This window comes from Micromonospora sp. NPDC127501 (assembly GCF_040302185.1).
GTDB lineage: Bacteria > Actinomycetota > Actinomycetes > Mycobacteriales > Micromonosporaceae > Micromonospora.
Genome location: NZ_JBEORJ010000008.1, coordinates 251,060 through 306,289 on the forward strand (window position 1 = coordinate 251,060; position 55,230 = coordinate 306,289).

Below are 55,230 nucleotides of genomic sequence, written 5' to 3' on the forward strand. Positions count from 1 at the left end.
GGTCCTGGTGTTCGTGGGGGGGCTCAACCCTTGGAAGGGGCCCGACGAGGGGGCGGGGCTCGCGCCGCGCCCGGGGGGGGGGGGCGGCCCCCCCCCCCCCCCCACGTCGTACCGCGGGACGTCACCCGCGAGCCGCCGCCAGTTGTTCGCTGGTACGGACCAGCGCGCCGCGCCGGATCTCGTTGGGCGGCCTGCGCCGTCTGGTGCGACCTCAACCCGCTCGCGGCGCGCCCAGTCGGAGCTGCCAGCGCGCGCCCCGGCTGGTGAGCCGGACGACCGCCAGGGGCTCCACGTCGACCTGCCGGTACGTCGCCATCGGAAGACCGAGGGCGTGCACCACCGCGACCCGGATCACCAGTGGGTGGGTGACTGCGATGACGCGTCCACCTGCTCGGTGCTGCTCGTCCAGCCAGCTACCGACCCGATCCCGCACGGCCGCGACAGACTCACCGCCGTGCGGCGCGGACTCCGGCGCGGACAGCCAGTCGTGCAGCGCCTGCGGCTGCGATTCAGTGATCTCCTCAAGCGACCGTCCGGACCAGTCCCCGTAGTCACAGTCGGCCAACGCGGTCTCGATCGTCGGCAGCAGGCCGAGGGCGTCGGCGGTCTGTCGGGCGGCCACCGCGGGGCTGGACAGGCAGGTGGCGTTGTCGCCGAGGGGCCCGCGCCGGTCTGCACCCGCCTGGGCCTGGGCGAGTGCGGCACGCAGGCCACCCTCGTCCAGGCCGTCGTCGGCGCCACCGAAGCGGGCCCGACGCAGAGCGGCGGTGTGACCGTGGGCGACCAGCCGAAGGCTGGTGCCGGTCACGTGCTCGGCAGTGCGGTGCCGGCCCGGCGACGCCGCTCGTGGTGCATCAGGGCCGCGAACAGCAGGCCGACGCCGGTCCAGAGCACGACCTGGGTGCCGAGCGACGCCAGTCGGAAACTCCACAGCAGGGTCGCCGGGAAGTCCGCCGGAACCTCCTGGAAGGACGGCATCACCACGTACGACACTGCCGTGACCAGCAGGAACCCGCCCACAGCCGCGGCGGCGCGCAGCCACGTCGGCGCCTGGGCACCGACCGACCGGTAGCCCAGCGAGCCGGCCCACACGGCCACCAGCCCGAGCACCACCATCAACAGGTAGGTGACGGTCCGTTGGTTGATGGTGGCCGGGTCCCCGACCGCCGGCGGGTTCGCCGGGTACTTGAGGAACGGCACGATCACCGCGCCGAGCAGCGCCGCGCCGGCCAGCAGCAGACCCGACCGTCCGTCGTCGTCGCCGCGCCGCCGACGGGACAGCAGGACGTACGCCGTGGCCAGCAGGCCACCCATCGCGGCCCCGAACAGGCCGGTGGCCAGGAACAGACCGCCGCGCTGGCCCGTCCGGCCGACCAGGGCGTCCTCGTGATCGTGTGCGCCAGCGGCGGGCTCGGCGTGCGTCGCCGCCTCCTCGATGGCGATGGCTGCCTCGACGTGCGGTTCGCCGGCGACGTACGCGAACGCCCCGGCGAGCAGGCCGGCGAGCAGGCCGGCCAGCAGCCCGCGAACGAGGACGGCGAGGAACGGGGGAGCGGTGGTGGTGTTCAGTGGCACGGGACACCCAGCAGGTGCCTGCCGTCGTGCATCAGCTCGTGCAGGTACATCCCGCTGCGCGACACCGCTCCCTGGTCGAAGGCGACGAGGTACGCCAGCAGGGTGAGCACGGCGACGGTCGCCAGAACCATCCACAGTAGACGGACACTGCCAGCGGGGTGCACCACCGGCTGGCTGGAAGCGGAGCTGGACATGAATACACGAACCTCCCCAGGGATGACGCGTCCCCATCGCAAGGCTGCGGACGACCGAGCGTCCTGGCTCGCGGCCCCCAGTTGTGGTGGGGAAACCGCTCACAGTGGCGCGACCGCGCCGGATTCACACCGGCTTCCCTCGCGTCGCCGCAGATAGTGGCTCGACGGTAGCGGTGCCGCCTCAGGCGGTCAACCCGGACCCCGCGCCCGACCGCGTCCGGCCGCCGGTGCGTCAACCAGGCGGACCAGCCGCAGGTGCCAGTGGATTCGTCAGACCAAAAGGCGACCATTGCCGGAAGTCGGTCGTGGTGCGCGTTCCGGGGCTCAACGACAGTCTGTTACCGCTAACATGGTCAACCTGCCAGATCGACGCTGTGGCTCCGGGTCGACCCGGAGGGCTCGATCAGCGGCTGGGCGGGGTGTGGGGTGGACGAGAACGCGCCAGGACGGGTCCGGTGACGACCGGTGAGGTCGCGCGACGACCGGGCACCGTCGACGCGCATCATCACCTCTGGGTCCGGGCGCGGCACCCACAGCCCTGGATCGATCCGCACACCATGGCCGCGATCGACGACGACTTCACGCCCGTCGAGCTCGCCCCGGCAACCCGGGCCGCCGGGGTGACCCAGACCGTGGTCGTCCAGTCCGTCGCCGTTCGGTCGGAGACGCCCGAGCTGCTCGGGATCGCGGCCGACGATCCGCTCATCGCCGGGGTCGTCGGCTGGGTCGACCTCACCGCCGCTGATGTCGACCGTCGCCTCGCCCGACTACGCAGGGCCCGCGGCGGCGAACGGCTGGTCGGGATCCGCCACCTGGTCCAGTCCGAACCCGACCCGACCTATCTCGACCGCCCCGACGTGCGGCGCGGCATCGCCGCGGTCAGTGCCGCCGGCCTCGCCTTCGACCTTTTGGTGCGCCATCATCAGCTGCCGGCGGCCGGCCGGCTCGTCCGCGACCTGCCCCAGGTGCGGTTCGTCCTGGACCACCTCGGCAAGCCCCCGCTCGGGCGCGCCGATCTCGGTGACTGGCAGCGCGACCTGCGGGCGCTCGCGGCCGAGCCCAACACGACGGCGAAGCTCTCCGGCCTGGTGACCGAGGTGGACGGTGAGCCCTGGACGACGGCCGACCTGCGGCCCGCAGTCGAGCACGCCCTGGACGTGTTCGGGCCGGATCGGCTGATGTTCGGCTCGGACTGGCCGGTGTGCCTGCTCGCCACCTCGTACGCCCGCTGGGTCACCGTCCTCGGTGATCTGCTGGACCCGTTGTCCGACGACGAGCGGGCCGCGATCTGGCGCCAGACCGCCGGCCGGGTCTACCGGCTGGCCCCGTCCTGAGACGGCGGCGCCTTCCCAACTGGGGACATAGCATGTTATCGATAACATGCTGGCGGCGGAGGTGATGTCGATTTGGTCGGACGTATGCCGTCGACCGGTGCAGGTAACGATGACAAAACTTGCTCGCAAGACCTTGGCAACATACGTGAATGCGTGGCAAGGTAACGCCTGATCGTGGGAAACATCCGACCTATCTCCAAGGGATGTGGGCGGCCTGGCCGCACCACCGTCCGAGCGGGGTCGGTCGCTCACAGGCGTTCGGCTCGCCGGCGGGTCCCCGTCGGACGCCGGCGCCGCGCTTGGGGAGGTCAGGTCCGACGATGAGTAGCGCCGAGGCAACGGCCGGCACGCAGCGCGGCGAACTCAGCGACTGGTTCCGGGAACGGATCTCCCACGCCGTCTCCGAGTTCACCGCCGCGACCGCGCTGGTCGTCCTGTTCATCGCCTTGACCTTCGCAAGTCCCTACTTCCTGACAGCGGACAACCTCTTCAACATCGGGGCCCAGACGGCGGTGATCGCGATCATCGCCACGGCCCAGACGATGGTCATCATCACGAAGGGCATCGACCTGTCCGTCGGGTCGGTCGCCGCGCTGGCCGGCGTGCTGGGCGCGATGGTCGTGCGCGACCTCGGCTTCTCGCTCTGGGCGGCGACGGCGGTCGCGATCGGCGTCGGCGCGCTGGCCGGGCTGTTGAACGGCCTGCTGGTGACGGTGGCCCGGATTCCGCCGTTCATCGCGACGCTGGGAACGATGTCCGTGGGTCGCGGCCTGGTCTTCATCATCACCGGAGCGGTCGGCGTCTACGGCCTGCCCCGGTCCTTCCAACTGCTCGGCAACGGGCAGATCCTCGGCATCCCGTTCGCCGTGGTGATCACCGTCCTGGTCGCCGTCGGGGTCGCCTTCCTACTCTCCCAGACCCGCTTCGGTCAGTACACCTACGCGATGGGCTCCAATCTGGAGGCGGCCCGCCGGTCCGGCATCCGGGTCGGGCGGCACCTGACCGGGGTGTACGTGCTGGCCGGCGTGCTGGTCGGGCTCGGCGGCATGATCGCCGCGTCCCGGGTCAACTCCGGCCAGCCCAACTACGGGATCTCCCTGGAACTCGACGTCATCGCCGCCGCCGTCATCGGTGGAGCCAGCCTGTTCGGCGGGCAGGGCCGGATCGTCGGGACCATCATCGGCGCGTTCCTCATCGCCCTGGTCCGCAACGGCGCCGTCCTGCTCGACATCAGCATCCACTACCAGCAGGTGATCGTCGGCGTGATCATCTGGGCCGCCGTCTACTTCGACCAGTACCGCCGCCGGCGGCTGGAATCACGGGGTTGACATGCCATTCCGAGAGTCCGAACGAGGAAGGACACACACCATGGCACACACCACCACCAGCCGGCGGACGCGAGGACGACTCCTGCGCGCGCAGGCGATCCTGGCCGCAGCCGCGGCGACCGCTCTGCTCAGCGCCTGCGGCGGGGTCGAGGTCCGTGACGGCGGCGACGGCGCGACCACTGACGCGAGCGGCCCGTTGAAGCTCGCCGTCGTGCCCAAGGCGGTCGGGGCCGACTACTGGAACACGGTCAAGGCGGGCGCCGAGTGTGCCGCTCAGCGCGCCGGAGACGTCACCGTCCAGTGGGACGGGGTGACCACCGAGACCGACGTCGAGGGCCAGGTCAACCTGATCCAGAACTTCGTCACCAAGAAGGTCGACGGCATCGTCTACGCGGCGACCGACTCCAGCGCGCTGGCACCGGCGACCGACAAGGCGCTCAGCGCCAACATCCCGGTCGCCATGATCGACTCTGGCACCAGCCCGCAGCCGTCGAACGTGCCCCTCTTCGCCACCGACAACCGTGCGTCGGCGACCGAGGCGGCGAAGCTGCTCGCCACCGAACTCGGCCCCGGCAACCACGAGGTGGCGCTCGTCGAGTTCCAGCCCGGATCGCAGACCAACACCGAGCGGGTCGACGGCTTCAAGGCCGGCCTCGCCCAGTACCCCAACCTGAAGCTGGTCGGCCAGCAGCCGAGCCGCAGTGACGTCAACGAGGCCCGACGGGTCACCGAGAACATCCTCACCGCCAACCCCAAGCTCGCCGGCGTCTTCGCGGCCAACGAGCCGAGCGTGCTCGGTGCCGCGCAGGCCATCCAGGCCGCCGGCAAGTCCGGCAAGGTGGTCATCATCGGCTGGGACGCGGCCCCGGACGAGATCGCCGGGGTGCGCAACGGCCAGATCTCGGCGCTGGTCGTGCAGAACCCGTTCAAGATGGGCTACTTCGGCGTCGACAAGATGGTCAAGCACCTTCGGGACAAGGCGCCGCTGGCGTCGGCCGACACCGGCGTCACGTTCGTCACCAAGGAGAACATCGACTCGGCGGAGATCAAGGCGGTGCTCGAGCCCAGCTGCGCCAACCCGCCGGTGCAGTGATGGGCGCGATCCCCACGGCCGCCGCGGACAGCGATCAGCAACCCACCGACGCGGAATCGCCGGTCCTCGAAGCCCGTGGCATCGTCAAGCGGTTCGGGCACGTCGAGGCGTTGCGTGGCGCCGACTTCACGGTCCGCCGCGGTGAGGTGGTCGCGCTGATCGGTGACAACGGCGCCGGCAAGAGCACCCTGATCAAGACCCTGTCCGGTGTGCACCCGCCCGACGAGGGCGAGATCCGGGTCGGCGGTCGTCCGGTCCAGTTCTCCACTCCGGTCGATGCCCGACGGGCGGGGGTGGAGACGGTCTACCAGGACCTCGCCGTCGCCGACGACCTCAGCGTGGCCGCCAACCTGTACCTCGGCCGGGAGATCCTCCGCTCCGGACCGCTCGGCCGTCTCGGGCTGTTGGACAAACGCGCCATGCGCCAGGGCGCCGCCGCCGCCCTGGACGAACTCGGCGTACGGATCCCCCGGGTCACCACCCCGATCGCGATGCTCTCCGGTGGGCAGCGGCAGTGCGTGGCGGTGGCCCGGGCCATCATCTGGGCGACCAACGTGGTCATCCTCGACGAGCCCACCGCGGCCCTCGGTGTGGTCCAGACCGGGCGGGTGCTCGACGTCGTCCGGCGTGCCCGCGACGCCGGCATGTCGGTGGTGCTGGTGAGCCACAACATGCCGCAGGTGCTCGAGATCGCCGACCGGGTCGAGGTCCTGCGCCTCGGTCGGCGCGCCGCCCAACTCCGCGCCGACGAGGTCACCACCGACGACCTGGTCGCGGCGATGACCGGCAGCACCCAAGTGGATCGGGACGAGCGGTGACGGCTGTCGTCCAGCGGGGCGCGCGCGATCCCCCAGGGCGCGCTGACCAACCTGCTGCCCGTCGCGCAGGCCCACCACGTCGGTGTGGTGGTCGCCGGTGTCGACGTCCCGGATCAGCTCTGGGCGGCGTTGTACGACGAAGGGCTGCTCGACGTGCAGTCGTGAGGGTCGGCCGTCACGACCGGGCAGTCTCGATGCTGGCGTCGGCGTCGTCGGGCAACCCCTGCAACGACTCCTCCACGCCGATCAGGTGGTTCGCCATCCGGGTGCGTGCCCGCTCCGGGTCGCGCGCCACCAGGGCCTTCAGGATCGCCACGTGTTCGTCATGGGTTCGCAGGTCCGCGCCCTCCTCGTGCAGACTCCGCCAGAGCCGGCCACGGATGGTGCGCCCGGCGAAGGCTTCGATCAGGCCGACCAGCACCGGATTCTCGGCGTGCACCGCGATGATCCGGTGGAAGGCGATGTCGATCTCCATGATCCGCTCGTGGTCCGGCGGTGACTGGCCGATCAACCGGGCCGCCTCGTCGAGCAGGTCACCCGCCTGGGCCAGGGCCTCGTCGGTGATCCTGGTCGCCGCCAGGCAGGCGGCCTCGCACTCCAGCAGACGGCGAACGGTGTGGATGTGCCGCGGGTCGCCCTGGCCCTGGAAGTCCACCACGAAACCCATCGGGGCCAGCAGTTGTGGCGCGTCGAGGTTGGTGACGTAGGTGCCGTCGCCCTGGCGGATGTTGACGATGCCGAGGATCGACAGGGCCGACATCCCCTCGCGCAGGGACCCGCGCGAGACACCGAGCTGCTCGGCGAGGTCCTTCTCGATGGGCAACCGGTCCCCGGGCCTGAACTGCCCTTCGAGGATCATCCGCTTGATGCCGTTGACCACTTCGTCAGTGCGAGACATGATCCCCCTAGCGGCCGGCGGGGGTGGCCTTCCCACCCGCGATCACGTACGCCGCCTCCGGAGATGACACGGTAGTCGGGTCTGTCGCCGCCCAGTAGTGGCCGTCGGGAAACCGGTAGAGCGCGACCGACTCCTGACGCATCCGGGTGGAGTAGCCGGGTTGGCTGGGCAGGACGTATCCGCTGCCGGAACCGGTGTCCCGGATGATGCAGGGATCGGTGAAGTGCTCGTGCAGGTGGTCGACGAACTCGGTGACACGGTTGGTGAGGTCCCCCGAGATCGCGACGTAGTCGAGCACCGACACGTGTTGGACCATCTCGCACAGCCCGACACCGCCGGCGTGCGGGCACACCGGGACGTCGAACTTCGCGGCGAGCAGCAGCACGGCGACGATCTCGTTGATGCTGGCCAACCGGCCGGTGTCCAGCTGGCAGAAGTCGATGGCCTCGGCCTGGAACAGCTGCTTGAACATCACCCGGTTGTGGCAGTGTTCGCCGGTGGCGACGCCGATCGGAGCGACGGCGCGGCGGACGGCCGCGTGACCCAGGATGTCGTCGGGGCTGGTCGGCTCCTCGATCCACAGTGGCTTGAACTGGGCGAGGGCGGTGACCCACTCGATGGCCTGGCCGACGTCCCACACCTGGTTGGCGTCGATCATCAGGTTGCGATCCGGCCCGAGGATCTCCCGCGCGATCGCGCATCGGCGGATGTCGTCGTCGAGGTTGGCGCCCACCTTGAGCTTGACGTAGCCGTAGCCGGTGTCCACCGCTTCCTGACACAGCCGGCGCAGCTTGTCGTCGCCGTAGCCGAGCCAACCCGCCGAGGTGGTGTAGGCGGGGTAGCCGGTCCGGTCGAGCTCGGCGAGACGGGCGGCCTTCGTGCCCTCCTTGGCCCGCAGGATGGCCAGTGCCTCGTCCCGGGTCAGCGCGTCGGACAGGTAGCGCAGGTCCGCGATGTCGACGAGTTGCTCGGGGGACATGTCGACGAGCAGCCGCCACAGAGGCTTGTCGGCGAGCCGGGCGACCAGGTCCCACGACGCGTTCAACACGGCCGCCAGGGACAGGTGGACGACGCCCTTCTCCGGACCGAGCCAGCGCAGTTGGGAGTCGGAGGTGAGGAGGCGGTAGACCGCGCCCATGTCCGCTGCCATCGTCGCCACGTCCAGGCCCACCAGAAGCTGTGCCTGGTGGACTGCCGCCGCCGCGACGATGTCGTTGCCTCGACCGATCGTGAAGGTCAGGCCGTGACCCGCGAGAGGCGCGCCCACGCCGTCGACGCCGTCGGTGTGCAGGACGACGTAGGCCGCCGAGTAGTCGCCGTCCTTGTTCATGGCGTCTGACCCGTCAGCGGTCAGGGAGGTGGGGAAGCGGACGTCTTCGACGGTGACGGCAGTGATCTGCGGCATGCGCTCCTCGCCCGGCTAGGCTAAAGATCAGATGATCACTGGGAGTATACGGAGGGCCGCTCCAGCGCGTCAACGATGTCGATCACCGCAGGCCCACAGACATATGATGTTTGCCCTGCCGGGTTGATCCGCCTTGCCGTCCATCGTGCCGGTTGGCGGGCGGCGATGACGCGGGTGGCGGTCCGTGGAGATCGGATGTTCCGCCCCCTTCGGAGCATTGACGGGAGCCTATTGGTGCGAGCCTGCGCCGCCATGGCCTCGATATGTCACATCTTTGTCGACTGTCGACACCGACGCGGAGAGCCCGTCTCCGGTGCCCGGCGTCGGTCTGCGTGGCGTGGTCGGCCGGGGTGGTGACGGTGGTCACCGAGACGGTGCCGACACGCCCGAGACCGACATGTGGGGTGTGACAACGACTGCGTCCCTATATATGGTGTCGAGCGCAGCTGGTTCGGCCGCTCATCCAGGGTGGTCGAGGCAACAGGGAACCCGGTGGAAATCCGGGACTGTCCCGCAGCGGTGAGTGGGAACGACCGCCGTCAACAGCACTGGGCCACCGATCGGCCTGGGAAGCGACGGCCAGTAGGAGACCGGCGACACCGGTCGTGCCCGCGAGTCCGAAGACCTGCCAGCGCGCCGCGTACCCGCACCCGGGTGGGCGGCGGTCCGAGGCCGCGTGGGACGGCTGACGCCACCTGACCCCACGCCGGGCTGGCGTGGCGTCCGTCGGTGTCTGTCTCCTCGCGTCCGGGCCACCAGGTCTCGAACTCCGAGGAGCGAGTGGTGACAGTCACCGAGGTAGTCCCGGCCAGCGGCGACGCGACAGTGCGGCGCACGCCGATGCAGGTCCGCAAGCGCGACGGCGGCACCGAACCCGTGGACGTGAACAAGATCGTCCGAGCGGTCGAGCGGTGGGCCGACGACCTGACCGACGTGGACCCGATGCGGGTGGCCACCCGCACCATCAGCGGCCTCTACGACGGCGCGACCACCGCCGAACTGGACCGGCTGTCCATCCAGACCGCCGCCGAGATGATCGGTGAGGAGCCGCAGTACTCGCGCCTCGCCGCGCGGCTGCTGGCCGGCTACGTCGACAAGGAGGTGCGTCGACAGGGCGTCACCTCGTTCAGCGCGGCGATCCGGGTCGGCCACGCCGAGGGCCTGATCGGTGACGACACCGCCGCGTTCGTCGCCGCACACGCCGCGACCCTCGACCACGTCATCGACCCGAACGGCGACCGCCGGTTCGAGTACTTCGGCCTGCGCACCGTGTACGACCGCTACCTGCTGCGCCACCCCACCAGCCGACTCGTGCTGGAGACCCCGCAGTACTGGCTGCTGCGGGTGGCCTGCGGGCTCTCCCGGACGGCCGACGAGGCGGTCGACTTCTACCGGCTGATGTCCAGCCTGGCCTACCTGCCCAGCTCACCGACCTTGTTCAACTCCGGCACCCGGCACACCCAGATGTCCTCCTGCTACCTGGTCGACTCCCCGCTCGACGAGCTGGACTCGATCTACCAGCGGTACGCCCAGGTCGCCAACCTGTCCAAGTTCGCCGGTGGCATCGGCATCGCGTACTCCCGGGTCCGCTCCCGCGGAGCGCTGATCCGGGGCACCAACGGGCAGTCCAACGGGATCGTGCCGTGGCTGCGCACGCTGGACGCGAGCGTCGCCGCGGTGAACCAGGGTGGCCGGCGCAAGGGCGCGGCCTGCGTCTATCTGGAGCCGTGGCACCCGGACATCGAGGAGTTCCTGCAACTGCGGGACAACACCGGCGAGGACGCCCGACGTACCCACAACCTCAACCTGGCCAACTGGATCCCGGACGAGTTCATGCGCCGGGTCGAGGCCGACGAGCTGTGGTCGCTGTTCGACCCGCACGAGGTGCCCGAGCTGCCCGACCTGTGGGGGGAGCGGTTCGACGCCGCGTACCGGGAGGCCGAGGCACAGGAACGCTACGTGCGGCAGGTCCCGGCACGGGAGCTGTACGGGAAGATGATGCGGACCCTCGCCCAGACCGGCAACGGCTGGATGACCTTCAAGGACGCCGCCAACCGGCTCTGCAACCAGACCGCCGAGCCGGGCAACGTGGTGCACCTGTCGAACCTCTGCACCGAGATCGTCGAGGTGTCCAGTGACACCGAGACCGCCGTGTGCAACCTCGGATCGGTGAACCTCGCCGCCCACCTCACCGACGGCGGCGTCGACTGGGAGCGGCTGCGCGCCACGGTGCGGACCGCGGTGACCTTCCTCGACCGGGTCATCGACATCAACTACTACCCGACAGCGCAGGCGGCGGCGAGCAACCCCCGCTGGCGACCGGTCGGACTCGGGCTGATGGGCCTACAGGACGTCTTCTTCGCGCTGCGGCTGCCGTTCGACTCGCCGGCCGCGCGGGAGCTGTCCACCCGGATCAGCGAGGAGCTGTACCTGACCGCGCTGGAGACCTCCGCCGACCTGGCGCGCGACTTCGGCGCGCATCCGGCGTACCCGCAGACCCGGGCCGCGCGGGGCCAGCTCCAGCCCGACCTGTGGGGTGTCGAGGGTACGCAGACCGCGCGGTGGGAGGCGCTGCGCCAGCGGGTCGAGGCGTACGGGCTGCGCAACTCGCTGCTCGTCGCGGTCGCGCCGACCGCGACCATCGCCTCGATCGCCGGGTGCTACGAGTGCATCGAGCCGCAGGTGTCCAACCTGTTCAAGCGCGAGACCCTGTCGGGGGAGTTCCTCCAGGTCAACACCGCTCTGGTACGCGAGCTGAAGGCCCGCGGTCTGTGGACCGAGCGGATCCGTTCGGCGATCAAGCGGGCGGAGGGGTCGGTGCAGGACATCGCCGAGCTGCCGGCCGGCGTACGGGAGTTGTTCCGCACCGCGTGGGAGCTGCCGCAGCGGGCGCTGATCGACCTGGCCGCCGCCCGCGCCCCGTTCATCGACCAGTCCCAGTCGCTGAACCTGTTCCTGGCCGCGCCGACCATCGGCAAGCTCTCCTCGATGTACCTGTACGCCTGGAAGGCCGGGCTGAAGACCACCTACTACCTGCGCTCGCGCCCCGCGACGCGGATCCAGCAGGCCACCGTCAGCGCTGTCGCACCCGCCGTCGTCGTCGACGCGGAGGCGCTGGCCTGCTCGCTGGAGAACCCCGAGTCGTGCGAGGCCTGCCAGTGATCTCCGCCGACACCACCGACGCCAGCACCACCGACGCCAGCACCACCGACACGAGGACCACGCACATGCTGCTCGACCCCGGGATGGACCTGACTCTCCGCCCGATGCGCTACCCGCACTTCTTCGACCGGTTCCGCGACGCGATCCGCAACACCTGGACGGTCGAGGAGGTCGACCTGCACGCCGACCTCGCCGACCTGGACAAGCTGTCGCCGGCCGAACGGCACCTGGTCAGCCGCCTGGTGGCGTTCTTCGCCACCGGTGACACGATCGTCGCCAACAACCTGGTGCTCAACCTCTACCAGCACGTCAACAGCCCGGAGGGTCGCCTCTACCTGTCCCGCCAGCTGTTCGAGGAGGCCGTGCACGTCCAGTTCTATCTCAACCTGCTCGACACGTACGTGCCCGACGAGACGGAGCGCTTCGAGGCCTTCGCGGCCATCGAGAACATCCCCTCGATCCGTCGTAAGGCCGAATTCTGCTTCCGGTGGATCGACTCCCTGAACGACCTGCGGGAGCTGCGGTCCCGCGAGGACCGGCGCACGTTCCTGCTCAACCTGATCTGCTTCGCCGCCTGCATCGAGGGGTTGTTCTTCTACGGCGCGTTCGCGTACGTCTACTTCCTGCGCTCCCGCGGCCTGCTGCACGGCCTCGCCTCGGGCACCAACTGGGTGTTCCGCGACGAGTCCATGCACATGGCGTTCGCGTTCGACGTCGTCGACACCGTCCGCGCCGAGGAGCCGGACCTGTTCGACGACGACCTCGCCGACCAGGTTCGCCGGATGCTCACCGAGGCGGTCGAGTGTGAGGTGCAGTTCGCCGAGGACCTGTTGGGCCATGGTGTGCCCGGTCTGACGTTGGCCGACATGCGGGAGTACCTCCAGCACGTCGCCGACCGCCGCCTCGCCCAGCTCGGCATCGCGCCGCACTACGGGTCGAGCAACCCGTTCGGCTTCATGGAGTTGCAGGACGTGCAGGAGCTGTCCAACTTCTTCGAGCGGCGGGTGTCGGCGTACCAGGTCGGGGTGACCGGCACTGTCGCCTTCGACGACGACTTCTAGGCGGCAACCGATCCGGGGGCCTGGCGTCGCTTGGTGAGCCACCGCATCACGTGCAGTGGGTGCGACGCCGGGTCCGGGATCGGGTGGAAGACGTGTTCGACCGCGCCGTCGGCGACGATCAGGGTCAGCCGCTCGTAGAGCGTCATGTCGCCCGCGGTGCGGGTCGGCAGCCGCAGCGCGTCGGCCAGGGTCAGCCTCGGGTCGGGGATCAGCGGGTAGGGCAGCCGCAGTCGGTGCGCGAGTTCTCGCTGGTACCCGGTCGACTGCGCGGACAGGCCGTACACCCGGGCGGCGCCGGCCGCGCGGAGCTCGGCGTGATGGTCGCGGAACCAGGCGGCCTGCTCGGTGCTGCCGCGCGCGCCGTGGATCTCCAGCAGCCCGTTGGGCAGGTCGACGCCCGGTCGTCCGGTCAGCGGGTAGACGAAGATGACGCTGCGCCCGGGACCGAGCGCGCCGAGGTCGACCGGGCGGCCGTCGGTGCCGTAGAAGGACAGCGGCGGCAATCTGACGCCGACCAGCGCGGTGGGGTCGGCGCCTTCGGCGGGACTGCCGGGTACGACCTGGGTCGCGGCGGCGTCCAGGCGCGCGTCCAGCGCGTCCCGCTGGGCGGTCAGCTTGCCGATCCGCTCCTGGAGGTTCGTGATGGTGCTGCGGTACGTGGCCACCGCCGCCGCGCACACGTCGGTGTCGTCGGAACCATCGGCGATCGACTCGACGAACGGGCGGGTCTCCTCGACGGTGAGGCCGAGCGCCATCAGCTCGCGGATCTGCGCCACCAGCCGCACCGCGATCGGGTCGTACTCGCGGTAGCCGTTGCTCAGCCGCCGGGGTACGACCAATCCAGCCGACTCGTAGTACCGCAGTGCCCGGACCGTGGTTCCGGTCCGGCGTGCCAACTCACCCACCCGCATCCCGCGACCCTAAACCCGCACCCCGGGGTACGGGTCAACGTGTCCATCGTCGCGGTGTCAGGGCCGCCGTTTCCTGCCAGTCTGGCTGCGAAAAGGCAGCTTGAACAGGGAGTGTGTGATGACGGCAATCAGTCGGGTGTGGGCTCGGCAGATCCTCGACAGCAGGGGCAACCCGACCGTGGAGGCCGACGTGGTCCTCGCCGACGGGTCGACCGGCCGGGCGGCCGTGCCGTCCGGCGCGTCGACGGGGGCGAACGAGGCGGTCGAGCTGCGCGACGGGGATCGGACGCGTTTTCACGGCAAGGGCGTCAGCACGGCCGTCGCCGCGGTCAACGGCGAGATCGCCGACGCGGTGCTCGGGCTCGACGCGGAGGACCAGGCCCTGATCGACGAGACGATGATCGCTCTCGACGGTTCCAAGGACAAGGGTCGACTGGGTGCCAACGCGATCCTGGCGGTGTCCCTGGCGACCGCGAAGGCGGCGGCGTCGGCCCACCGGCAGCCGCTGTACCGCTATGTCGGTGGCGTCGGCGCCCGCCTGCTGCCGGTGCCGATGATGAACATCATCAACGGTGGCGCGCACGCCGACAATCCGCTCGACTTCCAGGAGTTCATGATCGCCCCGGTGGGAGCGCGGACCTTCGCCGAGGCGGTCCGGATGGGTGCGGAGGTCTTCCACACCCTCAAGGCGTCCCTGGCCGCGGCCGGGCACAACACCAACGTCGGTGACGAGGGCGGCTTCGCGCCGAACGTCACGGACGCCGACGAGGCGCTGCGGTTCGTGCTGCGTGCCATCGAGGACACCGGTTACCAGCCCGGCGTCGACGTGCGGATCTGCCTCGACCCGGCCAGCTCGGAGTTCTTCCGCGCGGGTGTCTACGACTACGTGGGCGAGGGGCGCCAGCGCACCGTCGAGGAGCACATCGACTACCTGCTCGACCTGGTCTCCCGGTACCCGATCAGTTCCATCGAGGACCCGATGGCCGAGGACGACATCGCCGGCTGGAAGCGGCTGACCGCGGTGGCGGGGGAGCGCGTGCAGTTGGTCGGCGACGACGTCTTCTGCACCGACGTCGACCGGCTGCGCGACGGGATCGACGGCGGCTACGCCAACGCGATCCTGGTCAAGGTCAACCAGATCGGCACCCTCACCGAGACCCTGGCGACGGTGGACGCCGCGCACAAGGCGGGGTACCGGGTGGTGATGTCGCACCGATCCGGGGAGACCGAGGACACCACCATCGCCGACCTGGCTGTGGGCGTCGGCTGCGGTCAGATCAAGACCGGTTCGCTGTCGCGCTCCGACCGCACGGCCAAGTACAACCAGCTCATCCGCATCGAGGAGGAGTTGGGCGAGCGCGCCAGCTACGCCGGAGGCCGCTGAGGGGTGTGCCTCGGTCGGGTGGCGAGGTTCAGGTCGGTGAGGAGCTTCTCCACCCGGCCCCGGATCTCGTCGCGGATCGGGCGGACGGCGTCGACCCCCTTGCCGGCCGGGTCGTCGAGCTTCCAGTCCTCGTAGCGCTTGCCGGGGAAGACCGGGCAGGTGTCGCCGCAGCCCATGGTCACGATGACGTCGGAGGACTCCGCTGTCGCGTACTCCAGAAGCTTGGGGGTCTGGTCGGTGATGTCGATGCCGACCTCGCGCATGGCCTGCACGGCGGCGGGGTTGATCGTCTCGGCCGGCGCGGAGCCGGCCGAGCGGACCTCGACGGTGTCGCCGGCGAGGTGGTGCAGCCAGCCGGCGGCCATCTGGGAACGGCCGGCGTTGTGGACGCAGACGAACAGGACGCTGGGTCTGTCGCTCATGTCGGGGTTGCCTTCCGGTTACGCGGTCGCGGATTGCGGGGGAGTGAAGAAGCGGCGGCGCGCCCACAGCGAGACGTAGACGAGCCCGACCAGGACGGGCACCTCGATCAGCGGGCCGACGACCCCGGCGAGGGCCTGGCCGGAGGTGACGCCGAAGGTGCCGATCGCGACGGCGATGGCGAGTTCGAAGTTGTTGCCGGCGGCGGTGAACGCCAGCGTGGTGGTGCGCTGGTAGCCGAGACCGATGGCCCGGCCGAGGGCGTAGGAGCCGGCCCACATGAGCGCGAAGTACACCAGCAGGGGCAGGGCGATGCGGACGACGTCCAGGGGCCGGCTGGTGATGGCGTCGCCTTGCAGGGCGAACAGGATCACGATCGTGAACAGCAGCCCGTAGAGGGCGGCCGGGCCGATGCGGGGCAGGAAGCGGGCCTCGTACCAGGCGCGGCCCTTGGCGCGCTCGCCGAGACGGCGGGTGAGGTAGCCGGCGAGCAGCGGGATGCCGAGGAAGACGAGCACGTTACCGGCGATGTCCCAGGCCGAGATCGTCAGCTCGGCGCCGGAGAGCCCGAGCCACTGGGGGAGCACGGAGAGGTAGAACCAGCCGAGCAGGCCGAAGGCGACGACCTGGAAGACCGAGTTGAGGGCGACCAGGACGGCGGCGGCCTCCCGGTCACCGCAGGCGAGGTCGTTCCAGATGATGACCATGGCGATGCACCGGGCCAGGCCGACGATGATCAGCCCGGTGCGGTAGGCGGGTTGGTCGGCCAGGAAGATCCAGGCCAGGGCGAACATCACGGCGGGGCCGGCGAGCCAGTTGAGGACCAGCGAGGAGATCAGCAGCCGGCGGTCGCCGGTGACGGTGTCGAGCCGGTCGTAGCGGACCTTCGCCAGCACCGGGTACATCATGATCAGCAGGCCGACCGCGATCGGTAGCGAGATCCCGCCGATCTGCACCGCGTCCAGGACGCTGTTCAGCCCGGGGATCAGCCGACCCAGGAGCAGGCCGGCGACCATCGCCAGCCCGATCCACACGGGTAGGAACTGGTCGAGTCGGGAGAGGCGGCCGACGACGGTGCTCTCGGCCGGGTCGCTCCGCAGGGTCGTCGTCATGCCGCCGGAGCCACGGTGAGCAGTGCGGCGAGTTGGCGCAGGATGGCCGGCCGGGCGCGGTAGTAGACCCAGGTGCCCCGGCGTTCGGCGTCGACCAGCCCCGCCTCGCGCAGCGTCCTGAGGTGGTGCGAGATGGTCGGACCGGTCAGGTCGAACGCGGGGGTCAGGTCGCAGACGCAGATCTCCCCGCTCTCGGCGGAGGCGATCATCGACAGCAGTTGCAGCCGCACCGGGTCGCCGAGGGCCTTGAACGCGGGCGCGAGCACCGCAGCGGCCTCGGCCGGTACGCGTCGCTCGGCCAGCGGGACGCAGCACGACACGTCCGTGGCCGGACCTGCTTGATTCGACATTCCTCTAGGTTGACACTTCTCTAATCAGTGTGCAACCGTCTGATTCGACAGACGTCGAGACAGTCCTCTGATCTCTTCCGGAAGGCAACCCGCTGATGGCCGACATCACCGTGCGCCCCATGACCGACGCCGACGCCGACCGGGTCCTGGCGATCTATCAGGCCGGTCTGGACGCCGGCAATGCCAGCTTCGAGATCACCGCCCCGACCTGGGCGGCGTTCGACGCCGCGCGCCTGAGCGCGCACCGTTTCGTGGCCGTCGACCGCGGCGGGCTGGTGCTCGGCTGGATCGCCGTATCGCCGACCTCGACCCGCGCGGTCTACGCCGGTGTGGTCGAACACTCCGTCTACGTCGACCCGACCGCCCAGGGCCGGGGCATCGCCCGGCTGCTGCTGGCCGCGCTGATCGCCTCCACCGAGGCCGCCGGCATCTGGACCATCCAGTCCGGAGTCTTCCCGGAGAACACCGCCAGCCTCACCCTCCACCAGCGGGCCGGCTTCCGGGTCATCGGCGTACGCGAGCGGGTCGGTCGCCATCACGACCGCTGGCGTGACGTCGTCCTGCTGGAACGTCGCAGCCCCACCATCACCTGACCAGCCTTGGCCGTCACGACGGGCCACCACACCGAGGAGCCACTGATGAACGCTCTGGACGACCTTCCCACCATCGTCATCGGCGCCGGCCCGACCGGTCTCGCGGCTGCCGCGCACCTGCACGAACGCGGGCTGCCCTTCACCGTCGTCGAAGCCGGCGACACCCCGGGTGCCGCGGTACGCCAGTGGGGGCACGTGCGGGTCTTCTCGCCGTGGCGTTACAACATCGACCCGGCCGCCCGTCGGCTCCTCGACGAGGCCGGCTGGGTCGCCCCCGACCCGGGGGCACTGCCCACCGGCGCGGAGCTGGTCGACGACTACCTCCGGCCCCTCGCGCAGCTGCCACAACTGAAGCCACACGTGCGGTACGGGGCACGCGTCGAGGCGATCAGCCGGCTCGGCCTCGACCGGCTGCGTACCGCCGGGCGCGACACCGCACCGTTCCTGCTCCGCCTCGCCGACGGCGACGAGCTGGTCGCCCGCGCCGTCATCGACGCCTCCGGCACCTGGAGCACGCCGAACGTCCTCGGCGCGTCCGGTCTGCGCGCGCGAGGGGAGGTCGACGCGGCGGCGTACCTGGAGCACGCGCTGCCGGACGTCCTCGGCGCCGACCGCGGCCGGTTCGTCGGACGGCACACCCTGGTGGTCGGCGCCGGTCACTCGGCCGCGAACACCCTGCTGTCCCTGGCGGAGCTGGCCGCCATCGAGCCCGGCACCGAGGTGACCTGGGCCATCCGGGCCGCCGCGCCGACGCGTACCTACGGCGGCGGGGACGCTGACGCCCTCCCGGCGCGGGGCGCGCTCGGCGTACGGCTGCGTGCGCACGTCGACGCCGGACGGATCCGGCTGCGAACCGGCTTCTCCGTGCAGACGCTCACCCCGACGGACGGCCGGGTGAGTGTGGCAGTGCGGCACGGCGACGGTAGCGCCGAGTCGATCACCGTCGACCGTGTGGTCGCGGCCACGGGCTTCCGCCCCGACCACAGCATCGCCGCCGAGCTGCGGCTGGACCTCGACCCGGTGCTGGGTGCCACCCGTGCCCTGGCCCCGCTGATCGACCCCAACGAGCACTCCTGCGGCACCGTGCCGCCGCACGGCGTGGACGTACTCGCCCACCCGGAGCAGGGCTACTACGCCGTCGGCATGAAGTCCTACGGCCGGGCACCCACGTTCCTCATGGCCACCGGCTACGAGCAGGTCCGCTCCGTGGTCGCCGCGCTGGCCGGTGACTGGGCCGCCGCCCGCGACGTCCAGCTCGACCTGCCCGAAACCGGTGTGTGCAGCAGTGACTCCGCCGTCTCGGCGGGCGGCGACGACTGCTGTGGGCCGCAACCGACGGGGCGTGGACTGTCCACCGGCATCTCCGGAGGGCTGCGGTCCGCACCGATCAGCCTCATCGCCCTCGACGCCGCGCCCGCAGGAGGTTGTTGCGCCAGCTGATCACCGGTTACGACGGTGCCCGCCGCCGCACGCTCGCCCGGCGGCTACCCGGCCGCCCGGTGCCGCCGACCCCTCGCCGCTACCCGCTCCCGGCGCGGGGGGCGGGCGCGGGACGCGATGGCGCTCCCGGAGGCTTCACTGTGATGAGCGGTATACCTGTGAGGCATATTTATGACCCAGAGGTATACCGCTCGTCAGAGCGAGACGCCGGCAGCCCGTGCAGTCGGACGGTCCCCCGGAGTGGGGCTTCCTCCCGCCGGGGGCGCTGTCGGGCGGACCAACGCCAAGGCCGGCAGGCACCGTCACCGTCGGCTGGCACAGGCGACACACGTACGCGCGGACGGGCGGGCGACGAGTCGCTCGGCGGGAATCGGCCGGGCGCAGCGTTCGCACACGCCGTAGCTGCCGTCGTCGACCCGTCGCAGCGCGACGTCCAGCTCGGCCAGGCGTCGGCGGGTGGCGTCCAGAACGGCGCTGAGTTGCGCGCGTTCGAAGGCGATGGTGCTGCCCTCGGGGTCGTGCTCGTCATCGGCGTTCGACGACCGGGACGCCTCGAAAAGGCTCCGGAGGTCACCGTCCAGGGCGGTGGCCTGGATCTCGGTCTGCTCGCGCAGCCGGAGCAACTCCTCGCGGACCGCGCTGGAATCCCTGTTCATGACCGTTCCACGGTACCTGGGGGATGACCGTGGTCACATCACTGGCATTCCGAGACGACCGGTCATATCGTCGTGTCTGTCAGGCAGCCGGAACCCGGACGAGAGGAGTGCCACGAGATGCCACGAACGAAGTCGCCGGCCTCCGCCGGGACCCGGCAACGGTTGTCCGACGCCGCGTTGGACCTGTTCCACCTGCGGGGCTACAACGGGACGAGCGTCCAGGACATCGTCGCCGCGGCCGGGGCGCCCAAGGGCACCTTCTACAACCACTTCGCCAGCAAGGAGGACCTCGCCCTCGACTCGGTGGCGAGATACTCCGCGGCGATGGGGCTGGAGATGCTCGACGAGAAGCAGGGCGGCACCCCGCTTGAGCGGATCACCGCCCATCTGAGGTACATCACGGGCCTCGGCGACACCATGGGTGACCGCGGATGCCTGCTCGGCAACTTCGCCACCGAGATCCCGGCGCACAGCGATGTCCTGCGCAACGCCGTCGACGCCGGTTTCGGCCGCTGGGTCGCCGCGCTCGCCGCGGCGATCGAGCAAGCGCGGGCTGCTGGTGAACTGCACGGCGGCGAACCCGCCACTGATCTCGCCGGCTTCGTCGTCTCCAGCTACGAGGGCGCGGCAGCGCGGGCGAAGGCATCCGGTGACCCGGCCGCCCTCCGCGAGTTCTTCACGATCACCACGGCCCGGATCCTCACCTGATCCGCGTCCGATCCCAGCGGTAACCGTCCGCGTCGTTCCACCCGACGTGGCGTGTACCCAATCCAAGACGACCGGTCGTACGCCTTCGACCGGGAAGCAGCACCTGCACTGAGGAGTGAGACATGAGCACGTACCTGATCAATCACCTGCGTATCCCGGGCGGAGTGCCGACCGAGGATTCCCTGCGTTACCTGGAGCAGGTGCAGGCCACCACCGAGGCGTACGGCGCCAGGTGGCTCGTCCTGGATGCCCAGGTGCAGGTCCTCGAGGGCAGCTGGCCCGGCTCGGTCGTGCTGATCGAGTTCCCGGACGCGGAGACCGCCATGACCTGGTACAACTCGCCCGAGTACCAGGCGATCCTGGCGCTACGCGTCGATCACACCATCAACGACCTGGTCCTGGTGGACTCCGTCGGCCCGGACTTCACGGTGGCCGGCTACGCGCGTCAGATCCGGACCCTGCTCGGTCAGTGACCAGCCCTCGCTGACCTGCCGTACCGCGATCCCCGCGTACGCCGTGCCGTGCGCGGGGATCGGCTACATGAAGTTGCGGGTGTGCAGGGCGGAGAGCGCCGCCGCCTCGTCGGCCCGGAAGCCCAGGCGGACGAGTCGTCGTCGAGGCCGGCCGATGGGACCGCCGCCGACACCATCCGAACCCGTGGACGCAGCGCGAGGGTCGGATCACCGTCTGGCACGGGCGTTGTCCCGGTGGGGCCGGCCGTGCCCGTCGTCCCGGTCGATGCGTAGCTCGCGCTCCAACTCGGTGATGACCGCCCGCAGGTCGTCCAGCCGTTGGGTGAGCGCGATCCGGTCCACCTCGTCCGGTACGCCGTCGCCGTCCTCGTCGTACCCGGGAGCCAGGCGCTCGGTCATCTCCAACCGGCGGGCCTCCTCCATGGAGTTCACGATGACCGCGATGAGGATGTTGAGCAGCAGGTTGACGGTGATGACCACGTAGCTGACGTAGTAGAGCAGCGTCCATGGTGAGATCGCCATGCCCTGCTCAATGAGGTCGGGCAGCGTCTCCAGCGACAACAGCACGAACAACGTCAGCAGCGATCGGCCGATGTCGCCGTACTCCTCCGGATACCTGTTGCCGAAGATCAGCCAGCCGGCCATGCCGTACACGTAGAGCGTCACCACGGCCAGGGCGAGGAACCCGGTGACGCCCGGCAGGCTGCGCCACAGTGCGGAGACGATGGTCCGCAGACCCGGTGAGAACCGCACCAGCCGGACCATGCGGGCGACCCGGACGACCCGCAGCAGCGCCGGGTCGCCGTGCAGGCCCGGGATGAAGATCGCCGCGATCACCACGAAGTCGAAGACGTTCCAGCCGTGCCGGAAGAAGTCCTGCGGGCGTCTGCCGTAGGCGGCCAGCCGGACGACGATCTCGACGACGAACACGGCCCGGAAGAACAGCTCCAGGCCGTGCAGCGCGGTGCCTGCCGGGCTCAGGTCGTCGTACGTCTCCAGACCGAGAACGATGCCGTTGGCGAGGATGACCACGACGATGGCGATCTCGAAGGGCCGTGACCGGGCGAGCCGGTCGCAACGGTCGGTCCAACCCGAGCGGTGCAGCGGCGGTGTGGACGGACCACCCCGCTGGGCGGGCGCGGGTGCGTCACTCACCAGTCGGCCGGCTCGATGAGGCGCGCCGGGGCCGGGGCCCACCTCCGGCCGTCGTCGTGGCGGTGCGGCTGGTGTGCGGGCATGCCCACCAGCCTAGCCAAGATCAACGACGCTGCGCGACCATGCCGGTGCAGCGTGACTCGTTCGCCGCGCGTCGCCGCGATCAGTACGGCGACGAGACAAATCGCGAACGGCGTTTGCGGTTTACAGTAGGTCAGTGAGTGACACAGCCGCGAGCGGCCCCGACCGGCAGCCGATCTGGAGCAGGCCCGAACGTGGCAGCCGTGGCCCCGCTCCGGCGCACAGCCGGGACGCCATCGTCCTGGCCGCCATCACCCTGGCCGACACCGAAGGGCTGGCGGCGGTGTCGATGCGCGCCGTGGCCGCCGCGCTCGGCACCGGCGCCGGATCCCTCTACCGCTACCTGTCGTCCCGCGACGACCTGCTGGACCTGATGACCGACCGGGCCGTGGGGGAGCTGCGCCCGTACCCGCAGGTGGAGGGCGACTGGTTGGAGACGATGGTGCTGCTGGGGCGCCGGCAGTTGGCGCTGTTCGGCGCCCATCCGTGGCTGCTCGACGTGATCCACCGGCCCTCCGGCATCGGCCCGCAGAGCCTGGCCTGGTTCGACAACTGCATCCGGATCCTGGAACCCGTGCGCTGCCCCGTCGCCGCCAAGTTCGAGACCATCGCGATGATGACCGGCGTGGTGAGTCTCTTCGCACGCCGCGAGTCCGCCGCCGGGGCGTTCAGCTTCGCCGGAGTGGACCTCGCGGCGTACCCGCACCTGGTCGCGGCGTTCCGTCAACCCTCCGGACCGGCACCCCGGGCGGACCTCGTCGAACGGACCCTGCGCAGTCTGCTGACCGGCCTGCTGCTCGGGGAGTCGACCGAGGCGGGCTGACCGCCTCCGGCGTACCCGTGGGGTCTGCCGTTCTTCGAACGTCACCGGCTCGTCGGCGGCGGAAGCGGGACGGGGGAGCGCCCGTACTCGGCGTCACGTCGCGGTGGTGAGGTATCGGCGGTAACCGAGAGCGGACTGCGCGAACCCGATGGACGCGTAGAACCGGTGGGCGTCGACACGCGCGGCGTTCGACACCAGTTGGACCTTGTAGCAACCGGCCGCCGTCGCCTCGTCGAGCGCCGCCAGCATGAGGGCCCGGGCGACTCCACGACGGCGCCAGTCGGGCGCGACCACCACGTTCTCCACCACCATGTACGGTCGCGCGCCATGGGTGAGGTTGGGGGCGACGAGGGTGTCCAGGGTGCCCACGAAGGTGTCCCCGGCGACGGCCAGCAGGAGACGGCGGCCGGCTTGGGCGTGCAGGTCGCGCCAGGCGCTGGCGAGCCGGGCGGTGTCCGGCCGCGCGTCGTCGGGGGCGAGTTGCCACAGCACGTCGAAGACCAGCTCGGGGTCGTCCTGCGCCACGGCGGCGCGGACGACGAAGTCGCCGCCGCTCATCGCGCCGCCGTCGGAGTGTCCAGGTCGGACCGCACGGCGTGTCGACATCGCGGCCCGACGGGCGGGAGGAGTTGCTCATCGACGCGCCTCACCATGCCGTCGAGGATACGTGTGCGGCTTCAGCGCGTGGCGGGCGACGGCGACCGGGGCTCCGCCGCCCGCTCCGGCGATGAAACCGGTCAGGCCCGCGCGGCCCGGATGGCGTCGCGCAGTCCGGTGCTCGGCCGGCCGAGCAACCGGCTGAGGTCGTCGCTGTCGGTCGCCAGCTCTCCATTGGCGATCGAGTGGTCGAGCGCGGCGACGAAGCCGGCGGTGCCCGCGTCCAGGCCGACGTTCTCCAGGGCCGAGGCCAGGTCGGCGGCGGACATGTCCTGGTGGACGACGGTGGTGCCGGTCACCTCGGTGACGGCCTCGGCCAGCTCGTCGAAGGTGAACGCGGTGCCGCCCAGTTCGTAGACGGCGTTGCCGTCCTCCTCGCGGGTCAGCGCGGCCACGGCCGCCCCCGCGTAGTCGGCCCGGGTCGCGGCGGAGATCTTGCTGCCGCCGGTGGCGCCGAGGATCGTGCCGGACCCCAGGTACTGCGGGAGCTGGTCGGTGTAGTTCTCGGTGTACCAGCTGTTGCGCAGCACGGTGTAGGTCAGGCCGGACGCGGCGAGGACCTCCTCGGTGGCCTTGTGCTCCGGGGCGAGCGGGTTCGCGGTGGTGTCGGCCTTCAGGATGCTGGTGTAGACGAGACGCTCCACCCCGGCGAGCTTGGCGGCGTCGATGACCGCGGTGTGCTGCGCGACGCGTTGACCGGGAGTGTCGCCGGAGATGAGCAGCAGGCGGCGTACGCCGGCCACGGCGCCGGGCAGCGTCGACGGGTCGTCGTAGCTGGCCTTACGGATCTCGACCCCGCGCGTGGCCAGGTCGGCGGCCTTCTCCGGGCTGCGGACGATGGCGGCGATCTCTGCGGCGGGTACGCCGCTGTCGAGCAACTGCTCGATCACCAGGCGGCCCAGCCGGCCGGTGGCGCCGGTGACGGCATAGGTGGGCATGGGAACCTCCGGAGGGGTGGGAACGGTTCAGTAAGTACTTACTAATCTACAGCACTAACCGATAGGCGGTGTGAGATAGGCTGGTGAGGTGAGCGACATGCCGGCCCAGGACCCGGCGGGGCCTACCCAGGAATTCGTCAGCGATGTCTTCGCGCGGGGTTGCACCTCCCGTGCGGCCTTCGAGGACGTCACCTCGAAGTGGGCCTCGCTGGCCCTGTTGGCGCTCGGCGAGGGCCGCTACCGGTTCAACGCCCTGCGGCGCCGCATCGACGGGGTCAGCGAGCGGATGCTCTCCCAGACCCTGCAGACCCTCGAACGCGACGGGATGCTCACCCGTGAGGTGCTCACCGCGATCCCACCACGCGTCGAATACTCGCTGACCCCGCTCGGCGCCCGGGTCGCCGAGCAACTGCGTGGCCTCGCCGATCTGCTGGAGGCCTCGGTGCCCGAGTTGCAGACCGCCCGCGACAGCCGCGAGCGCGACCGGGGCTAGGACGATCCCGCGCCGGCCTCGCGTGGCGCCAGGACCGTCCGTGGGCTCTGGCGGATGCGCTGGGTCGCCACGACGCATCCCAGCACCACCAGGGCTGCCGCGATCGAGGCGGGGGAGACCACCTCGCCGAGCAGCAGCGCCGACCACCCCAGGGTCAGCACCGGCTGGGCGAGTTGAACCTGGCCCACCTGCGCTATGCCACCCCGGGCCAGACCCGCGTACCAGGCGAAGAAGCCCAGGAACATCGAGACCCCGGTGAGATAGCCGAACGCCGACCAGCCGAGAGCGTCGGCCTGCGGCGGACTGGCGGCGGCGGCAACGGCCGTGACGGGAACGGTGATGGGTAGCGAGAGCAGCAACGCCCAGCAGATCGTCCGAGCGCCGCCCAACTCGCGGGCGAGCGCGCCGCCCTCGGCGTAGCCAAGGCCGCAGAGCACGACCGCCGCGAGCAGGAACAGGTCGGGCAGGGTGAGAGCCCCGCCTACCGCGCCGCTGGCGCCGAGAAAGGCGAGCACCGCCAGCAGCCCGCCGGCGCTCACGATCCAGAACAGCGGCGGCGGGCGTTCGCCAGCCCGCAGCACGGCGAACACGGCCGTCATCGCGGGCAGCGCGGCGATGACGACAGCGCTGTGCGCGGAGGTCTGGGTGAGAAGCGCCAACGAGGTGAACAAGGGAAAGCCGACGATGACGCCGAGGGCGACGATCGGCAGCCGTTGCCACTGACCGCGGGTGGGCCGCGGTGCGCCGGTGAGACGCAGGTACGCCCATGCCAGCAGCCCCGCCCCGACAGCCCGGCCAAAGGCGACGAACCATGGGTCGAGCTGCTGCACGACAATGCGGGTGGCCGGAAGCGACAGGCTGAAGCCGAGCACGCCCAGGGCGCCGAGGCCGAGCCCGACGATCCGATCCGCTGTTACCGTGTTTCTGGCAGTAGCGCTACTCTTGTCCCTCATGGAGAACGGTAACGCAGCCCAACGCGTTATCCAAGATCTGCGGAGCCTCGCGGTCGCCGCCGGTCCCGGTGCCCGGCTGCCCTCGGTACGCGAGCTGACCGCCCGGCACCAGGCCTCGCCGGTCACCGTCGCCGAGGCGATCCGTCAGTTGGCGGCTGAGGGGCTGATCGAGGCGCGACCCGGCCGAGGCACCTTTGTGGCCACTCCACCGGACCAGCCGGGCGTACCTGACCTGTCCTGGCAGACCGTCGCGCTCGGGCCCCGCCGGTTCGGTCAGGATGAGATGCAGGCGCTGTTGGCGCTGACGCCCGCCGGAACGATCCCGCTGTCCGGTGGCTACCTCCACGCGGACCTACAGCCTGCCGCGGCGCTCGGCGCCGCCCTCACCCGAGCCGCCCGCCAGCCCGCGAGCTGGCAGCGTGGGCCGGTCGAGGGTCGCGCGGACCTGCGCGCCTGGTTCGCCCGCGAGGCCGGGGCGGGGCTGCACGCCGAGGACATGATGATCTGCCCCGGTGGGCAGGCCGCCCTGTCGTCCGCGTTGCGGGCGCTCACCGCGCCCGGCGACGCCCTGCTCGTCGAGTCGCCGACCTACCTGGGTGCGTTGGCCGCAGCCCGCGCGGCCGGGCTGCGGGTGGTGCCCGTGCCGGCTGACGCCGACGGGGTACGGCCCGACCAACTCGCCGCCGCGTTCGCCCGCACCGACGCCCGGCTCTTCTACTGCCAGCCCCTGTACGCCAACCCGCACGGCGCGACGCTGGCGGAGCACCGCCGGGCGCAGGTCGCCGAGGCCGTACGCGACGCCGGGGCGTTTCTGATCGAGGACGACTACGCCCGTGACCTCACCATCGACGATCCGGTCCCGCCACCACTGGCCAGCGATGATCCCGACGGTCACGTCATCTACCTGCGCTCGCTGACCAAGTCGACCGCCCCCGGACTGCGCGTCGCCGCCATCGGAGCCCGTGGCCCGGCCGGGGCTCGACTGCGCGCTGCGCGGCTGCTCGACGACTTCTTCGTCGCCGGACCACTGCAACAGGCGGCGATCGACTTCCTCACCTCTCCGGCGTGGTCGCGGCATCGCCGGGCACTGCGCACGGCCCTCCGGACACGCCGTGACGCGTTGCTGACCGCGCTACGCCGGCATTTGCCGAGCCTCGCTCCACAGTCGATCCCACGTGGCGGCATGCACCTCTGGGTACGCCTCGCCGCCGGCACCGACGACGCGGCACTGGCCGCTGCCGCGGCAGCCGAAGGCGTCGCCGTCTTCCCGGGCCGACCCTGGTACGCGGCCGAACCCCCGGCCCCGCACCTACGCCTCACCTACGCGGCAGCCGCACCCGAACTCATGGACGAGGCCGTTCGACGCCTCGCCCGCGTCCTCAGTTGAACACCGGGCACGCCTGGCTGGGTGGCGTCCTGCGCGTGGGTCTCAGGTGTTCAGCGTCTCGCGCGGCGGCACACCGAAGCTGGCGTGGTATCGCGCGGTGAACCTGCTGTGGCTGGCGAATCCCCACCGACTGGCGATCGCCGAGACCGTCTCCTGGCGCGGGTCGGCGCGTACCAGGTCGTGGTGTGCCCGGACGAGCCGGACCCGGCGCAGGTAGGCCATCGGGGTGGTGCCGAGGTGACGGCGGAAGGCGAGTTGCACCGCCCGGAGGGAGACGCCGGCGGCGCCGGCGATGTCAGCCGCGCTGATGTCCCGGTCGGCGTGCTCCTCCAGAAACGTGATCGCCCGTCGCAGCGTGGCGGTGGTGGCGTCGTTCCGGTCCGCGGCGGTGGGTTCGGTGAACGCGGTATTGGGGAAGACCGCCAGGGCCGCCGCGGCCAGCATCCGGGCGGCATTGCCGATCACCAGCGACTGTGCCCCGGCGGCCGGGCTGTTCAACACGACGTCGCGGACGAAGCTGGTGGTGTTGCGCCACTGCCGGGCGAGGGCAGTGCTGGCCGCACCCAGCTCGGTGAACTCGATCCGACCGGGCCGACGGGCCGGCGCGGTGGTGGCCACCTGCGCCAGCACCGACAGATCCAGTACGCACAGCTCCACCTCACCGGGATGCCACTGGACGGTGCACGGCTCCTCGGGCCTGGTGACGAGGAAGACCTCGCCGGGGCCGAACCGGTGGGTCGATCCCGCGCAGGAGCGACTGCCGTGCGCGGTGCGGGCGCGACCGATGACCAGCCCGCCAAGGGTGCTGGCATCGATTTCGAGGTGCCCGGTCTGTCGGGTGGTCGCGAGGGCGAAGGGAGCGGTGTCGACGCGGCGGTGGGTGAGCCGGTATCCGTTCCTGCTCTGAATGCGCAGCTTCGGGTCGTAGGTGGCGGACAGGAATTCCTGGATGGCCGACGGGTCACGGCTGTCGAACTGGTGGGTCTGCACTGACGATGACGTCATCCGCTGTCTCCGTCCGGTGAAGGTGCCGCCGGGTGGTGGAACGCGTGCCGACGGCAGGATCGGGACGTGCCGGGGTGCTCGGCGGTGACCCGGCACGTCGTTGGCCGGCGGTGGGGTGGAACGTCGCGAGCGGGACGGCAGCGACCGGTTGAGGGCGTCAGAGCTGGTCTGACCATTCACTGAGCCTGAGACGCAATATCTGTAGATGGGAATGTCACCATACGACAATCACTCGCCTGCCGCCCTGCCAATCACCTCGGTGTGTCGGCAGCTCGACTTCGTTTTCCGGCTAGCGCGCCGCATGGTTCTACGTCTGCTGTCCTAGCCACCCTCGCGGCCGACAGCGAAATCTTGTTCATGATTCGTCGGAGGACGATCGGGTCGCTGCCGGGCGGTCGACCCACGGAGGGGGAAGCGTTGGACAGTACCGATCCTGACCGCGTCGTTCGGCTGGCCGTCGCCGAGGCGCTGGCCCGGGTGGCGGACGAGGACAGCCTGGGTCTGGGCGAGGGAGACGCGCTGGAGAGGCTCGGGCGTGGGCTCCGTGAGGTGCTGCGCCGCGCACTCGACGACCGAGTGCCACTGACCACGCCGGAGTTCGTCGACCTCTGCCGCGACCTGGGCCTGCACCGTGACGCCTTCGACCTGCTGGGGCACTATCTGATGACCGCGTTGCTGACCCAGCACGTCGGACCGGACGCCCTGATCCGCGTCGGGGTGCTCTTCGGCACCGTCGGGCGCTACCTGCCCGGTGCCCGTCCGGTGGCCCACCGCAACGAAAGTCCCGCAGGACGGCGACGCGACGTGCGGTCGGACAACAGCGTCGTCGGTCGGTACCGCCGTGCCAGGCTGCCGGAGCACCTCCCCAACCCGCCGAGCTGGACCTGCACCGGATGTGGCCGCGAGTGGCCCTGCGCCACCAAGCAGAGCCAACTGCTCGCCGAGTTCGGTGGAGCGCGCGCCTCCCTCGCGGTCTATCTCGGCTCCTGCCTCGTCGCCGCCGCTGAGGACCTGCCCACGTTGCCGCTGCCCCGGGTCCGGCTCCGATTCCTGGGCTGGCTGCCGCGCGCCCGGATCTGACCGGGCCGTCGACGGGCAGGCGCCGGTCGTCGTGTGCCCTGATCCGGACAGCTCGGTGCCGGTGCCGACCGGACACTGCGCGAGCACGGGGTGACCCGCTGCTGCCCAACCCGGCGCCGCGCGCAGGTCGGGGCAGGGTGTTCATCGTGCGCACCCGCTGCGTACGGCGGTTGTTCACCGCCTTCTCCGAGGCTCCTTGATCGAAAGAGCATTCGCTTGATCGAGGAGAGGCTCTCAGGTGAGAGACAAGCATCCCGAAGAGGCCGAGCACGCGCAGCTGTCCCGGCGCAAGCTGGTCAAGTACGCGGGCGTCGGTGCCACGCTGGCCGCGGCCAGCCCACTGGTCGGGGCCGGCGCGGCATGGGCCGACGAGGACCGCCGGCCGGGTGACGACGTCAAGACCGACCGGGGTAACTCCAAGAACCGGGCGTGGCGTGCGGGCGACCACCACATCCACTCCGAGTACAGCGGCGAGTTCGACACCACGAAGTCCCCGATCGTCTTCCACAAGGGCGCGGATGCGGTCTACCCGATCGTCACCAACGCCATCATGGCGAAGAACTTCGGTCTGACCTGGGCGATGTGCACCGACCACGGTGGACCGACCCACTCGAAGGTGAACATCGAGCAGGCGTACCCCGACCTGTTGCGGTCGCGCAAGCTGGTCCCCGAGGTGCTCCAGTTCTGGGGCATGGAGTTCGACGCGCCCTCGCTGGACCACCACACGCTGATGATCCCGCGCCACGAGGACGAGGCGAAGCAGCTCTTCGAGCTGGAGAGCCGGTTCGCCAAGTACGACGCGTTCCCCACCGACCCGGCCCGCGACACCGAGGCCAGGATGGTGGAGTTCCTCAAGGTCGCCCGGGGCATGCCGCACAAGCCGCTGGTGATCGCCCACCACGCGTCCCGTTCGGCGCCCGGTCTCGGCGTCTACGGCCAGGACACCCCGCGCGAGTTCCGCAACGGCAACAACGCCGCGCCGGACGTCTACATCGGCTTCGAGGGCGCGCCCGGTCACCAGGCCGGCCCGCTCAACGGTGGCAAGCGGGGCGGCTACGGCAACCACCCCACCTACGGCGGCTTCGACCAGATGACCGCCCGGGTCGGCGGCCTGTGGGACTCACTGCTCGGCGAGGGCCGGCGCTGGTGGATCACCGCGACCTCGGACTCGCACGTGCACTGGACCCGCGGTGGCTCCGACTTCTGGCCGGGCGAGTACAGCAAGACGTACGTGCACGCCCGCCAGGACTACGGCGACATCATGGACGGCCTGCGCAACGGCCGGATCTGGGTCACCACCGGTGACCTGATCCGCAGTCTCGACGTCACCGCCACGTCCCAGGGCAGGACCGCCGAGGTGGGCGAGACGATCACCGTGAGCCGTCGTAGCCGTACCGATGTCGAGATCGAGATCACCTTCCGCCCGCTGGGTGGGGCGAACGCGAACGGAGACCGTCCCGAGGTCCGCCGGGTCGACCTGATCGTCGGCCAGATCACCGGCCCGAGCGCCAGCCTGGACGCCGACACCAACCCCACCACCACTGTGGCGGCCCGGTTCGGCCCGCGGGACTGGCGTCGGCAGGGCGACAGCTACGTCATCCGGCACACCTTGCGCAATGTCGAGGCGGACACCTACGCGCGGGTGCGTGGCACCAGCACCGACGAGGCCGAGCCGCTCGCCGACGGGCTGGAGAGCCCGTGGGACGACCTGTGGTTCTACTCGAACCCGATCTTCGTGCACGTGCGCTGACCGAGTGCGGTAGCGACATCGCGGGCCTGTCCGGCATCGCTCGACGGACGACGTCGGGCGGTGCGGGGCGGGCCCGTTCCGCTGCATCCAGGTCAGTCGGGCCTGCTGCGGCGGGCTCGGGGGGTGGCGGTCCGCCCGCTCCGCGCCGTCGCGGCGCCGGTCCGGCGCGCAGCGGGTGCCGCCGTCGCCGGATCGGCCTGCACCTGTGTCACCACCTCGCAGAGGTCGCGTAACGGGTCCACCGCCTGGGCCGAGCAGGCGACCTTCTGGAGCAGTGACCGCAGCGTCGCCGACTCGGCCGAAGTGAGCGCCCCCAGCAGATGCGACTCGACCCGCCGCAGGGCCGACCGCCGCTGCTCCCAGGCGGCACGGCCGGCGTCGGTGACCTCGACCAGCCGGTTGCGTCGGTCGGCCGGGTCCGCGCGCCGGGCGACGAACCCGGGCCGCTCCAGGTCGTCGATCAGGTACGTGAGGACGGTGCGGTCGATGCCGATCTCCTCGGCGATCGCGCCCTGGTTCCGGGCCGGCCCGTTGCTGGCCGCGGTGAGCAGTTGGTAGCCGCGCGGGCCACCGGGGAAGTCGGTGAGCGCGTGCTCGGCCGCCCGGACGTAGCCGCGGAAGACGATCCCGAGCATCCAGCCCAGGTCGTCGTCGAGCGGATCGGGCCGGTCCGGCCGGTGAGTGGCACCCGTCATGCCCCGACAATAGCGCAGTGAGTCAGACCTTGTTGGCAGAAGATGTTCTGTGTGGCATAAGGTTAAGGTCGCGACGCATCGTCCGAGGCGTCGAGTTATCGGGAGGCTCGCAGATGAGCGACTACGGCCACGATCTGGTCTTCGGCTCCTTCGTCACGCCCAGCGCTGACAATCCGGGCCGTGCGGTCGGTGTCGCCGTCCTGGCCGAGCAGGTCGGGTTGGACCTGGTCACCTTTCAGGATCACCCGTACCAGCCGGCCTTCCTCGACACCTGGACGTTGCTGAGCTTCGTGGCGGCCCGCACCAACCGGGTGCACCTGGCGGCGAACGTGACCAACCTGCCACTGCGTCCGCCGGCGGTGCTCGCCCGCAGTGTGGCCAGTCTGGACCTGCTCAGCGGTGGCCGGGTCAACCTCGGCCTCGGGGCGGGGGCGTTCTGGGATGCCATCGAGGCGATGGGTGGCCGGCGGCTGACCCCCGGCCAGGGCGTACGAGCGCTGGAGGAGGCCATCGAGGTCGTCCGTCAGCTCTGGGACGTCGAGACGCGCGGCGGGGTGCGGGTCGACGGCGAGTTCTACCGGGTGATGGGTGCCAAGCGCGGCCCCGCTCCGGCCCACGCGGTGCCGATCTGGCTGGGTGCGTACAAGCCCCGGATGCTCCAGCTCACCGGTCGTCGGGCCGACGGTTGGCTGCCCACGCTGGGCTACCTCCAGCCCGGTGACCTGGCCAAGGGAAACGCGATCATCGACGACGCCGCGCAGCAGGCCGGCCGGTCCCCGCAGGACGTGCGTCGGCTGCTCAACATCGCCGGAGAGTTCTCGGCCGTCGGGCGCGGCCCGCTCAACGGGCCCGCCGACCAGTGGGCCGAGGAGCTGGCCGAACTGGCACTGGAGGAGGGCGTCGGCACCTTCATCCTGAGCAGCGACGACCCCGACGACCTGCGCCGCTTCGCCGGCGAGGTGGCCCCTGCCGTCCGCGAGCTGGTCGCGGCCGACCGTGACCGGGGCGCGGCTCCGGAGCGTACGCCGGAACCCGAGCCGGAGCCGGTCGCTGCGCCGTCGGTCCGGGCGAGCCGCGCCACCGCGACCGGTGGTGCGTTCGCCGTGGTGCCGACCCCGGACGACGGCGTACGGCGAAGCGAGCAGCAGGTGTGGGACGAGTCGACCCGGCCGACCGGGCCCGCGCCCGACCCGGAGCGCACCTACACCCCGCAGGAGCAGGCCACCGGCGCGCACCTCGTGCAGATCCACGACGGCCTGCGCGCCGAGCTGGCCCAGATTCACGACCTGATCGAGCAGGTGGCGGCCGGTGAGATCGACGCCGGCGCGGCCAGGTCCCACATCAACACGATGACCATGAGGCAGAACCGGTGGACCCTCGGTGTCTACTGCGAGTCGTACTGCCGCATCGTCACCACCCACCACACGATCGAGGACCAGTCGTTCTTCCCCAGGTTGCGGGCACGCGACCCCCGACTCGGCCCGGTGGTCGACCGGCTGGAGCAGGAGCATCACGTCATCCACGACGTGCTGGAGGGTGTCGACCGGGCCCTGGTCGCGTACGTCGGTTCTCCGGACGGCCTCGCGGAGCTGCGGGCCGCGGTGGACCTGCTGACCGACGCCCTCCTGTCGCACCTCAGCTACGAGGAGCGGGAGCTGGTCGAGCCGTTGGCGCGGTTGGGCATCGCCTGATCGACGCGTCGCGGCGGCGGCTCGGGGTTGCCCCGCTCTAATCTGAGAGACTACTCTCGAAACATGTCTCTCAAGAATCCGTACGGGGATTTCGAGATCAGCGAGCCGCAGGCGCTACGGGCGTTGGCCCACCCGGTCCGGTTGGCGATCCTGGAGCACCTTCAGCGGCACGGCCCGGCCACGGCCACCGGGCTCTCGCCGCACGTCGGCGCCACACCGTCGGTGGTCAGCTGGCATCTGCGGCACCTCGCGACGTTCGGTCTGGTCCTCGACTGGGACGGTGCCACGAGCAAGCGGGAACGCTGGTGGCAGGCGGCAGCCCGAGGCTTCCGCTTCACGGTGCCGGAGGGCACCGAGGGGCAGTCCGCCGGCCAGCAGCTACGTGGCGAGATGTTCGCCCGCAACGCCGATGCGCCCCAGCAGTGGCTGCTGCACGAGGAGCCCCGGCTGGACCCCGAGTGGCGCGCGCTGGCCGGCATGGCCGACACGCGGTTCGTGGCCACCGCCGACGAGCTGCGGCAACTGGAGGAGTCCATTGAAGAGCTGATCGCCCCGTACGTGCGGCGCAAGGAGGGGTCGGCCCCGCCCGACGCGCGGATCGTCCGGATGCTGCGCTACCTGCTGCCCGAGCCGGTGGACGAGGCCCCGGCCGAGGCCGGCGACGACGACGCGGCCACGTCGTGACCGCCGCCACCGACGTCCCCGCCGACACCGGGCCCCCGCCGCCCCTGCACCGCGACCGGCGGTTCCGCACCTTCTGGATCAGCGAGACGATCTCCCACTTCGGCGATCGGATCAGTGAGCTGGCGCTGCCGCTGATCGCCGTCACCCTGCTCACCGCGACACCCGTGCAGGTCAGCATCCTCACCGCGCTGATCTGGCTGCCCAACCTGCTGGGCCTGTTCCTGGGCGCCTGGGTGGACCAGCGCACCCACAAGCGGCGACTGCTGATCATCGCGGATCTGATCCGCGCCGCCGTGCTGCTCAGCCTGCCGGTGGCCTACCTGTTCGACGCGATCACCCTCACCCAGCTCTACCTGGTGGCACTGCTCACCGGCTTCGGCGCGGTGCTCTTCGCCATGGCGCGTCAGGCGTTCTTCGTCGGCCTGGTGCCGCGATCGGCGTACGTGGACGCGAACAGCAAGATGAGCATGAGCCGGTCGCTGTCCTTCATCGCCGGCCCGGCCGTCGGCGGTGGGCTGGTCCAGGCGCTCAGCGCGCCGATTGCGATCGTCGTGGACGCGGTCTCCTTCCTCGGCTCCGCGCTGCTGCTCAGCCGCATCCCGGTGACCGAGCCCCCGCCCCCGCCGCGTCGGACGTCCACTCTCGGCCTGGTCCGCGAAGGGCTCGCGCTGGTGCTGCGGCACCCGGTGCTACGGGCCGCCCTCGGCTGCACCAGCACGGTCAACTTCTTCACCTTCATCGCCGGCGCGCTGCTGGTGCTCTACGCCAGCCGCGAACTCGACCTGTCGGCCGGCGCGATCGGCATCGCCCTCGGTTTCGGAGCGCTCGGCGGATTCGCGGGCGCGGCGCTCGCACCTCGGGTCTCCCGCGCCATCGGTCTGGGCCGTACCGCCATGATCGGTGCGGTGCTCTTCCCCGCGCCACTGGCGCTGACCGCGCTGGTGTCCGGACCCACCTGGACGAAGGTGGCCATGCTGGCGGCCATCGAGCTGGTCTCCAGCGTCGGGGTGATGCTGATGGACGTGAACCTCAACGCCCTCCTCATCGCCGTGACACCCGACGACGCGCTGGGACGCCGGGCCGGTGCCTACAGTGCCGTCAACTACGGCATCCGACCCCTCGGCGCGCTGGTCGGCGGTGCGTTGGGCACCACCATCGGGCTGCGACCCACCCTGGCCATCGCCGGCCTCGGTGGCGTGCTCGCCGTGCTGTGGTTGCTCGCGTCACCGGTGCGCCACATCCAGACCATCGACGCCGCCTGACGGCTGCGGCGGCGCTTGCCGGTGCCGTCGTCAGCCGCTCGGTTCGCCTTGGCCTGGGTCCGTGGCCCAGGCCAGCGAAGGTCAGGCGGCCTCGGCCAACAGGATCCGGGCCAGCTCGGTGGGCTGGGAGAACATCGGCCAGTGGCCGGTGTCCATGGTGACCAGTCGCCAGCGGTCACTGGTCAGCAGTTTCGCCACCGTGTCGTTGGGCTCCGGCCCGTCGAGAAGGCACTTGACGTACGTCGCCGGCAGCTCACCCAACGGCCGGGTCAGCACGGCCGGCTCGGTCAGTGTGGCCCCCGGATGGGGTGTGGAGCCCTCGATCAGCCGGGCGACCTGCTCGTCGGTGAGGCCCTGACCGTCGAAGTCGGCTGCGCCGAGCGGAGCCCAGTAGCCGTTGTTGTCGGCGATCTGCGCCTCGAAGGCCGCCTGGCCCTGCCACCAGCCGGAGGCGAACGACCCACCGTCGACCGGAACCTCGGAGTCCACGAAGACCACCCGGCTCAACCGCTCGCCGATCCGCTCGGCGGCCTGACCCACCGGAATGCCCGAGTAGCTGTGCCCCACCAGCACCACATCGTGCAGGTCGCCGCGTTCAACCTCGTCAACGATGTCCTGCACGTGGGTCTGCTGCCCGGCGGGCACCCCCTGCTTCTCGCCGAGACCGGAGAGGGTCAACGCGTGCGTGCCGTGGCCGGCCGCCCGAAGTGGTGCCACCACCTCGTCCCATGCCGACGATCCCAGCCACGCCCCCGCCACCAACACGAAATCAGCCATGGCCGGGAGCCTAACGCCGAGCTGCGACAGGTCGGCTGGTCACGACCAGGTGCGGGCCTCGGCCTCGAACACCTCCGGTGGACTCGCCACCGGAAGCACGCAGAGCAGGTGGCCACCGGGCGCCCGCAGGATCCGGCACTCCAGCCACTGCGACACCTCGGTGGCACCCAGGGCCGTCAACCGTCCGGTCTCAGCTGGCACGTCGTCGGTTTCGATGTCGAGGTGGAAGCGCGGCGTATCGTCGACCGCCTGGATCGCGGTGACCAGCCCCGGCAGTGCCTCGTGCAGGCCGACGAACTGCGGCTCGGCCGGATCGGACCGGGTGCTGACGCCGAGCGCCGCCGACCAGAACTCCGCCGCCCGGGCGGCCTCCGCCTCGGGAGCGTCGATCAGCAGCGCGTACACGCGGCTTCGGTGCATGCCGGCCAGGATATCGAAGATGTACATGTGTTGCTCGACGCGGCGCGTGCCACGCGGTGACCGCGAAGGGTCAGCCGGTGGCGTCGAGGTGGGCCGCGATCCGCCTCGGCAGCGGATAGCTCCGTTCGGCCGGCAGGTGGTCCGTGGCCGCCCGCACGTCACGGGCCCGCACCAGTTCCCGTACGCGGTGGACAGTGGGGGTGATGTCCGTGACGCTGACCGTCCAGTCGTCGACGTACCGGGCGACGGCTTCGCCGGACAGTCCGACCTGCACGGACCGGTAGGGCAACGCGCTCAGGTGCAGTGTCCGTTCCGGATCCCACTGCACCCGTACCGGGCTGGCCTTGAGTTGCCGCGACCAGGTCGCCCGGTCACCGTGCAGGCCCTGGTCGTAGTGACTCAGACAGGCTCGCGCCAGCGCCCACTCGAAGCCCTCCCGCGTGATGTCGATGGACAGCACGCGCTCCTGCCCAGGCTTGGTGGCCCACCCGCAGCGGTACATCATCCACAGGAACGACGGCTTGATCCAGGTCATCCGGTCACGTTTGAAGGGGGCCACGAAGCGACCGGCGGCCACCGCCGGCAGCGCGATCTCCGGTGGGTACGCCTGGTACACGGTGATCGTGTCGGCCGAGAAACGAGCACGGATCTGGCGGGCAGGAACGGACACCCCGCGATCTTCGCCCATCGGACCGCATCCTCTCCACCGGGATTTCGTACCCCGGGGCCGGGGGAGACCCGGTGCGGACCGGCGGCTGGATTGAGCACTCAGGCGTGGTCCCGGGCGGGCGGCCCGGTCTCAACGGGCATCCGGTAGATCTGGACCGGGTATTCGACGGCCGAGACCCCGCCGTTGAGCCCGGCGGTCAGGTGCAGCTGGGCCGCCGGCATCCAGAGCCGGGCATCGGCGTCGAGCCACATCGCGTCCACCCAGGCCAGTCGGGGGTCGGCGACGAGTGTCCGTACGCTGCGGTCGGGTGCGAGGACGAGGACCCGCCGTCGTTCCAGGTCGCTGAGGTAGATGGTGCCGGTGGCGTCGATGGCCGTGCCGCCGGTGCTGGGTGTGTCACACCAGCCTTCGACGCTCCGGGCCAGTTCGTCGGCGGACACCGACGGGTCGTCCAACCAGCGGGTGGCGATCCGGGACATCCCGCCGGAGGCCGGCTGGTAGTAGAGCCAGCGACCGTCCGGCGACACCTCCAGCTGGTCCACGTGCAGGCGTACCTCGGCGCCGTCCGGGTCACGCAGCGCGCGACCGTCGGCGACCACCGGGCCGCCCGCCGTGCTCGGATGCCCGTCCAGCACCCGTCTCGACCGACCCGAGTCGAGGTCGAGCACGATGAGGCCGGCCGCCCCGGCGTCGCTGAGATACGCCAGCCGGCCGTTGAATCGGACGTCGTCGACGTAGCTGCCCGGGTGTACCGCCTCGTCGAGGTGGTAGACCCGCTCCACGTGGTCGTCGTCCGGGTCGACCGCGATCAGCCGAGCGCCGCCCGGCACCTGCGCGCCGCCGATCCGCGGCGACCCCGAGTCGACGATCCACAACCGGCCATCCGGGCCGGCGCGCAACCCGTTGACGTGCACGAACGCCCCGCTCGGCGGCTGGTCGGCACGGTTCCACGCGGCGTCGGGGTAGGGGACACGGCGGCCGTCCGGCAGCGCCTCCACCACCTGCGCGCCGGGCCGATCCGCCGACGGGTAACTCAGGAACACCCGATCGCGCACTGTGGTCACCCCCGTGCACACCCGGTCTTCCTGGAGCACCGGCGTCAACCGGCGACTTTCCTCGGTGTGCAGCGACGACATCGACCTGCTCCTCACCCGCCCGGCGGCGCCTCGGCTTCAGCCGGTAACCGACGGCTACGGCCGTCCGGCGCGGTATCCCCGGAGCGTGCCGGCCGAAACCGCCGGTCGCAGGACACCGCCGGCGCTCATCCGGCGGCACTCTGCCCTCGGCGCTCAGCCGATCGGCGGTGCCGGGGGGCCGACCCGGGCGGCGAGCCGCTTCGGGGCCATGACGCAGTAGCTCTCGGTGAGCAACTCACCCACCTCCTCCCAGTCGGTGTTCCCGTCCAGGACCATGCCCATCACGTTCGGACTCCAGTCCGGTTTGTAGAAGGGGTGCCCCGTGGCGAGGAGCCCGGCGATCTCGTCGAGTGGCGACCGGAAGGTCAGCAGGCAGGCCGGCTGGTCGAGGGCGGCAGCCCGTGCGTGCACCGGCTGGCGATCGGGGTCGACGGTGAGCACGTGGGCGATGGTCCGCTTGCGGACCCGCCAGCGGGTGCCCACCCAGGCGGGCTCCTCGTAGGTCTCCGGCAGCCCGAGACAGATCGGCCGCAGCCGGTCGAGGACCTCGGGCGGAACGTCTCCGGGTGCGGTCACGGACAACGACGCTAACCGGTCGGTGTGACAAGTTCCGCTCGTCCAAGCCCGCCCGGGCCGGTGGTGCGCGCCCTGCCGATCCGCGAGGATGGGCGGGGCGACAGTGGGCCGTCGCCCCGGCCCGACCCGCCCCCGTGCCCGCTGAGGAGTGCCGTGCCGTCCACCCTGCTCTCCCGCCGTGACCTCGACTTCCTGCTGCACGAGTGGCTGCGGGTGTCCGAGCTCGTCGAGCGCCCCCGCTACGCCGAGCACTCCCGGGAGACCTTCGACGACGCCCTGGATCTCGCCGAGCGGGTGGCCACCGAGCAGTTCGCCCCGCACAACCGCGCCGCCGACCTGGCCGAGCCCACCTTCGACGGGCAGCGGGTGCGGCTGATCCCGCAGGTCCGTGCGGCGTTGGACAGCTTCGCCGAGACGGGTCTGCTCACCGCCGGGTTGGACGCCACGGTCGGTGGCCTGCAACTGCCGCACGCCGTCGCGGCCGCCTGCTTCACCTGGTTCCAGGCCGCCAACGTGGCCACCTCGGCCTACCCGTTCCTCACCCTGGGCAACGCCAACCTGCTGCTGGCTCACGGCAGCCCCGAGCAGGTGGACACCTACGTCCGACCCATGCTGGACGGCCGGTTCTTCGGCACCATGTGCCTGTCCGAGCCGCACGCCGGCAGCTCGCTGGCCGACATCACCACCCGTGCCGAGCCGCAGCCGGACGGCACGTACCGGCTCTTCGGCACCAAGATGTGGATCTCCGGTGGCGACCACGAGTTGGCCGAGAACATCGTCCACCTGGTGCTGGCGCGCATTCCGGGCGCGCCGCCCGGCGTCAAGGGCATCTCGCTGTTCATCGTGCCGAAGGTGCTGGTCGGCGCGGACGGGTCGCTCGGCGAGCGCAACGACGTGGCGTTGGCCGGGCTCAACCACAAGATGGGGTTCCGGGGCACCACCAACACCCTGCTCAGCTTCGGCGACGGGGCGCACACCCCGGCCGGCCGCCCCGGAGCGGTCGGTCACCTGGTCGGCGCGCCGCATCAGGGCCTGGCGCAGATGTTCCACATGATGAACGAGGCCCGGATCGGGGTCGGGGCGGGCGCCACCGCGCTGGGCTACACCGGCTATCTCAAGAGCCTGGCGTACGCGAAGGAGAGGCCGCAGGGCCGGCCGGTCGGCGCGAAGGACCCGGCCGCCGCGCAGGTGCCGATCATCGACCACCCCGACGTACGACGGATGCTGCTGGCCCAGAAGAGCTACGTGGAGGGGGCACTGGCGCTGGTGCTCTACTGCGCGCGGTTGCTCGACGAGCAGAAGACCGCCCCGGCCGAGGCCGACCGGGAGCGCGCGCACCTGCTGCTGGACGTGCTCACGCCGATCACGAAGAGTTGGCCGTCGCAGTGGTGCCTCGCCGCCAACGACCTGGCGATCCAGGTGCTCGGAGGTGCCGGCTACACCCGCGACCACGACGTGGAGCAGCACTACCGGGACAACCGGCTCAACCCGATCCACGAGGGCACCCACGGCATCCAGGCACTGGATCTGCTGGGGCGCAAGATGATCATGCAGGGCGGCGCTGGTCTCACCCTGCTGACCACGACGATCGGCGACACGGTCGAGCGGGCCCGCAAGGTCGGGGGAGAGGCATCCGAGCTGGCCGACCGGCTGGCCGCCGCGGTGGACCGGATAACCGCGGTCACCCGTCGACTGTGGGCCGACGGTGACCCGGTGCTCGCGCTGGCCAACGCCAGCGCCTACCTGGAGGCCGTCGGGCACGTGGTGATCGCGTGGATGTGGTTGGAGCAGGTGCTGGCGCTGCCGGCGGAGGGTGCCGGCGACGCGTTCCACGCCGGCAAGCGGCAGGCCGCCCGCTACTTCTTCACCGTCGAGTTGCCCCGGACCGGCCCGCAGTTCGATCTGCTGGAGAGCCGGGACCGCACCACGCTCGACATGCGCCCGGACTGGTTCTGACCGCTCCCGCCGCCGGTCACCGTCGGCGGGACTGGTGGCTCATGGCCTGCCGCCCCTTGACGAAGCCCCAGACGATCACGATCACCAGCGCGATCACACCGATGATGACCAGCCAGCGGACCGCCTCGAGAAACAACCCGAGCAGGATCAGCACGCCGGCGACCACGCCGACAACCCAGAGCAGTGCACGCATGTCGACCTCCCGTAACCGGCCGCGCCTGGTGCGGCCGGCCCCGGCTCCTCGTTCCCCATCCGGCCGACACCATGCGCGAGCGGCATACCGGAGTCGATCAGGGGCCGGTACGCGCCACGTAGACGGTGTTGGCCGACTCCCCACCGGTCAGCGGATTGGCGAACGGCACGACATGCGCGCGTACGCTCGCGAACACCTCGGTCAGCGCGGCGGTGAACTCGGCGTCCGGCGGGTCGTCCGACCAGAGCGCGAAGACGCCCTCGGGGCGCAGCAGGGCGGCCAGGCGACGCAACCCGGCCGGCGGGTAGAACGCCGCGTGGCTCGGGTGCAGGACGTTACGCGGGGAGTGGTCGACGTCGAGCAGCACCGCGTCGAACCGCCGGCCGGGCACCTCGGCGTCGAAGCCGATCTCCCCGGCCACCGCCGCGAAGAAGTCGGCCTGCACGAAGCGGGTCCGGGGGTCCTCGGCGAGCCCCGCCGCGAACGGCAGCAGCCCTCGTTGGTGCCAGTCGATCACGTCCTCGATCGCCTCCACCACGAACAGTGAGCGCACCCGGGGGTCGCCCAGCGCCGCGCAGGCGGTGTAGCCCAGCCCGAGCCCGCCCACCACCACGTCGAGCGAGTCACCGGCCACCTCGGCGAGACCGAGCCGGGCCAGCTCGATCTCCGCGACCGGGAAGAGGCTGGACATCAGGTACTCGTCGTCGAGCTTGACCTCGTACACCTCGACCTGGAGTGCGGGGTCCCGGCGTCGGCGCAGGCTGATCGCGCCGATCGGGGTTTCCCGCCAGGCCAGCTCTTCGAAACGCGCGCCCACGGGTGCCCTCTCGCCGCCGGATTCGTCCACGGATGGTACCGGTTGCCCCGCGACGGGCGGCCACGCAGGGTCCACGGGACATCGACGCAGCGCATATCCTGTGCCCGGCCGATCCACCGGAGGGGACTCATGCCGTCGCGGCAGGACCAGCTGCACTCCTACCAGTTCAGCGTCCAACGGGCGGTCGCCGCCCTGGTCATGCGGGAGACCGACCCCGCGCAGTCGCCGTTTCGGCGGCTGGCCGGCGCCGGCCTGGCCAGCGTCCTGGTCGCGGCGATCGGGCTCGGTGGATTCGCCCTCTACGGCCTGTTCGCCGGCGGCGGCAAGGGGTGGCGCGACCCGGGCGCGGTGATCGTGGAGAAGGAGTCCGGGGCCCGGTTCGTCTACCGCGAGCAGAAGCTGCACCCGGTGCTCAACTACGCCTCGGCGCTGCTCATCGTCGGTGCGGACCGATCGAAGACCGTCCTGGTGTCCCGACGCACGATCGACGGGGTGCCGCGCGGGCTGCCATTGGGCATCGCCGACGCACCCGACTCGCTGCCCGCTCCGGGCCGGCTGGCCGCGACGGCGTGGACTGTCTGCTCGACGGTCCCGGCCGGTACGGGCGTCGAGGCGCCCCGCTCCGCGTTGCTGATCGGCACCGAGCCCGGCGTTGGTCGGCCGTTGGGCGATGACGCGCTGCTGCTGCGCCACCCCGACGGTGGGCTGCACCTGGTCTGGCACCAGCGCCGTTACCTCGTCCGTGATCCGAGCCGGGTGCTGGCGGCGCTCGCCACCACCCGGGCCCAGGCGGTTCGGGTGGCGCCGGCACTGCTCAACTCGCTGCCCGCCGGCACCGACCTCGCCCCACTCGACCTGCCCGCGCTGGGTCGGCCCGCCACCCGGGTGCCGGGCGCGGCGATCGGCACGGTCTACCTGGTGAGCAACTCCGGTGGCGGTCGGCAGTACGCGGTGGCGCTGGACGCCGGCCTGGCCGGCATCACCGAGTTGCAGGCGGGGTTGTTGCTGGCCCGCACCGGGCAGGTCGAGCCGGTGCCGATGACGTTGGGTCGGTTCGCCGCGCTGCCCACGGTGCCTGACCTGGCCCCGACCGGCCCGAACGCCCCGCCACCGACCCCGCCCCGGCTTGCGGCCGGCGACGGTGGGGCGCTCTGCACCCGCATCGGCGACGACGGCGGGGTCGGTGAGGTGCGCTGGGGCGTACCGCTGCGGGACCTGACGGCCGTGCCCCGCACCGCGCCGACCGGCGGAGCGGTGCTGGCCGACCACGTGGTGGTGGAGCCGGGCCGCGGCGCGGTGGTCGAGGCCGCCGCGGCGCCCGGCGCGACCGGCGGCGCGGTCTCCGTGGTCACCGACCTGGGCCGACGGTACGTGCTGGCCGACCGGGAGGTGCTCCCGATGCTCGGCTACCGCGACGTGCGGCCGGTGCGGCTACCGGCCGGGCTGGTCAGCCTGGTGCCTGCCGGTGCCACCCTCGACCCGGCCGCCGCCCGCGCCGTCGCCGCCCGGGACTGAGGGCGGCCAGGCCCGCGGCGTGCCAGCGCGCCGGCGGTGAGGTGTGCCGGCGGTGATCAAGAGGTTTGCGTCAGGACTTGGCGCGATGCTGACGCAAACCTCTTGATCATCGGAGAGCAACGCGCGGCGGGCGGTGCTCAGTCGGCAGGGCGGCGCAGGACGGTGACCGCGAACGGGGCGTCGTCGCGCCACGGGCGCAGGTCCCAGGTGGCGAAGCGCTGCTCCACGCGCAGCCCGGCGGCCACCGCGTCGGCATCGAACGCGGTCAGCGGGTAGCCGCGCTCAGTGCCGAAACCCACGGTCAGCACGCCATCGGGTCGCAGGTGCGCGGCCACCCGGCGCAGCACCTCCGGTTCGGTGCCGACGGCGACGAAGGCGAGCACGTTGCCGGCCAGCACCGCCGCGTCGAACGGTTCCGCCTCACCCAGCGCCGGTAGATCCAGCTCGGCGAGGTCGGCGACCAGCCACGTCGGGCCGGGGTAGTCGGCGCGTGCGGCATCGACCAGCGCGGGGTCGGCGTCCACCCCGACCACCGTGTGCCCCCGCTCAGCCAGCGCGGCACCGACGCGGCCGGTGCCGCTGCCGGCGTCGAGAATGCGGGAGCCGGGCGCGACGAGGGCGTCCACCAGTCGGGCCTCGCCGGCCAGGTCCGCGCCCTCGGCCGCGAGCTTGCGGAACCGGTCGATATACCACTGTGAGTGCTCAGGACCGGTGTCGGTCGCCCAGCGGGTCGGGTTGGCCATGAGGCCACCGTATCCGGGCCGGTGGGGGCCTGGCGGGCGACCCGGACGAGACCGTCATCCCTTCTCCGCGCCGCTGGTCAGCCCCTCGGTGAGCAGCCGTTCGCTGGCGAAGAAGAGGATCACGATGGGCAGGGTGAGCACGACCGACCCGGCCATCAGCACCGTCTTGGGCACCTCCACCCCGTCGGCGAGCAGGGACAACCCGAGTGACACCGTCCACCGGTCGGGTTTGTCGACCAGGAACAGCAGGGCGAAGAGGAACTCGTTCCAGGCGATCATGAAGTCGTAGAGCGCGACCGCCATGATCGACGGCATTGCCAGGGGCAGGCTGACCCGGCGGATGATGCCGAGCCGGCCGGCGCCGTCGATGGCGGCGGACTCCTCCAGACTGACCGGGATGGTCTCGAAGTAGTTCTTCAGCATGTAGACCGACACCGGCAACGTCTGCGAGATGTAGACCAGCACCAGACCGAACAGCGAGCCGCGCAGCCCGGCCCGGGTGAAGACCACGAACAGCGGGATAGCGATGACGATCGACGGGAACAGGTAGACCGCCAGGAACAGGAAGTCCACCTGCCTCCGGCCGAAGAACCGCAGGCGGGCCACCGCGTACGCGCCGGGGATCGCGACCAGGAGCGTGAGCACGGTCGCCGCGACGGCGACCAGCCCGCTGTTGCGGATGAAGGTGAGGAAACCCTGGCCGCCGTCGTCGGTGGCCTTGAGCACCTCCGTGTACGTGGCCACTGTCAGCTCACCGAAACCGACCACCAGCGCCCCGGGGTCGAGCAGCAGACGCTCGATGGGGCGCACCGAGAGCACCAGCATGTAGTAGAAGGGGAAGACCGTGATCACCAGGAACACGGCGATCACCAGGCGGCGCAGCCAACGCAGGCTCACCGTCTCGACCACGTCCCGGTCCATCAGCTCACCCTCCGTCCGAAGAAGCGCAGGTAGATCAGCACGAACACGATGAGCACCACGGCCAGCACGACCGCCTGCGCGGCCGCGGCCCCGATGTCGGTACGGGCGGTGAGGAACTCGTACACCCGGACGCTGACCACCTCGGTGCCGGCCGCACCGCCGGTGAGCAGGTAGACGTCGTCGAACTTGTTGAACGTCATGATGAAGCGCAGCACGCCCAGCAGGGCGATCACCGGCAGCAGTTGCGGCAGCAGGATGTGCCGGAACCGCTGGGTGGGGGTGGCGCCGTCGACCCGGGCGGCCTCCTCCAACTCGCCGGGCACCGCCTGGAGCCGGGCCAGCAGGAACAGGAACGCGAACGGGAAGTACCGCCACGCCTCGAAGACGATCACCGTGGCCAGCGCGGTCGACTCCTGGGTGAGGAACGGCACCGGGGCGTCCCAGCCGAGCAGGCGTTGACCCCACGCGTTGACGATGCCGAGCTGTGGGTCGAGCATCACCTGCCAGACGAACGTCACGGCGACCACCGGCGCCACGTACGGCAGCAGCATGGACGCCCGGACCAGGGTGCGACCCCGGAACGGGCGGCGGACGACCAGGGCGGCCACCAGGCCGAGCAGTATCGACCCGACGGTGCCGCCGATGCTGTAGATCAGCGTGACCCACAGCGTCTCGGCGAAGCCCGGGGTGTGCAGCACCCGGTCGATGTTGTCCATGGTGAACTCGCCGAACAGGCCGGTCTTGCGCAGTGTGGCCAGCCGGACCCGCTGGAAGGCGAGCACCAGGGTCCACACGATCGGGATGCCGATGACCGCGATGGTGACGAACAGGGTCGGTGCTACCAGCGCGAGCCCGGCCCGGGATTCGCGGCGGCGCAGGGTCAACGGTCGGCGCCGGGGTGGCGCCGACCGCTCCCTGGTGGGGGAGCGGCCGGGGCCGGGCGCGGTGGTGGTCAATTGACGCCCGCCTTGATGGCGTCCACGTCCTTGGTGGCGCGGTCGGCGGTGGCCGCCGCGTCGGACTTGCCGGAGACGAGGTCGCCCAGCACCTTCGCCACCGGCAACTCGCCGAGCATGGCGCCGACGAGTTTGCCCTGCCCCTGACTGAGACCCCAGCGCCCGAAGGTGTCCGGGCTGCGGCGCAGCGTGGCCAGCACCTCGTCGCCATACACGTCGGCGAGGGGCTTCTTCGCGTCCACGCCCGCCTGGCTGGTGTTCCAGGCGGTCAGGTACGCCTCCGGCTCGGCGGGGGTGCCCTTGCGCACCGGGAAGCGGCCCTCGGGGGACATGCCGAACCAACGCGGGTAGCCGTCACCGAGCATGTACTCCACGAAGGACTTCGCCGGGTCGGTCGCCGCACCGTCGAGAACCGCCCATGAGCTGATCTCGCCGTACTGGGCCGGTTCGGTGCCGTTCGGGCCCTTGATCGCGGTGACGAACCCGCTGTTCTTCGCGAGGAACGCCGGGTCCGCCTGGCACTGGGGGCAGGTCGGTTTGGCGTCGTTGCGCAGCCCCGCCAGCTCGTCGAGGATGAACGGCGACCAGATCACCATGGCCGCCTTGCCCGCGAAGTAGGTGGCCCGGGTGGTGTCCACGTCCTGCGCGCCCTTGACCGAGCTGGTGCGGATCAGGTCACCGTAGAAGCGGAACGCCTCGACGCACTGGGGCGAATCCAGTGTCACCTTCCCCGACTCGTCGGTGAGCTGGCAGCCGTTGGCCAACGCCACGTGCTCGAAGGTCTGCTGGGTGAACACGTCGCTGGGGGCGGTCGCCGCGGTGATGCCGGCGACGCCGCCGGTGTTCAGTCGGGCCGCGGCGGCGGTGATCCGCTCGTACGTGTCGGGGGCGGGCAGGCCGGCCGCGGCGAACAGGTCCTTGCGGTAGACGAGCAGCTGCCCCCAGCCGTCGCTGGGCACGGAGAGCTGCTTGCCGTCGTCGGAGGTGAGCTCCAGCGCTCGGGGGGAGAACGTCTGCCTGCCCAGCTTGTCGACGACCTCCGTGTTCGCCGAGGTGTGCAGCAGCTCGTTGCCGGCGAGCGTACGGATGCCGGCGAGGGAGACCGACCCGACGACGTCGGGCAGGTCGCCCGCGGCGGCGTTGGCGGCGATCAGGGAGGGGAACTGGTCCTCGTTGACGGTCACGAGATCGACCTGGATCCCGGTCTTGGCGGTGAAGTCGGCGATGATCGCCTTGGTGGCGGTGACCCGGTCGGCCACGTCTTCCAGGCTCCAGACGGTGATCTTTTTGCTGTTGCTGTCTGGTTCGTCGTCGCCGCAGGCCAGCAGGGTGGACGCTGCTAGTGCCATGATCAGGGTGGTGGCGAGTATCCGCCTCGGAGGTGCTGACATCGGTGGCACTCCTCTCGAAGGGTACATGCCGGATTCAACACCTTCGATTGATCAATAACAAGACATATTGCGATTTTGTGTCTATCCTGGAGCCCAGTGCTACCGGGATGTGACACATGGGCAACTGGGTGGTCTCTCTCGCCGGGCCTCGACGGATCAGCCTCGAGCCCTGCCCGCCGGATCCGCTCGGCCCCGGCCAGGTCCGGGTCCGCACCTGTTACTCGGGCATCTCCGCCGGCACCGAGCTGACCCTCTACCGGGGCAGCAACCCCCGACTCAGCAAGGACTGGGACGACGCCGCCCGGATGTTCGTCCCCCGACAGACGCCGGTGCCCTACCCGTTGATCGGCTTCGGCTACGAAGAGGTCGGGGAGGTCATCGAGGTCGCACCGGACGTCACCGACCGGCATCCGGGGCAGCTCGTCTGGGGCATCTGGGGGCACCGGGCCGAGGCCGTGCTCGCCGCCGACGCGATCCGCGTGCTCCCCACCGGGCTGGACCCGCTCGCCGCGGTCTTCGCCCGCCCCGGCGCCATCGCGCTGACCGCGGTGCTCGCCGGCGACCTGCACCTCGGCGACTGGGTCGGCGTCTTCGGCCAGGGCGTCATCGGGCTGCTCGCCACCCGACTCGCGGTGCTCTCCGGGGCCCGGGTGGTGGCCGTCGACCCGGTTCCCGACCGGCTGGAGCACGCCGCCCGATACGGCGCGTGCTCCATCGTGGACGCCACTCTCACCTCCGCCGCCGCCGTGCTGCGCCAGGCCACCGACGGCCGGGGGGCCGACGTCTGTCTGGAGTTGTCCGGCGCGTACCCGGCGCTGCACGAGGCGATCCGCTCCACCGCCCATGCCGGCCGGGTCGTGGCCGCCGGCTTCTACCAGGGCCAGGCCGACGCGCTCGGCCTCGGCGAGGAGTTCCACCACAACCGCATCCAGTTGGTGGCGGCCCAGGTCTCCGGGCCCACCCCCGCGCCGAGCATGGCCGGCCGGTGGACCGGAGACCGGGTCGCGCAGACCTTCATGGACCTGGTGGCCGACCGCAGCGTCGACCCGCTGCCACTGGTCAGCCACATCGTCGACGCCAGCGCGGTCGCCGACGCCCTCGCGCTGCTCGACCGCGGCGCCGGTGACGTCCTCCAAGTCGTGCTGAGGTTCTCATGACCACCATCGCGCTGGCCTGTCAGGAGCAACTCCTGCCGGGCACCAACCTGATCCAGAAGTACGCCCTCGCGGCCGCCCTCGGCTACCAGGGCATCGAGCTACGCGGCCGGGGCGACCTGGCGTTCGCCCGCCGGCTGCCCGAGCTGCGCCGGGCCCGCGCCGCCGGGGTGGTGATGCCCACCGTCTGCGTCGAGATGGGCCACTTCATCGGCGACTTCGACCCCGCCCGGTCCGCCGACGCCGTCCGTAACCTGCGCTCCCAACTCTCGGTGATCGCCGAGCTGGGCGGCGTCGGCGTGATGACCCCGGCCGCCTGGGGGATGTTCTCCCGACGACTGCCGCCGTTCGAGCCGCCCCGGGCCCCGGACGGCGACCGGCAGGTGCTCCTCGACGCCCTCGGCGAGCTGGGCGAACACGCCCGGGCCGAGGGGGTCACCCTCTTCCTGGAACCCCTCAACCGGTACGAGGACCACATGGTCAACCGTCTCGACGAGGCGGTGGCGCTCTGCGCCGCGCTCGGGCTGCCGTCGGTCCGGGTCGTCGCCGACACCTTCCACATGAACATCGAGGAGGACGACGTGCACCGCGCGCTGCGCGCCGCCGCGCCGTACCTCGGGCACGTACAGGTCAGCGACTCCAACCGGTACCAGCCCGGCGCCGGCCACCTGGACTGGCCGGCGCTGGTGCGTACCCTGCTCGAACTGGACTACCGGGGCTGGCTGGCCCTGGAGTGCCGGCTTCGCGGTGACCCGGTCCGGGCCCTGCAACAGGCCGCCACCGTGCTGCGACACGCGCTGCCCCGGCGGGCCGCCGCGTGACCGCCGACGCCGGGCCGACAAGCGTCGATGCGACCGCCGACGGGATCGGTGACGCCGGAGTGACCCGCGCCGACGGCGCCGGCACGGGTGGCCCGGCCGACGTGGCCGGGCTGCGTCGACTCGCGGTCGACACCCTCGAGGCCAACTGGGAGCACGACCACACGGTGCCCTCACGCACGCTCTACCCGCACCAGTGGAGCTGGGACTCCGCGTTCATCGCGATCGGGTTGGCCCAGGTTCGCCCCGATCGCGCCTGGCGGGAGCTGGCCAGCCTGTTCCGGGCGCAGTGGGCCGACGGACGGGTGCCGCACATCGTGTTCAACCCGGCACTGCGGGTCGGCGCGTACTTCCCGGGGCCGGAGATGTGGCGTTCGGCCGACGTGCCGGGCGCGCCGACTTTGGCCACCTCCGGCCTGGTCCAGCCGCCGGTGCACGCGCTCGCCGCGTTGCTGGCGTACCGGCGGGTGCCCGACCCCACCGCCCTGGCCGCGCTGCGCCGGCTCTATCCCGCGCTGGTCGCTCAACAGCGCTACCTGGCCGACCGGCGGGACGTGGCCGGTGACGGGCTGGTCTGCATCGTGCACCCGTGGGAGTCCGGGTTGGACAACAGCCCGGCGTGGGACGAGCCGATGGCAGCGGTGCCGGCCGAGGCGGCCGTCATGCGGGCGTACCGTCGGCACGACACCACGCACGCCGACGCCGCGCACCGCCCCACGGACCTGGACTACGCGCGCTACCTGGCGATCGTCGCCGCCTACCGCGACCACGGCTACTCCGACCGGGACCTGGCCGCCGGGCACCCGTTCCTGGTGGAGTGCCCGTTGTTCAACGCGGCGTTCGGGGCCGCCGAACACGCCCTCGCCGAGATCGCCGTGCTCGTCGGCGGCGACCCCGGGCCGCACCGGGCCCGCGCGGCCCGCATCACCGAAGCTCTCCTACGCCGGTTGTACGACCCGGACACCGGCACGTTCCAGCCCCGTGACCTGCGCACCGACCGCCTGGTGAGCGCCCGTACCGTACTCGGGCTGACCCCCCTGATCCTGCCCGACCTGCCGACCCGGCAGGCCGACGCGCTGGTCGTCGAGGCCCGGTCGACGCGCTTCGGGGTGGCCCGTCTCATGGACCGGCCGCTGCCCACCTACGACCGCACCGCACCCGACTTCGAGCCGCTGCGGTACTGGCGCGGGCCGAGCTGGCTCAACATCGGCTGGCTGGTCCGGCGTGGGCTGCTCGGGCACGGGCACCCGGAACTGGCCGCCGGGCTGCGCCGCTCGATGATCGGTCTGGTCGCCGGGGCCGGCTGCCACGAGTACTTCCACCCGGACACCGGCGCCGGGCTGGGCTCACCGGCGTTCAGCTGGACCGCCGCGCTGCTGCTCGACCTGCTCGCCGACTGAGCGCGCTGCCGGGTGGTAGCGTCCCCGATCCCGGCGGCCGTGAGGAGCATCGTGCGCGAGATCGACAAGGTGGCCTGGATCCTCGTCGAGGACGGTCGGGTGCTGAGCACCCGGTCGGTGGGCAAGGACGTCTGGTACCTGCCGGGCGGAAAGCGCGAGCCGGGCGAGACGGACCTGGAGACCCTGCGTCGGGAGATCGACGAGGAGTTGAGCGTCGAGGTCGACGTGCCCGGCGCCGTGCACCTGGGCACCTTCACCGCTCAGGCGCACGGCCACACGACCGGCATCACCGTGCGGATGACCTGCTACCGGGCCGGCTATCGAGGACAACTGCGGCCGGCCAGCGAGATTGCCGAGATGGCCTGGCTCGGGTACGCGGACCGACACCGCACCTCGCCGGTCGACCAGATCATCTTCGACCACCTGCTGGCCGAGGGTCTGCTGGCCTAGTGGCAGTTTGTCGCGGCCGGCCAGGGGTAACCGGCCGAGCGTGACCGACGGCGACGGGTTCCCGTACTTCATCGACGCGGTGTCCCAACGGTCCGGCCTGCCGGCCGAGGAGGCCGCCGTGCTCGCCCGCGCCGTGCTCCAGACGTTGGCCGAGCGGGTGACCGGCGACGCGCCCGGCGATCTCGTCGGGCACCTTCCGAACGAGGTCGACGGCTACCTGAGCGGTCCGGCCCCGGATGCGGCCGGGCCCTCCGCTCCGGCCCCGGATATGGCCGGGACGGCCCTTCCGGCCCCGGATCCGGCCGGGGCGCTCGGCCCGGATGCCGGCGTCGACGGCTTGACCAGCGGGGTGGGCCTGGAGGTCGGCGGTGCCGGCGCGACCCCGATGGAGGCCGGTCCGACGGAGTTCCTTCGTCGGGTGGAACGGCGTGCCGGGGTCGACCCGGCCACCGCCCGGGCCGGAACCGGCGCCGTCTTCGCGACGTTGCGGACGGCCATGACGGTACGGGAATTCCGGGAGATGGTGGCGCGACTGCCGCGCGACGGCGGAGGTGGGGCCACGCCCACACCGCCGGTTGACAGAGCGGGTTGAGGGATTAACGCTCTGTCAGGTACTTTCGCCTCCTCATGCGAGCGATACCGGGCTGGGCGACGTTGCGGATGGTCCGATCGCAGGTGCGGAACACACCAGGCCGCAGCCTCGCGGTGTTCTCCGCTGTACTGGTCGCGACCACCGGGTTCACCGTGCTCACGGGTGCCGCGAGCACCTCCCGCCTGGTCGCGAGCGGTTCCGTCGACGGGCAGTTCCGTCCGTCGTACGACATCCTGGTCCACCCCGCGGCACCGGCCACCGGCCTGCTCCACCAGGACCGGCCCACCGCTGCCTACGGCGGCATCGGGCTGGACCAGTGGCGGCTGATCGAGGGGATCTCCGGCGTCGAGGTGGCCGCCCCGCTGGCGGTCCTCGGCATCGCCGATCTCCGAGTCGAGCCGCGGGTGGACCTGACCGACCAGGTCGACAGGTCGGCCGAGCGGCAGGTCATCGAGGTCGCTCCCCGGATCAGCGGAGAACGCGGGTTGAGCACGTTGACGGCGGCGCCAACCTACGTCTATGTGTCGCGACGACCGCTGGTGCCGCTGGCGGACATCAGCGACCAACGGTTCGTATACGCCGATGGCACCCGGGTCCGCCAGGCCACCTCCGCCGCCGAGTGCCCCGGCACCGGTGGTGGCGGCACATTGGAGGTGCAGCCCGACGGCCAGCGTCGTCAGGTGTGCGACATCGCCGCCGCCAGCTTCGATCCCGACGCCCGGCGGACCCAGGTCAGTAACATCGAGACGTACCAGTTGCTCGCGGACGGCACCTTTCGGCGTGCCTCCGTCTACACGTCCGGGCGTCCGGCGTCGGTGGTGCCCGCCACCGCCCGGCTGGAGATCCGGCTGCCAAAGGTGCTACCCATGCTCGTCGCCGCGATCGATCCGGCGGCTGAGGCGCGCCTGGTCGGCCTGGACCGGGCGGTACGCCAGGGCCGCTACCTGACCAGCACCGATGCCGTCGCTTCGGCGGCCCCGGATGCCCTGTCCTCCGCGCTGCCCACGAGCAGCCCGGCCGGCCGGACACTGCCGGTGCTCGCCGCCGACGACATCGCGATCGACGAGCGGGTGGACATTGCCGTGTCCCGGCTGACCGGCCGGGCGGCCGACCAGGTGCCCGGCACCGCGACTCAGGCGCTCTGGCCGCTGTTGCACAACTCGGCGACGGGCCCGCCGCAGGCGCTCCAGCATGACCTGGCGCAGATCTACCGCGACCGGCTCGACTCCGCACTGGCCGAGCGGGCCCCACTGGCCGGCATCATGGCCCTGCTCCGGCCCGGGCCGCCGACCTACTCGCCGCAACCCGACGGGCGCGATCGGATGTTGCCCCGATCCGACGGAGTCGAATCGGCCGACCCCACGATCGACGACGTGTGGCGAGACTCGTGGTTCAGTACGGGCGGTGTCGGGACGGCGGATCCAGTGAGTCTGATCGAGCAGTCGTCGTGGTCGGTCACCGCGGTGGGCAGCTTCGCACCGGATGCGCTCGAATCCACCGCCGGCGCCGCGCAACAGGCCCTCAACCTCTACCGTCGGAGCCCCCCGGTGGGCGCCGACGCGCGCTCCCGGGGTCTGCTCGGCGACCGCCCACTGCTTCCCGGAGACGACCCGCTCGGTTATCCGCGTCGCGCGCCCAGTCTGGTGACCAACCTGACCGTGGCCGGTGAGCTGTACGCCAGCGTCGCGCCCGCGACCGCGGCCGCTCCGGTGAGTTCGGTGCGGGTCCGGGTCGCCGGGATCGACCGGTTCGACGAGGTGACCCGGGAGCGGGTCCGGATGGTGGCTGACGAGATCGTCCGACAGACCGGCCTGACCGTCGAAATCGTGCTGGGCGGTTCGACGGTCCGTAGCCCGGTGCTGCTGCCTGCCGGCGAGTTCGGCCGCCCCGAGTTGGACCTGTTGGAGGCGCGTACCCGCAAGGGCGTCGCGACCGAGATTGTCACCGCCGTGGACCGCAAGAACATCATGCTGCTCGGGCTGCTGCTGGTGGTCTGCGCCCTGCTGGTCGGCAACGCGGTGTCCACGGCGGTCCGGGTTCGTCGACGTGAACTCGCCGTACTGGCCTGCATCGGCTGGCCCGGCTGGCGGCTGAGCCTGCTGATCCTGGCCGAGACCGCGGCACTCGGGCTGACCGCGGGGCTGCTCGGCGCGGGGTTGTCGGTGCCGCTCGGTCGGCTGGCCGGCGTCCAGATCTCCGGCACGGTGACCCTGCTGTGCGTGCCGATCGCGGTGCTGCTGACGGCAGTGGCCAGCGCCCTGCCGGCGGTGCGGGCTGCGCGTACCCGGTCGGCGGAGGCGCTGCAGGCCAGCGCGGCACCTGCCCGGCGAGCCACGGCGCGGAGCCTGGCCGGGCTTGCGGTGGCCAATCTCGTACGAACGCCCGCGCGTACCTTCGCCGGAGCGACGAGCCTGGCGGCCGGCGTCGGCGCGGTGACACTGATGGCCGCCGCGCTCTGGGCGTTCGACGACGGCATGGTCGGTTCGCTGCTCGGCGAGGCGGTCTCGGTGCGGGTGCGCGGGGTGGACCTGGTAGCCGTCGGCGGAGTGCTGCTGTTCGGGGTGCTCGGTGTGGCCGACGTGCTGTACCTCAACGTGCGGGAGCGAGCGGCCGAGTTCGCCACGCTGAGGGCCGTCGGCTGGCCTGATTCCGCGCTCAACCGGCTCCTGATCTACGAGGCGCTCGGCGTCGGAGTGCTCGGCTGTGTCCTCGGGATCGCCGCCGGCCTCGGCTCCGTCGCCCTGCTGGTCGGCAGGGTGGATGGCCGGCTGGCGATGCTGGCGCTGGCCGTGACCGGGGCGGCGCTGCTGCTCACCGTGCTCGCCGCGTTGGTCCCGGCGATCCTGATCCGGCGGTTGCCGACCGCCGCTCTGCTCGCCGACCACTGAGGCCACAGGGCTGATCGGGCTACGACTCCTCGGCCTGGCTCACCCGTCGGAGGCGTCGGCCACCGACACCTCCTCGGGCTCGGCGACCCAGACGGAGAAGACCGGCACCCCGTGCCACGGGCCGGTGACGCCGTCGGCCCCGGTCTCGGTGGCGACGGCCACCACCGCGTACGGGTGGCCGAAGCGCAACTCGGCGGTGCGGGCCACGCCCTCCGGCGGCAGGCTGGTCAGCCCGAACATGGCGGTCACGGCTGCCGCCTCGAAGCCGTACCGGTCGAACCGCGCCAC

At 71.3% G+C, this 55,230-nt stretch carries 55 protein-coding genes and 2 riboswitches (1 of these 57 running past the window's edge); of the genes, 27 read left to right on the forward strand and 28 right to left on the reverse strand.

Annotated elements, in window-relative coordinates:
• Positions 1-211: 211 nt before the first annotated feature.
• The 3 genes from ABTW72_RS20260 to ABTW72_RS20270 are packed head-to-tail and all read right to left on the reverse strand — an operon-like array spanning position 212 to position 1,769.
• Complete coding sequence (locus ABTW72_RS20260) at positions 212-808, reverse strand: histidine phosphatase family protein (protein WP_350860865.1); 597 nt, start codon at positions 806-808, stop codon at positions 212-214.
• A complete protein-coding gene (locus ABTW72_RS20265; RefSeq protein WP_350860867.1) occupies positions 805-1,575 on the reverse strand; it encodes a CbtA family protein in 771 nt (256 codons plus the stop codon). Before ABTW72_RS20265 ends, ABTW72_RS20260 begins: the two co-directional genes overlap by 4 nt.
• Positions 1,566-1,769: a CbtB domain-containing protein gene (locus tag ABTW72_RS20270; protein ID WP_350860869.1), complete on the reverse strand. Its 204-nt coding sequence runs from the start codon at positions 1,767-1,769 to the stop codon at positions 1,566-1,568. Before ABTW72_RS20270 ends, ABTW72_RS20265 begins: the two co-directional genes overlap by 10 nt.
• A 58-nt stretch (positions 1,770-1,827) precedes the next feature.
• Positions 1,828-1,907: riboswitch (cobalamin riboswitch) on the reverse strand.
• 317 nt (positions 1,908-2,224) lie between these two features.
• Between ABTW72_RS20270 and ABTW72_RS20275 the strand changes: the two genes are divergently transcribed.
• The 4 genes from ABTW72_RS20275 (at position 2,225) to ABTW72_RS20290 (ending at position 6,342) form a co-directional block, all read left to right on the forward strand.
• Positions 2,225-3,103: an amidohydrolase family protein gene (locus ABTW72_RS20275; RefSeq protein WP_350860871.1), complete on the forward strand. Its 879-nt coding sequence runs from the start codon at positions 2,225-2,227 to the stop codon at positions 3,101-3,103.
• 320 nt (positions 3,104-3,423) lie between these two features.
• Positions 3,424-4,431 carry an ABC transporter permease gene (locus ABTW72_RS20280; protein WP_091406814.1) on the forward strand — a complete coding sequence of 336 codons (1,008 nt, stop codon included), beginning with the start codon at positions 3,424-3,426 and terminating at the stop codon, positions 4,429-4,431.
• 40 nt (positions 4,432-4,471) lie between these two features.
• A complete protein-coding gene (locus ABTW72_RS20285) occupies positions 4,472-5,524 on the forward strand; it encodes an ABC transporter substrate-binding protein (RefSeq protein ID WP_350860873.1) in 1,053 nt (350 codons plus the stop codon).
• The gene (locus tag ABTW72_RS20290; protein WP_350860875.1) at positions 5,524-6,342 is read left to right on the forward strand and encodes an ATP-binding cassette domain-containing protein; all 819 of its coding nucleotides are present in this window, start codon (positions 5,524-5,526) and stop codon (positions 6,340-6,342) included. Before ABTW72_RS20285 ends, ABTW72_RS20290 begins: the two co-directional genes overlap by 1 nt.
• Positions 6,343-6,517: 175 nt before the next feature.
• On the opposite strand, the gene ABTW72_RS20295 is transcribed toward ABTW72_RS20290, so the two are convergent.
• Both ABTW72_RS20295 and ABTW72_RS20300 read right to left on the reverse strand, forming a co-directional pair.
• Positions 6,518-7,240, reverse strand: coding sequence for a FadR/GntR family transcriptional regulator (locus tag ABTW72_RS20295; RefSeq protein ID WP_091406806.1), 723 nt, complete (start codon positions 7,238-7,240; stop codon positions 6,518-6,520).
• A 7-nt stretch (positions 7,241-7,247) separates the two neighbouring features.
• Entirely contained in the window at positions 7,248-8,645 is a 1,398-nt protein-coding gene (locus tag ABTW72_RS20300; protein ID WP_091406804.1) for an enolase C-terminal domain-like protein, read from the reverse strand.
• Positions 8,646-9,075: 430 nt separating this feature from the next.
• Positions 9,076-9,292, forward strand: a riboswitch (cobalamin riboswitch).
• A gap of 193 nt (positions 9,293-9,485) precedes the next feature.
• On the opposite strand from ABTW72_RS20300, the gene ABTW72_RS20305 reads away from it, so the two are divergent.
• Together ABTW72_RS20305 and ABTW72_RS20310 are read left to right on the forward strand one after the other, a co-directional pair.
• Entirely contained in the window at positions 9,486-11,807 is a 2,322-nt protein-coding gene (locus ABTW72_RS20305; RefSeq protein ID WP_350861001.1) for a ribonucleoside-diphosphate reductase subunit alpha, read from the forward strand.
• A gap of 65 nt (positions 11,808-11,872) precedes the next feature.
• Positions 11,873-12,868: a ribonucleotide-diphosphate reductase subunit beta gene (locus ABTW72_RS20310; protein WP_112602787.1), complete on the forward strand. Its 996-nt coding sequence runs from the start codon at positions 11,873-11,875 to the stop codon at positions 12,866-12,868.
• Here ABTW72_RS20310 and ABTW72_RS20315 read toward each other — a convergent pair.
• On the reverse strand, positions 12,865-13,779 hold the full coding sequence (locus ABTW72_RS20315; protein ID WP_112624579.1) for a MerR family transcriptional regulator: 915 nt from the start codon (positions 13,777-13,779) through the stop codon (positions 12,865-12,867). The genes ABTW72_RS20310 and ABTW72_RS20315 overlap by 4 nt on opposite strands.
• A 118-nt stretch (positions 13,780-13,897) precedes the next feature.
• On the opposite strand from ABTW72_RS20315, the gene eno reads away from it, so the two are divergent.
• On the forward strand, positions 13,898-15,163 hold the full coding sequence (gene eno, locus ABTW72_RS20320; RefSeq protein WP_350860878.1) for a phosphopyruvate hydratase: 1,266 nt from the start codon (positions 13,898-13,900) through the stop codon (positions 15,161-15,163).
• On the opposite strand, the gene ABTW72_RS20325 is transcribed toward eno, so the two are convergent.
• From ABTW72_RS20325 to ABTW72_RS20335, 3 genes are read right to left on the reverse strand one after another with little or no spacing between them, the layout of a single operon-like run.
• Positions 15,145-15,585: an arsenate reductase ArsC gene (locus ABTW72_RS20325; protein ID WP_350860880.1), complete on the reverse strand. Its 441-nt coding sequence runs from the start codon at positions 15,583-15,585 to the stop codon at positions 15,145-15,147. The genes eno and ABTW72_RS20325 overlap by 19 nt on opposite strands.
• A gap of 18 nt (positions 15,586-15,603) precedes the next feature.
• Entirely contained in the window at positions 15,604-16,695 is a 1,092-nt protein-coding gene (arsB, locus tag ABTW72_RS20330; RefSeq protein WP_350860882.1) for an ACR3 family arsenite efflux transporter, read from the reverse strand.
• Positions 16,692-17,045, reverse strand: coding sequence for an ArsR/SmtB family transcription factor (locus ABTW72_RS20335; RefSeq protein WP_350860884.1), 354 nt, complete (start codon positions 17,043-17,045; stop codon positions 16,692-16,694). Before ABTW72_RS20335 ends, arsB begins: the two co-directional genes overlap by 4 nt.
• Positions 17,046-17,140: 95 nt before the next feature.
• On the opposite strand from ABTW72_RS20335, the gene ABTW72_RS20340 reads away from it, so the two are divergent.
• Positions 17,141-17,638, forward strand: a complete 498-nt coding sequence (locus ABTW72_RS20340) for a GNAT family N-acetyltransferase (protein WP_350860886.1) — start codon at positions 17,141-17,143, stop codon at positions 17,636-17,638.
• A 45-nt stretch (positions 17,639-17,683) separates the two neighbouring features.
• On the forward strand, positions 17,684-19,078 hold the full coding sequence (locus ABTW72_RS20345; protein WP_350860887.1) for an FAD-dependent oxidoreductase: 1,395 nt from the start codon (positions 17,684-17,686) through the stop codon (positions 19,076-19,078).
• Positions 19,079-19,380: 302 nt separating this feature from the next.
• Here ABTW72_RS20345 and ABTW72_RS20350 read toward each other — a convergent pair whose 3' ends face one another.
• Complete coding sequence (locus ABTW72_RS20350) at positions 19,381-19,734, reverse strand: TraR/DksA family transcriptional regulator (RefSeq protein ID WP_350860889.1); 354 nt, start codon at positions 19,732-19,734, stop codon at positions 19,381-19,383.
• 117 nt (positions 19,735-19,851) lie between these two features.
• On the opposite strand from ABTW72_RS20350, the gene ABTW72_RS20355 reads away from it, so the two are divergent.
• Entirely contained in the window at positions 19,852-20,442 is a 591-nt protein-coding gene (locus tag ABTW72_RS20355) for a TetR/AcrR family transcriptional regulator (protein ID WP_350860891.1), read from the forward strand.
• A gap of 122 nt (positions 20,443-20,564) precedes the next feature.
• Positions 20,565-20,915 carry a DUF1330 domain-containing protein gene (locus tag ABTW72_RS20360; protein WP_350860893.1) on the forward strand — a complete coding sequence of 117 codons (351 nt, stop codon included), beginning with the start codon at positions 20,565-20,567 and terminating at the stop codon, positions 20,913-20,915.
• 207 nt (positions 20,916-21,122) lie between these two features.
• Here the strand turns inward: ABTW72_RS20360 and ABTW72_RS20365 are convergent, their stop codons facing one another.
• Positions 21,123-22,070 carry an ion transporter gene (locus ABTW72_RS20365; protein WP_350860895.1) on the reverse strand — a complete coding sequence of 316 codons (948 nt, stop codon included), beginning with the start codon at positions 22,068-22,070 and terminating at the stop codon, positions 21,123-21,125.
• 217 nt (positions 22,071-22,287) lie between these two features.
• Between ABTW72_RS20365 and ABTW72_RS20370 the strand changes: the two genes are divergently transcribed.
• Positions 22,288-22,974, forward strand: coding sequence for a TetR/AcrR family transcriptional regulator (locus tag ABTW72_RS20370; RefSeq protein WP_350860897.1), 687 nt, complete (start codon positions 22,288-22,290; stop codon positions 22,972-22,974).
• Between the two features lie 93 nt (positions 22,975-23,067).
• Here ABTW72_RS20370 and ABTW72_RS20375 read toward each other — a convergent pair whose 3' ends face one another.
• On the reverse strand, positions 23,068-23,532 hold the full coding sequence (locus ABTW72_RS20375; RefSeq protein WP_350860899.1) for a GNAT family N-acetyltransferase: 465 nt from the start codon (positions 23,530-23,532) through the stop codon (positions 23,068-23,070).
• 179 nt (positions 23,533-23,711) lie between these two features.
• The gene (locus tag ABTW72_RS20380) at positions 23,712-24,569 is read right to left on the reverse strand and encodes an SDR family oxidoreductase (RefSeq protein WP_350860901.1); all 858 of its coding nucleotides are present in this window, start codon (positions 24,567-24,569) and stop codon (positions 23,712-23,714) included.
• Between the two features lie 97 nt (positions 24,570-24,666).
• Between ABTW72_RS20380 and ABTW72_RS20385 the strand changes: the two genes are divergently transcribed.
• Positions 24,667-25,062 carry a winged helix-turn-helix transcriptional regulator gene (locus tag ABTW72_RS20385; protein WP_196924914.1) on the forward strand — a complete coding sequence of 132 codons (396 nt, stop codon included), beginning with the start codon at positions 24,667-24,669 and terminating at the stop codon, positions 25,060-25,062.
• On the opposite strand, the gene ABTW72_RS20390 is transcribed toward ABTW72_RS20385, so the two are convergent.
• Positions 25,059-26,015 carry a DMT family transporter gene (locus tag ABTW72_RS20390; protein WP_350860903.1) on the reverse strand — a complete coding sequence of 319 codons (957 nt, stop codon included), beginning with the start codon at positions 26,013-26,015 and terminating at the stop codon, positions 25,059-25,061. The two genes, ABTW72_RS20385 and ABTW72_RS20390, sit on opposite strands and share 4 nt — an antisense overlap.
• On the opposite strand from ABTW72_RS20390, the gene ABTW72_RS20395 reads away from it, so the two are divergent.
• Positions 26,014-27,402, forward strand: a complete 1,389-nt coding sequence (locus ABTW72_RS20395) for an aminotransferase-like domain-containing protein (RefSeq protein ID WP_350860905.1) — start codon at positions 26,014-26,016, stop codon at positions 27,400-27,402. The two genes, ABTW72_RS20390 and ABTW72_RS20395, sit on opposite strands and share 2 nt — an antisense overlap.
• A 42-nt stretch (positions 27,403-27,444) precedes the next feature.
• Here the strand turns inward: ABTW72_RS20395 and ABTW72_RS20400 are convergent, their stop codons facing one another.
• Positions 27,445-28,407: a helix-turn-helix transcriptional regulator gene (locus ABTW72_RS20400; protein WP_350860907.1), complete on the reverse strand. Its 963-nt coding sequence runs from the start codon at positions 28,405-28,407 to the stop codon at positions 27,445-27,447.
• Between the two features lie 417 nt (positions 28,408-28,824).
• On the opposite strand from ABTW72_RS20400, the gene ABTW72_RS20405 reads away from it, so the two are divergent.
• Together ABTW72_RS20405 and ABTW72_RS20410 are read left to right on the forward strand one after the other, a co-directional pair.
• Positions 28,825-29,487, forward strand: a complete 663-nt coding sequence (locus ABTW72_RS20405; RefSeq protein ID WP_350860909.1) for a hypothetical protein — start codon at positions 28,825-28,827, stop codon at positions 29,485-29,487.
• A gap of 238 nt (positions 29,488-29,725) precedes the next feature.
• Complete coding sequence (locus ABTW72_RS20410) at positions 29,726-31,237, forward strand: CehA/McbA family metallohydrolase domain-containing protein (protein WP_350860911.1); 1,512 nt, start codon at positions 29,726-29,728, stop codon at positions 31,235-31,237.
• A 92-nt stretch (positions 31,238-31,329) separates the two neighbouring features.
• On the opposite strand, the gene ABTW72_RS20415 is transcribed toward ABTW72_RS20410, so the two are convergent.
• Positions 31,330-31,932 (reverse strand): MarR family winged helix-turn-helix transcriptional regulator, encoded by a 603-nt coding sequence (locus ABTW72_RS20415; protein WP_350860913.1) that lies wholly within the window; start codon positions 31,930-31,932, stop codon positions 31,330-31,332.
• Between the two features lie 113 nt (positions 31,933-32,045).
• Between ABTW72_RS20415 and ABTW72_RS20420 the strand changes: the two genes are divergently transcribed.
• The 3 genes from ABTW72_RS20420 to ABTW72_RS20430 all read left to right on the forward strand — a co-directional run bounded on the left by ABTW72_RS20420 (position 32,046) and on the right by ABTW72_RS20430 (position 35,569).
• Positions 32,046-33,623: an LLM class flavin-dependent oxidoreductase gene (locus tag ABTW72_RS20420; RefSeq protein WP_350860915.1), complete on the forward strand. Its 1,578-nt coding sequence runs from the start codon at positions 32,046-32,048 to the stop codon at positions 33,621-33,623.
• A 63-nt stretch (positions 33,624-33,686) separates the two neighbouring features.
• Positions 33,687-34,307, forward strand: coding sequence for an ArsR/SmtB family transcription factor (locus tag ABTW72_RS20425; RefSeq protein ID WP_350860917.1), 621 nt, complete (start codon positions 33,687-33,689; stop codon positions 34,305-34,307).
• Complete coding sequence (locus ABTW72_RS20430; protein WP_350860919.1) at positions 34,304-35,569, forward strand: MFS transporter; 1,266 nt, start codon at positions 34,304-34,306, stop codon at positions 35,567-35,569. The genes ABTW72_RS20425 and ABTW72_RS20430 overlap by 4 nt, the downstream gene beginning before the upstream one ends.
• 81 nt (positions 35,570-35,650) lie before the next feature.
• On the opposite strand, the gene ABTW72_RS20435 is transcribed toward ABTW72_RS20430, so the two are convergent.
• The 5 genes from ABTW72_RS20435 to ABTW72_RS20455 all read right to left on the reverse strand — a co-directional run bounded on the left by ABTW72_RS20435 (position 35,651) and on the right by ABTW72_RS20455 (position 39,148).
• Positions 35,651-36,346, reverse strand: a complete 696-nt coding sequence (locus tag ABTW72_RS20435) for an alpha/beta fold hydrolase (RefSeq protein ID WP_350860921.1) — start codon at positions 36,344-36,346, stop codon at positions 35,651-35,653.
• Between the two features lie 39 nt (positions 36,347-36,385).
• Entirely contained in the window at positions 36,386-36,766 is a 381-nt protein-coding gene (locus tag ABTW72_RS20440) for a VOC family protein (protein ID WP_350860923.1), read from the reverse strand.
• 70 nt (positions 36,767-36,836) lie between these two features.
• A complete protein-coding gene (locus ABTW72_RS20445; RefSeq protein WP_350861003.1) occupies positions 36,837-37,436 on the reverse strand; it encodes a DUF4291 domain-containing protein in 600 nt (199 codons plus the stop codon).
• Between the two features lie 98 nt (positions 37,437-37,534).
• Complete coding sequence (locus ABTW72_RS20450; RefSeq protein ID WP_350860924.1) at positions 37,535-38,572, reverse strand: SMP-30/gluconolactonase/LRE family protein; 1,038 nt, start codon at positions 38,570-38,572, stop codon at positions 37,535-37,537.
• A gap of 153 nt (positions 38,573-38,725) precedes the next feature.
• Entirely contained in the window at positions 38,726-39,148 is a 423-nt protein-coding gene (locus ABTW72_RS20455) for an MmcQ/YjbR family DNA-binding protein (protein ID WP_350860926.1), read from the reverse strand.
• Positions 39,149-39,301: 153 nt separating this feature from the next.
• Here ABTW72_RS20455 and ABTW72_RS20460 point away from each other — a divergent pair, with 153 nt between their 5' ends.
• Positions 39,302-41,104: an acyl-CoA dehydrogenase gene (locus ABTW72_RS20460; protein ID WP_350860928.1), complete on the forward strand. Its 1,803-nt coding sequence runs from the start codon at positions 39,302-39,304 to the stop codon at positions 41,102-41,104.
• A gap of 16 nt (positions 41,105-41,120) precedes the next feature.
• On the opposite strand, the gene ABTW72_RS20465 is transcribed toward ABTW72_RS20460, so the two are convergent.
• Positions 41,121-41,297 carry a hypothetical protein gene (locus ABTW72_RS20465; protein WP_350860930.1) on the reverse strand — a complete coding sequence of 59 codons (177 nt, stop codon included), beginning with the start codon at positions 41,295-41,297 and terminating at the stop codon, positions 41,121-41,123.
• Positions 41,298-41,394: 97 nt separating this feature from the next.
• Entirely contained in the window at positions 41,395-42,114 is a 720-nt protein-coding gene (locus ABTW72_RS20470; protein ID WP_350860932.1) for a polyamine aminopropyltransferase, read from the reverse strand.
• A gap of 129 nt (positions 42,115-42,243) precedes the next feature.
• Between ABTW72_RS20470 and eccB the strand changes: the two genes are divergently transcribed.
• Positions 42,244-43,629 carry a type VII secretion protein EccB gene (gene eccB, locus ABTW72_RS20475; RefSeq protein WP_350860934.1) on the forward strand — a complete coding sequence of 462 codons (1,386 nt, stop codon included), beginning with the start codon at positions 42,244-42,246 and terminating at the stop codon, positions 43,627-43,629.
• A 137-nt stretch (positions 43,630-43,766) separates the two neighbouring features.
• Here eccB and ABTW72_RS20480 read toward each other — a convergent pair whose 3' ends face one another.
• The 4 genes from ABTW72_RS20480 to ABTW72_RS20495 are packed head-to-tail and all read right to left on the reverse strand — an operon-like array spanning position 43,767 to position 47,640.
• Entirely contained in the window at positions 43,767-44,372 is a 606-nt protein-coding gene (locus tag ABTW72_RS20480) for a class I SAM-dependent methyltransferase (protein ID WP_112589720.1), read from the reverse strand.
• A 54-nt stretch (positions 44,373-44,426) separates the two neighbouring features.
• Complete coding sequence (locus ABTW72_RS20485) at positions 44,427-45,293, reverse strand: carbohydrate ABC transporter permease (protein WP_350860936.1); 867 nt, start codon at positions 45,291-45,293, stop codon at positions 44,427-44,429.
• Positions 45,293-46,249: a carbohydrate ABC transporter permease gene (locus tag ABTW72_RS20490; protein WP_350860938.1), complete on the reverse strand. Its 957-nt coding sequence runs from the start codon at positions 46,247-46,249 to the stop codon at positions 45,293-45,295. Before ABTW72_RS20490 ends, ABTW72_RS20485 begins: the two co-directional genes overlap by 1 nt.
• Entirely contained in the window at positions 46,246-47,640 is a 1,395-nt protein-coding gene (locus ABTW72_RS20495; RefSeq protein ID WP_350860940.1) for an ABC transporter substrate-binding protein, read from the reverse strand. The genes ABTW72_RS20490 and ABTW72_RS20495 overlap by 4 nt, the downstream gene beginning before the upstream one ends.
• 116 nt (positions 47,641-47,756) lie before the next feature.
• Between ABTW72_RS20495 and ABTW72_RS20500 the strand changes: the two genes are divergently transcribed.
• The 6 genes from ABTW72_RS20500 to ABTW72_RS20525 all read left to right on the forward strand — a co-directional run bounded on the left by ABTW72_RS20500 (position 47,757) and on the right by ABTW72_RS20525 (position 54,942).
• Positions 47,757-48,797, forward strand: a complete 1,041-nt coding sequence (locus tag ABTW72_RS20500) for a zinc-dependent alcohol dehydrogenase (RefSeq protein WP_350860942.1) — start codon at positions 47,757-47,759, stop codon at positions 48,795-48,797.
• Entirely contained in the window at positions 48,794-49,615 is an 822-nt protein-coding gene (locus ABTW72_RS20505) for a sugar phosphate isomerase/epimerase family protein (RefSeq protein WP_350860944.1), read from the forward strand. The genes ABTW72_RS20500 and ABTW72_RS20505 overlap by 4 nt, the downstream gene beginning before the upstream one ends.
• A gap of 59 nt (positions 49,616-49,674) precedes the next feature.
• Entirely contained in the window at positions 49,675-51,012 is a 1,338-nt protein-coding gene (locus tag ABTW72_RS20510) for an MGH1-like glycoside hydrolase domain-containing protein (protein WP_502892227.1), read from the forward strand.
• A gap of 51 nt (positions 51,013-51,063) precedes the next feature.
• On the forward strand, positions 51,064-51,462 hold the full coding sequence (locus tag ABTW72_RS20515) for an NUDIX hydrolase (protein ID WP_350860946.1): 399 nt from the start codon (positions 51,064-51,066) through the stop codon (positions 51,460-51,462).
• A gap of 40 nt (positions 51,463-51,502) precedes the next feature.
• Positions 51,503-52,054, forward strand: a complete 552-nt coding sequence (locus tag ABTW72_RS20520; protein ID WP_350860948.1) for a DUF2267 domain-containing protein — start codon at positions 51,503-51,505, stop codon at positions 52,052-52,054.
• Positions 52,055-52,167: 113 nt separating this feature from the next.
• Entirely contained in the window at positions 52,168-54,942 is a 2,775-nt protein-coding gene (locus ABTW72_RS20525) for an FtsX-like permease family protein (RefSeq protein ID WP_350860950.1), read from the forward strand.
• A 39-nt stretch (positions 54,943-54,981) separates the two neighbouring features.
• On the opposite strand, the gene ABTW72_RS20530 is transcribed toward ABTW72_RS20525, so the two are convergent.
• Positions 54,982-55,230, reverse strand: the end of a protein-coding gene (locus ABTW72_RS20530) for a hypothetical protein (protein WP_350860952.1). Its footprint extends 999 nt past the window's final position; the window shows 249 of its 1,248 coding nt (coding positions 1,000-1,248); its start codon lies off the right edge, out of view; its stop codon occupies positions 54,982-54,984.

Excerpts from the sequence above, each read along its gene's own strand:
- ABTW72_RS20270 (WP_350860869.1), bottom strand. The coding sequence starts at position 1,769 with ATGTCCAGCTCCGCTTCCAGCCAGCCGGTGGTGCACCCCGCTGGCAGT.
- ABTW72_RS20280 (WP_091406814.1), top strand. The coding sequence starts at position 3,424 with ATGAGTAGCGCCGAGGCAACGGCCGGCACGCAGCGCGGCGAACTCAGC.
- ABTW72_RS20285 (WP_350860873.1), top strand. The coding sequence starts at position 4,472 with ATGGCACACACCACCACCAGCCGGCGGACGCGAGGACGACTCCTGCGC.
- ABTW72_RS20290 (WP_350860875.1), top strand. The coding sequence starts at position 5,524 with ATGGGCGCGATCCCCACGGCCGCCGCGGACAGCGATCAGCAACCCACC.
- ABTW72_RS20295 (WP_091406806.1), bottom strand. The coding sequence starts at position 7,240 with ATGTCTCGCACTGACGAAGTGGTCAACGGCATCAAGCGGATGATCCTC.
- ABTW72_RS20300 (WP_091406804.1), bottom strand. The coding sequence starts at position 8,645 with ATGCCGCAGATCACTGCCGTCACCGTCGAAGACGTCCGCTTCCCCACC.
- ABTW72_RS20305 (WP_350861001.1), top strand. The coding sequence starts at position 9,486 with ATGCAGGTCCGCAAGCGCGACGGCGGCACCGAACCCGTGGACGTGAAC.
- ABTW72_RS20310 (WP_112602787.1), top strand. The coding sequence starts at position 11,873 with ATGCTGCTCGACCCCGGGATGGACCTGACTCTCCGCCCGATGCGCTAC.
- ABTW72_RS20315 (WP_112624579.1), bottom strand. The coding sequence starts at position 13,779 with ATGCGGGTGGGTGAGTTGGCACGCCGGACCGGAACCACGGTCCGGGCA.
- eno (WP_350860878.1), top strand. The coding sequence starts at position 13,898 with ATGACGGCAATCAGTCGGGTGTGGGCTCGGCAGATCCTCGACAGCAGG.
- ABTW72_RS20325 (WP_350860880.1), bottom strand. The coding sequence starts at position 15,585 with ATGAGCGACAGACCCAGCGTCCTGTTCGTCTGCGTCCACAACGCCGGC.
- arsB (WP_350860882.1), bottom strand. The coding sequence starts at position 16,695 with ATGACGACGACCCTGCGGAGCGACCCGGCCGAGAGCACCGTCGTCGGC.
- ABTW72_RS20335 (WP_350860884.1), bottom strand. The coding sequence starts at position 17,045 with ATGTCGAATCAAGCAGGTCCGGCCACGGACGTGTCGTGCTGCGTCCCG.
- ABTW72_RS20340 (WP_350860886.1), top strand. The coding sequence starts at position 17,141 with ATGGCCGACATCACCGTGCGCCCCATGACCGACGCCGACGCCGACCGG.
- ABTW72_RS20345 (WP_350860887.1), top strand. The coding sequence starts at position 17,684 with ATGAACGCTCTGGACGACCTTCCCACCATCGTCATCGGCGCCGGCCCG.
- ABTW72_RS20350 (WP_350860889.1), bottom strand. The coding sequence starts at position 19,734 with ATGAACAGGGATTCCAGCGCGGTCCGCGAGGAGTTGCTCCGGCTGCGC.
- ABTW72_RS20355 (WP_350860891.1), top strand. The coding sequence starts at position 19,852 with ATGCCACGAACGAAGTCGCCGGCCTCCGCCGGGACCCGGCAACGGTTG.
- ABTW72_RS20360 (WP_350860893.1), top strand. The coding sequence starts at position 20,565 with ATGAGCACGTACCTGATCAATCACCTGCGTATCCCGGGCGGAGTGCCG.
- ABTW72_RS20375 (WP_350860899.1), bottom strand. The coding sequence starts at position 23,532 with ATGAGCGGCGGCGACTTCGTCGTCCGCGCCGCCGTGGCGCAGGACGAC.
- ABTW72_RS20380 (WP_350860901.1), bottom strand. The coding sequence starts at position 24,569 with ATGCCCACCTATGCCGTCACCGGCGCCACCGGCCGGCTGGGCCGCCTG.
- ABTW72_RS20385 (WP_196924914.1), top strand. The coding sequence starts at position 24,667 with ATGCCGGCCCAGGACCCGGCGGGGCCTACCCAGGAATTCGTCAGCGAT.
- ABTW72_RS20395 (WP_350860905.1), top strand. The coding sequence starts at position 26,014 with ATGGAGAACGGTAACGCAGCCCAACGCGTTATCCAAGATCTGCGGAGC.
- ABTW72_RS20390 (WP_350860903.1), bottom strand. The coding sequence starts at position 26,015 with ATGAGGGACAAGAGTAGCGCTACTGCCAGAAACACGGTAACAGCGGAT.
- ABTW72_RS20400 (WP_350860907.1), bottom strand. The coding sequence starts at position 28,407 with ATGACGTCATCGTCAGTGCAGACCCACCAGTTCGACAGCCGTGACCCG.
- ABTW72_RS20415 (WP_350860913.1), bottom strand. The coding sequence starts at position 31,932 with ATGACGGGTGCCACTCACCGGCCGGACCGGCCCGATCCGCTCGACGAC.
- ABTW72_RS20420 (WP_350860915.1), top strand. The coding sequence starts at position 32,046 with ATGAGCGACTACGGCCACGATCTGGTCTTCGGCTCCTTCGTCACGCCC.
- ABTW72_RS20425 (WP_350860917.1), top strand. The coding sequence starts at position 33,687 with ATGTCTCTCAAGAATCCGTACGGGGATTTCGAGATCAGCGAGCCGCAG.
- ABTW72_RS20435 (WP_350860921.1), bottom strand. The coding sequence starts at position 36,346 with ATGGCTGATTTCGTGTTGGTGGCGGGGGCGTGGCTGGGATCGTCGGCA.
- ABTW72_RS20440 (WP_350860923.1), bottom strand. The coding sequence starts at position 36,766 with ATGCACCGAAGCCGCGTGTACGCGCTGCTGATCGACGCTCCCGAGGCG.
- ABTW72_RS20450 (WP_350860924.1), bottom strand. The coding sequence starts at position 38,572 with ATGTCGTCGCTGCACACCGAGGAAAGTCGCCGGTTGACGCCGGTGCTC.
- ABTW72_RS20465 (WP_350860930.1), bottom strand. The coding sequence starts at position 41,297 with ATGCGTGCACTGCTCTGGGTTGTCGGCGTGGTCGCCGGCGTGCTGATC.
- eccB (WP_350860934.1), top strand. The coding sequence starts at position 42,244 with ATGCCGTCGCGGCAGGACCAGCTGCACTCCTACCAGTTCAGCGTCCAA.
- ABTW72_RS20480 (WP_112589720.1), bottom strand. The coding sequence starts at position 44,372 with ATGGCCAACCCGACCCGCTGGGCGACCGACACCGGTCCTGAGCACTCA.
- ABTW72_RS20485 (WP_350860936.1), bottom strand. The coding sequence starts at position 45,293 with ATGGACCGGGACGTGGTCGAGACGGTGAGCCTGCGTTGGCTGCGCCGC.
- ABTW72_RS20495 (WP_350860940.1), bottom strand. The coding sequence starts at position 47,640 with ATGTCAGCACCTCCGAGGCGGATACTCGCCACCACCCTGATCATGGCA.
- ABTW72_RS20500 (WP_350860942.1), top strand. The coding sequence starts at position 47,757 with ATGGGCAACTGGGTGGTCTCTCTCGCCGGGCCTCGACGGATCAGCCTC.
- ABTW72_RS20505 (WP_350860944.1), top strand. The coding sequence starts at position 48,794 with ATGACCACCATCGCGCTGGCCTGTCAGGAGCAACTCCTGCCGGGCACC.